40 protein-coding genes (2 of these 40 only partly in view) are annotated in these 57,671 nt (G+C 40.2%); 24 read left to right on the top strand and 16 right to left on the bottom strand.

Annotated elements, in window-relative coordinates:
* Positions 1–59, bottom strand: the beginning of a protein-coding gene (locus H7U17_RS15085; RefSeq protein ID WP_186757580.1) for a hypothetical protein. It extends 112 nt beyond the left edge of the window; 59 of the gene's 171 nt are visible here — the first part of the coding sequence; its start codon is at positions 57–59; its stop codon lies beyond the left edge, outside the window.
* A gap of 143 nt (positions 60–202) precedes the next feature.
* On the opposite strand from H7U17_RS15085, the gene H7U17_RS15080 reads away from it, so the two are divergent.
* The gene (locus H7U17_RS15080; RefSeq protein ID WP_186757579.1) at positions 203–664 is read left to right on the top strand and encodes a hypothetical protein; all 462 of its coding nucleotides are present in this window, start codon (positions 203–205) and stop codon (positions 662–664) included.
* Between the two features lie 11 nt (positions 665–675).
* Here the strand turns inward: H7U17_RS15080 and H7U17_RS15075 are convergent, their stop codons facing one another.
* A complete protein-coding gene (locus H7U17_RS15075; RefSeq protein ID WP_186757578.1) occupies positions 676–1,095 on the bottom strand; it encodes an META domain-containing protein in 420 nt (139 codons plus the stop codon).
* 685 nt (positions 1,096–1,780) lie between these two features.
* Here H7U17_RS15075 and thrA point away from each other — a divergent pair.
* Genes thrA through thrC form a run of 3 tightly spaced genes read left to right on the top strand, consistent with a single transcriptional unit; the run spans position 1,781 to position 6,457 of the window.
* Positions 1,781–4,228 carry a bifunctional aspartate kinase/homoserine dehydrogenase I gene (gene thrA / locus H7U17_RS15070; protein WP_186757577.1) on the top strand — a complete coding sequence of 816 codons (2,448 nt, stop codon included), beginning with the start codon at positions 1,781–1,783 and terminating at the stop codon, positions 4,226–4,228.
* Complete coding sequence (locus H7U17_RS15065; RefSeq protein ID WP_186757576.1) at positions 4,225–5,175, top strand: homoserine kinase; 951 nt, start codon at positions 4,225–4,227, stop codon at positions 5,173–5,175. Before thrA ends, H7U17_RS15065 begins: the two co-directional genes overlap by 4 nt.
* Positions 5,162–6,457 (top strand): threonine synthase, encoded by a 1,296-nt coding sequence (gene thrC, locus H7U17_RS15060; RefSeq protein ID WP_186757717.1) that lies wholly within the window; start codon positions 5,162–5,164, stop codon positions 6,455–6,457. Before H7U17_RS15065 ends, thrC begins: the two co-directional genes overlap by 14 nt.
* A 74-nt stretch (positions 6,458–6,531) precedes the next feature.
* Here thrC and H7U17_RS15055 read toward each other — a convergent pair whose 3' ends face one another.
* Together H7U17_RS15055 and H7U17_RS15050 are read right to left on the bottom strand one after the other, a co-directional pair.
* A complete protein-coding gene (locus tag H7U17_RS15055; protein ID WP_186757575.1) occupies positions 6,532–8,454 on the bottom strand; it encodes a M56 family metallopeptidase in 1,923 nt (640 codons plus the stop codon).
* Positions 8,454–8,828: a BlaI/MecI/CopY family transcriptional regulator gene (locus H7U17_RS15050; protein WP_186757574.1), complete on the bottom strand. Its 375-nt coding sequence runs from the start codon at positions 8,826–8,828 to the stop codon at positions 8,454–8,456. The genes H7U17_RS15055 and H7U17_RS15050 overlap by 1 nt, the downstream gene beginning before the upstream one ends.
* 308 nt (positions 8,829–9,136) lie before the next feature.
* Here H7U17_RS15050 and H7U17_RS15045 point away from each other — a divergent pair, with 308 nt between their 5' ends.
* Positions 9,137–9,904, top strand: a complete 768-nt coding sequence (locus H7U17_RS15045; protein ID WP_186757573.1) for an NRDE family protein — start codon at positions 9,137–9,139, stop codon at positions 9,902–9,904.
* Between the two features lie 106 nt (positions 9,905–10,010).
* Complete coding sequence (locus H7U17_RS15040; protein ID WP_186757572.1) at positions 10,011–10,994, top strand: YpdA family putative bacillithiol disulfide reductase; 984 nt, start codon at positions 10,011–10,013, stop codon at positions 10,992–10,994.
* Between the two features lie 264 nt (positions 10,995–11,258).
* Here the strand turns inward: H7U17_RS15040 and H7U17_RS15035 are convergent, their stop codons facing one another.
* Together H7U17_RS15035 and ade are read right to left on the bottom strand one after the other, a co-directional pair.
* Positions 11,259–12,563: a sensor histidine kinase gene (locus H7U17_RS15035; protein ID WP_230981444.1), complete on the bottom strand. Its 1,305-nt coding sequence runs from the start codon at positions 12,561–12,563 to the stop codon at positions 11,259–11,261.
* 64 nt (positions 12,564–12,627) lie between these two features.
* On the bottom strand, positions 12,628–14,256 hold the full coding sequence (gene ade / locus H7U17_RS15030) for an adenine deaminase (protein WP_186757571.1): 1,629 nt from the start codon (positions 14,254–14,256) through the stop codon (positions 12,628–12,630).
* A gap of 172 nt (positions 14,257–14,428) precedes the next feature.
* Between ade and cmk the strand changes: the two genes are divergently transcribed.
* The 8 genes from cmk to H7U17_RS14990 all read left to right on the top strand — a co-directional run bounded on the left by cmk (position 14,429) and on the right by H7U17_RS14990 (position 21,484).
* Positions 14,429–15,115 carry a (d)CMP kinase gene (cmk, locus tag H7U17_RS15025; RefSeq protein WP_186757570.1) on the top strand — a complete coding sequence of 229 codons (687 nt, stop codon included), beginning with the start codon at positions 14,429–14,431 and terminating at the stop codon, positions 15,113–15,115.
* An 8-nt stretch (positions 15,116–15,123) separates the two neighbouring features.
* Entirely contained in the window at positions 15,124–16,020 is an 897-nt protein-coding gene (locus H7U17_RS15020; RefSeq protein WP_186757715.1) for a 4-hydroxy-3-methylbut-2-enyl diphosphate reductase, read from the top strand.
* A gap of 128 nt (positions 16,021–16,148) precedes the next feature.
* Positions 16,149–17,510, top strand: coding sequence for a Na(+)-translocating NADH-quinone reductase subunit A (locus H7U17_RS15015; protein WP_186757569.1), 1,362 nt, complete (start codon positions 16,149–16,151; stop codon positions 17,508–17,510).
* 3 nt (positions 17,511–17,513) lie between these two features.
* On the top strand, positions 17,514–18,716 hold the full coding sequence (locus H7U17_RS15010; protein WP_186757568.1) for an NADH:ubiquinone reductase (Na(+)-transporting) subunit B: 1,203 nt from the start codon (positions 17,514–17,516) through the stop codon (positions 18,714–18,716).
* Entirely contained in the window at positions 18,703–19,452 is a 750-nt protein-coding gene (gene nqrC / locus H7U17_RS15005) for an NADH:ubiquinone reductase (Na(+)-transporting) subunit C (protein ID WP_186757567.1), read from the top strand. Before H7U17_RS15010 ends, nqrC begins: the two co-directional genes overlap by 14 nt.
* A gap of 46 nt (positions 19,453–19,498) precedes the next feature.
* On the top strand, positions 19,499–20,182 hold the full coding sequence (locus tag H7U17_RS15000) for an NADH:ubiquinone reductase (Na(+)-transporting) subunit D (protein ID WP_186757566.1): 684 nt from the start codon (positions 19,499–19,501) through the stop codon (positions 20,180–20,182).
* A gap of 13 nt (positions 20,183–20,195) precedes the next feature.
* Positions 20,196–20,807, top strand: coding sequence for an NADH:ubiquinone reductase (Na(+)-transporting) subunit E (nqrE, locus tag H7U17_RS14995; RefSeq protein WP_186757565.1), 612 nt, complete (start codon positions 20,196–20,198; stop codon positions 20,805–20,807).
* A gap of 113 nt (positions 20,808–20,920) precedes the next feature.
* Entirely contained in the window at positions 20,921–21,484 is a 564-nt protein-coding gene (locus H7U17_RS14990; protein ID WP_186757564.1) for a DUF502 domain-containing protein, read from the top strand.
* A gap of 47 nt (positions 21,485–21,531) precedes the next feature.
* Here the strand turns inward: H7U17_RS14990 and trxA are convergent, their stop codons facing one another.
* Entirely contained in the window at positions 21,532–21,852 is a 321-nt protein-coding gene (gene trxA, locus H7U17_RS14985) for a thioredoxin (RefSeq protein ID WP_186757563.1), read from the bottom strand.
* A gap of 129 nt (positions 21,853–21,981) precedes the next feature.
* Complete coding sequence (dnaE, locus tag H7U17_RS14980) at positions 21,982–26,271, bottom strand: DNA polymerase III subunit alpha (protein ID WP_186757562.1); 4,290 nt, start codon at positions 26,269–26,271, stop codon at positions 21,982–21,984.
* 292 nt (positions 26,272–26,563) lie between these two features.
* Here dnaE and H7U17_RS14975 point away from each other — a divergent pair, with 292 nt between their 5' ends.
* Together H7U17_RS14975 and H7U17_RS14970 are read left to right on the top strand one after the other, a co-directional pair.
* A complete protein-coding gene (locus H7U17_RS14975; RefSeq protein ID WP_186757561.1) occupies positions 26,564–28,732 on the top strand; it encodes a bifunctional alpha,alpha-trehalose-phosphate synthase (UDP-forming)/trehalose-phosphatase in 2,169 nt (722 codons plus the stop codon).
* Between the two features lie 133 nt (positions 28,733–28,865).
* Positions 28,866–29,945 carry a 6-bladed beta-propeller gene (locus H7U17_RS14970; RefSeq protein WP_186757560.1) on the top strand — a complete coding sequence of 360 codons (1,080 nt, stop codon included), beginning with the start codon at positions 28,866–28,868 and terminating at the stop codon, positions 29,943–29,945.
* 8 nt (positions 29,946–29,953) lie between these two features.
* Here the strand turns inward: H7U17_RS14970 and H7U17_RS14965 are convergent, their stop codons facing one another.
* The 7 genes from H7U17_RS14965 to H7U17_RS14935 all read right to left on the bottom strand — a co-directional run bounded on the left by H7U17_RS14965 (position 29,954) and on the right by H7U17_RS14935 (position 40,750).
* Positions 29,954–34,096: an AAA family ATPase gene (locus H7U17_RS14965; protein WP_186757559.1), complete on the bottom strand. Its 4,143-nt coding sequence runs from the start codon at positions 34,094–34,096 to the stop codon at positions 29,954–29,956.
* Positions 34,097–34,166: 70 nt separating this feature from the next.
* Positions 34,167–35,606, bottom strand: a complete 1,440-nt coding sequence (locus H7U17_RS14960; RefSeq protein ID WP_186757558.1) for a sodium:solute symporter — start codon at positions 35,604–35,606, stop codon at positions 34,167–34,169.
* A gap of 2 nt (positions 35,607–35,608) precedes the next feature.
* Positions 35,609–37,165, bottom strand: a complete 1,557-nt coding sequence (locus H7U17_RS14955) for a glycoside hydrolase family 10 protein (protein WP_230981442.1) — start codon at positions 37,163–37,165, stop codon at positions 35,609–35,611.
* Between the two features lie 16 nt (positions 37,166–37,181).
* Positions 37,182–38,006 carry an N-acetylmuramic acid 6-phosphate etherase gene (gene murQ / locus H7U17_RS14950; RefSeq protein ID WP_186757557.1) on the bottom strand — a complete coding sequence of 275 codons (825 nt, stop codon included), beginning with the start codon at positions 38,004–38,006 and terminating at the stop codon, positions 37,182–37,184.
* A 6-nt stretch (positions 38,007–38,012) separates the two neighbouring features.
* Positions 38,013–38,873, bottom strand: coding sequence for a BadF/BadG/BcrA/BcrD ATPase family protein (locus H7U17_RS14945; protein ID WP_186757556.1), 861 nt, complete (start codon positions 38,871–38,873; stop codon positions 38,013–38,015).
* A gap of 132 nt (positions 38,874–39,005) precedes the next feature.
* Positions 39,006–39,890, bottom strand: coding sequence for an N-acetylmuramoyl-L-alanine amidase (locus tag H7U17_RS14940; protein ID WP_186757555.1), 885 nt, complete (start codon positions 39,888–39,890; stop codon positions 39,006–39,008).
* Positions 39,891–40,114: 224 nt separating this feature from the next.
* Positions 40,115–40,750 carry a response regulator gene (locus H7U17_RS14935; protein ID WP_186757554.1) on the bottom strand — a complete coding sequence of 212 codons (636 nt, stop codon included), beginning with the start codon at positions 40,748–40,750 and terminating at the stop codon, positions 40,115–40,117.
* A gap of 297 nt (positions 40,751–41,047) precedes the next feature.
* Between H7U17_RS14935 and H7U17_RS14930 the strand changes: the two genes are divergently transcribed.
* The 8 genes from H7U17_RS14930 to H7U17_RS14895 all read left to right on the top strand — a co-directional run bounded on the left by H7U17_RS14930 (position 41,048) and on the right by H7U17_RS14895 (position 56,048).
* Positions 41,048–41,740, top strand: coding sequence for an N-acetylmuramoyl-L-alanine amidase (locus H7U17_RS14930; RefSeq protein ID WP_230981440.1), 693 nt, complete (start codon positions 41,048–41,050; stop codon positions 41,738–41,740).
* 279 nt (positions 41,741–42,019) lie between these two features.
* Positions 42,020–45,271 carry a SusC/RagA family TonB-linked outer membrane protein gene (locus tag H7U17_RS14925; protein ID WP_230981438.1) on the top strand — a complete coding sequence of 1,084 codons (3,252 nt, stop codon included), beginning with the start codon at positions 42,020–42,022 and terminating at the stop codon, positions 45,269–45,271.
* An 11-nt stretch (positions 45,272–45,282) separates the two neighbouring features.
* A complete protein-coding gene (locus H7U17_RS14920) occupies positions 45,283–46,995 on the top strand; it encodes a RagB/SusD family nutrient uptake outer membrane protein (RefSeq protein ID WP_186757552.1) in 1,713 nt (570 codons plus the stop codon).
* Positions 46,996–47,078: 83 nt separating this feature from the next.
* Positions 47,079–47,894, top strand: coding sequence for a polysaccharide deacetylase family protein (locus H7U17_RS14915; protein WP_186757551.1), 816 nt, complete (start codon positions 47,079–47,081; stop codon positions 47,892–47,894).
* 8 nt (positions 47,895–47,902) lie between these two features.
* Positions 47,903–49,681, top strand: a complete 1,779-nt coding sequence (locus H7U17_RS14910) for a glycoside hydrolase family 9 protein (RefSeq protein ID WP_186757550.1) — start codon at positions 47,903–47,905, stop codon at positions 49,679–49,681.
* Between the two features lie 245 nt (positions 49,682–49,926).
* Positions 49,927–52,881 carry a glycoside hydrolase family 3 N-terminal domain-containing protein gene (locus H7U17_RS14905; RefSeq protein WP_186757549.1) on the top strand — a complete coding sequence of 985 codons (2,955 nt, stop codon included), beginning with the start codon at positions 49,927–49,929 and terminating at the stop codon, positions 52,879–52,881.
* A gap of 29 nt (positions 52,882–52,910) precedes the next feature.
* On the top strand, positions 52,911–54,743 hold the full coding sequence (locus tag H7U17_RS14900) for an outer membrane protein assembly factor BamB family protein (RefSeq protein WP_186757548.1): 1,833 nt from the start codon (positions 52,911–52,913) through the stop codon (positions 54,741–54,743).
* A gap of 12 nt (positions 54,744–54,755) precedes the next feature.
* Positions 54,756–56,048 carry an exo-beta-N-acetylmuramidase NamZ family protein gene (locus H7U17_RS14895; protein WP_186757547.1) on the top strand — a complete coding sequence of 431 codons (1,293 nt, stop codon included), beginning with the start codon at positions 54,756–54,758 and terminating at the stop codon, positions 56,046–56,048.
* Between the two features lie 245 nt (positions 56,049–56,293).
* On the opposite strand, the gene H7U17_RS14890 is transcribed toward H7U17_RS14895, so the two are convergent.
* Positions 56,294–57,671: the 3' portion of a glycoside hydrolase family 15 protein gene (locus H7U17_RS14890; protein WP_186757546.1), read on the bottom strand. It continues 413 nt past the right edge of the window; only the last 1,378 of its 1,791 coding nucleotides appear in the window; its start codon lies off the right edge, out of view — the gene reads right to left on this strand; the stop codon is at positions 56,294–56,296.

Below are 57,671 nucleotides of genomic sequence, written 5' to 3'. Positions count from 1 at the left end.
AAAAGGATAAAAAGCAGGAATACCGCTATTGCTGAAATAAAGCCATTTTTAATACTCATGTTCAAAGAAACAAAAATTGGAAGGATTTGAGAAGTGTTTTTTATGCTTACTTTTGATTGGGTTAATTAAAGGATGTTTTTCTTACTGGTTAAAAGGAGTGTCTAATGTCATAGCAAATAAAGCCAGTTTATTTTAAAACTAGATGAGTGAATTTTCTATTTCAAAGCAGTTAGTGCATGAAAACTTGATTGGCTTGATCAGGGAAAAGTTGGCCTTGGTTCAAGACAATATTTCCCAGCTGAAACAGTCAGCCGCTGAGGATACTAAGAGCAGCGCAGGAGACAAGTATGAAACGGGGAGGGAAATGGTTCGGCAGGAGATTGATAAGGCTGAAAAGATGCAAGGTGAATACCTTAAGCAGTTGGAACAGCTTTCAGGAATAAATCCAGGGTCCGAGTTTGATACCATTCAGTCTGGAAGTCTAATTATTACAGACAGGATGGCCATGTATGTCGCTGTTAGTTTTGGGAAAGTTACGATAAGCGGGCAAGATGTTTTTGTGGTTTCTCCACAAGCACCTCTTGCCCGAATATTGTTGGGGAAAAAAGCTGGAGATCAGGTGCTATTCAATGCTGTGAAGTACCAGATCCTAGCGGTTCAATAGCCCACTTGTGTTTACTTGTTTTGAGGAATCAGAGTCATCAGTTCCTGTGCTCCGTCCAGAAGGGTGAGCTTGTCCTGTGCTACCTTAAACTTGGATACATTTTTTAGGGCACTCAAAAACTGGTTTTCTCCATCTCCTGGACAAGCTTTTCTGGTCATGGCTCCAGGGTCAAGGTTGATGCCTGTTCCGCTGAGTTGAAAATTTCCGTTGAAAGAATTACAGCCTGTAGATCCAGTAAGACCTCCGTTTTCGCTAAAATTGAGCGATGGCAATGCTCCGCTAAACATATCCAAGCCACCACCCATTAAGGAGGAGAGCACCCAATTATTGCCTGTGAGCAAGTCTAATGGGTTAAGGTTTGATACAGAGCTGCAAGAACTAAACCCTAAAAAGAGGATCAAAAGTAATGAGGACAGTTTTAGCTGTTTCATAGCGTCTTTGTTTTTGTTTACAATATTTGAATAGTTAAACCCGAAATATGCACTAGCCTATCTATTGCGATCTGAAACTGCTTTAAAATCAGTCGCTTTGCTGCTGTTTTCGATCTCACCATAGCGATGCTATGTCTCAATCTCCAAACAGCCTGGTTTTCTTGCAGTTTCTGTTCTTATAAAGATTCCCAACGCATAATCCTGGTTAAAAATAAAAATAATGATGATAAATTCTTTCGGATTGGCATTTTTGTTGAGTAAATAATTTATTGTAATCGGGGGTGAATTGTTTGGTGTCGATTTTGTGAAAGTTTGGGTAATATGCCATTTTTTAAAATTATATTTTGCGATTTATGTTGATTCGTTTTGTAGATAAAGTAAAAAAACAAGCTTTTTGTTAGTAGTTTGCTAAGTAAAATTTGTGATATTGAAAATTTGTGAGTAAGATTGTCCCATCAAAAAGAAATGATGTTTAGCACAGTCAAAAAAAATACAATCTCTACGCTTACTGCTACTCAGCAGGTGAATGACTGTGTAGCTTTTTTTACCATCATTACTCGAACCATTTTTACGAGCACCATTACGGGGTAATCCCGTGTCTATCTATTATATTGCCGCATATTAACGGTCCATTATGGACCTTCAGATCCATTAAGAAACAAGCCATTAAAAATCATTCATTTTTATGAAAATATTAAAATTTGGAGGCTCATCCATCGCTAATATTGAAAATATCGAAAAGGTATTTTCAATAATCGAAAACAAATCAAAAACTGAGGACTTTGCCCTTGTATTCTCAGCCTTTGGTGGGGTTACTGAGCAATTACTTCAATGTGCTTCAATTGCCCAAGATAGTGAAGAAAGCTATCATACTATCCTTCAGGAATTGGAGAAAAGGCATTTGGACATTGTAAAAAAACTGGTGCCAGTTCAGCAGCAGTCAACAGCCTTGACTTTTGTAAAGGTGAGGTTCAATGAGCTGGGAGACCTGTTCCATGGGATTTACTTGATCAAGGAATGCTCTGATAGGACCATGGATTATGTTTTGAGTTTTGGAGAAAGGTTGTCCAATTTTATTTTGACAGCAGGGCTTCAAGCAAAAGGCAAAGAAGCTGTTTATGTTGATGCCAGGGATCTTGTTAAAACTAACGATCGATTTGGCAATGCCAAAGTGGATTTTGAAACGACCAATGAATTGATTGATGCTTATTTTAAAAAGCATACTGGTATTAAGGTGATCACTGGATTCATAGGTTCTACGCTAAAAGGTGAAACAACCACAGTAGGAAGAAGTGGTTCTGATTATACTGCAGCCATTTTCGCTGCTGCCCTAAAGTCAGAACAGTTGGAGATATGGACTGATGTTTCTGGGGTAATGACCGCAGATCCTAAATTGGTGTATACAGCCTTTACCATTCCCCAGCTAAGTTATAATGAGGCCATGGAGCTTTCTCACTTCGGGGCCAAAGTTGTATTCCCTGCTACCATGCAACCTGCAATGAAGGCAGATATACCTATTTACATAAAAAACACATTCAATCCTGAAGAAGAAGGTACTAAAATCAGTAATGATGCTGGTGAAGGAAAAATCATCAAGGGGATTTCTTCGATGGGTAATATTTCCATCTTAAACCTACAAGGACCTGGTCTTGTAGAGGTAGTAGGTGTAAGTCAGCGCTTTTTTGGGACTTTGGCCAATGCAGGAATTAATATCGTATTGATCAGTCAGGCTTCTTCGGAACACAGTATTTGCGTGGCAATCGCTTCTAGGGATGCTGCTCGGGCCAAGGCGTTGATAGAAGAGGAGTTCAGGTATGAAATCCAAAGTGGAGAGATGGACGAAGTGCAGGTTGTGCCTAATATGGCCGTTATTGCAGTGGTTGGTGAAAAGATGCAACACAACCCGGGTACTAGTGGAAGAATGTTCCAAGCCTTGGGAAGAAATAATGTGAATGTAGCAGCTATTGCCCAAGGAAGTTCAGAGCTTAATATTTCAGCTGTGATTTCGCAAGCTGATTTGCAAAAAGCCCTTAACGCTTTGCACGAGGCGTTCTTCTTATCTGATTTTAAAGTGTTGCACGTGTTCTTAGTAGGTGTTGGTCTTATTGGAAAAGCTTTGATCAAGATGATCGATAACCAATTAAATAACCTACGTGAAGAAAATATGCTTGATATTCAAATTCACGGAATGGCCAATTCCAGGTTTATGAAATTCCATGAAGACGGCTTCGATCTGAAGACGGTTGGGCCGCCAGATGAAAAGGATATGCCTATGGATCTGGACAAGTTTATTGGTACGATGAGCGAGATGAATTTTTCCAATTCTGTGTTGGTTGATTGTACTGCCAGTCAGGATGTAGCAGATGTTTATGACCGGATTTTGGATGCCAAGGTGGGGATTGTGACTCCTAATAAAAAAGCCAATTCTGGTTCATTGGAGAAGTACAAGCAACTGAAGAAGTTGGCGGGACAAAGAGGGGTAAGGTTCTTTTATGAAACCAATGTTGCTGCTGGATTGCCAGTGATCAATACTTTGCAGGACTTGATGCTTAGCGGGGACCATGTTCACAGGATTGAGGCAGTACTAAGTGGTTCCATGAATTATATATTCAGTGAATTGGAAAAGGGGATGCCTTTCAGCGAAGTGGTAAGACAAGCTAAGGAAAAAGGCTATACTGAGCCAGATCCAAGAGATGATCTCAGTGGAATGGATGTGGCCAGGAAGATTTTGATCTTGGGCCGTGAAGCGGGTCAAGAATTGCATTTTGAAGATATTGAAGTGCAGAGCATGGTGCCAGCGGATTGTGTAGATGCTGCCTCAGTGGAGGAGTTTTTTACTAAGCTGAAAAACCACGATAGACATTTCCAGGAGTTATTGGATGAGGCGAATGCAAAGGGGGAGAAATTGAGGTTTATGGCTACCCTAGAGAATGGCAAGGCAAAAGTAGGCTTGAATTCATTAAGCAATGAGCATCCTTTTTATACCTTGAAAGGTAGTGACAATATGATATTGTTTACCACAGAGCGGTATAATGACTTCCCAATGATCGTAAGGGGCCCTGGTGCCGGAGCAGATGTGACTGCTGCTGGGGTTTTTGCAGATATAATCAGATTAGGTAACTATTCAAGATGAAAAAGGTAACAGCATTTGCACCGGCCACTGTGGCCAATGTGTCATGTGGTTTTGATATTTTGGGCTTTGCCGTAGAGGAGCTTGGTGATAAAGTCAGTGTATCCCTTTCCGAACAGTCGGGAGTAAGGGTAGTGAGTATTGAGGGAGATGGCGGTAGGCTACCTTATGAATCAGAGAATAATACTTGTAGCGTGGCTATTCAAGCTTTCGTTGATCATATTGGATTTGAAGGAGGGATTGAAATAAGTCTTTCCAAGGGCTTGCCTTTGGGAAGCGGGATGGGCTCAAGTGCTGCGAGTTCTGTTGCAGCGCTGGTCGCAGCCAACAGTTTGCTGGGAGAGCCCTTGGGGAAAAAGGATTTACTGCCTTTTGCCATGAAGGCTGAAGGAGTTGCCTGTGGAGCAGAACATGCGGATAATGTCGCTCCATCTCTTTTGGGAGGATTTGTTTTGATCAGGAGCTATAAGCCATTGGATGTGACAAGGCTACATGTGCCGGAAGGTTTGTATTGTACCTTGGTTCATCCTCATTTTGAGTTGAACACTGCTGATTCCAGGAGTGTGCTGCGTCAACAGGTTTCTTTGAAGGATGCCATTATTCAGTCGGGTAATATAGCAGGTTTGGTTGCAGGACTTTTCCAGGAAGATATGGGCTTGATCAGTAGGTCTCTTCAGGATGTGATTGCAGAGCCTTCCAGGTCTGTGTTGATTCCAGGTTTCGATGAGATCAAAGAGGCCATCAAAGATGCTGGGGCGCTAGGTTCTGGGATTTCAGGTTCTGGACCAACCACGTTTATTCTTTCTCCAAGTCGGGAAATTGCCCAGAAGGCAAGTGAGATTTGTCAGGAAGTTTTCAGTAAAATAGGATTAGAAGTGGACTTGTATGTCTCTGCAGTAAATGTTCGTGGAGCTTACCTTATCAATGAATCGAAGAATGAAGTTTTATAGTACCAATAATAAAGAACATCAGGTATCCCTGAAAGAAGCCGTTATCAAAGGTTTGGCGCCAGACCAAGGCTTGTATATGCCGGAAGAAATTCCTCAGTTATCAACATCGTTTTTTGAAAGCCTTCATGGGATGCCTTTTAAAGAAATCGGCTACGAGGTGATAGGGAAGATATTTGGAAATGACCTTGATGATGTTCAGGTGAAAGAGTTGGTTGATCACACGCTTTCTTTTGATGCTCCATTGGTTAAGGTGGAGGATAATGTTTATAGTTTAGAGTTGTTTCATGGCCCAACATTGGCCTTTAAAGATTTCGGTGCACGTTTTTGCTCCAAGCTGATGAGTCTTTTGGTAGGAGAGGAAAAAGTAAGGGTATTGGTAGCTACCTCCGGTGATACAGGAAGTGCTGTAGCCAATGGATTTTATAAGGTACCCGGTGTGGAAGTAATTATCCTTTATCCATCTGGTAAAGTAAGTGCATTGCAAGAACAGCAGTTTACCACTTTGGGAGAAAATGTTTTTGCCCTTGAAGTAGATGGTGTTTTTGATGATTGTCAACGCATGGTAAAAGAGGCTTTCTTAGATAAGGAGCTTAACGAAAAGATGTTGTTGACCTCAGCGAATTCCATCAATATTGCTCGTTGGATTCCGCAGTGTTTGTATTATTTCTATGCCTATTCGCAGTTGCCTAAAGGAACAAAGAATGTGACTTTTTCGGTGCCTAGTGGCAATTTTGGAAATATAGCTGCGGGGATGCTTGCAGAGCGCATGGGCTTGCCTATAGCCAAGTTTGTTGCGGCAACAAATGTCAATAAAGTAGTGCCAGATTATCTTAAGGGAGTATCGTTTAAACCACGCCCTTCTCTTCAGACCATCAGTAATAGTATGGATGTAGGCAATCCAAGTAATTTCTATAGATTACTGGCCCTTTATGGTAATGATGAGGACTTATTGAAGTCTATGGTCAAGGGTTGTTTTTATGATGATGAAACTACCCGAGAGGCCATGAGGGAAGTAAAAGAGAAGACAGGCTACTTGATGGATCCCCATGGGGCAGTGGCCTATTTGGGCTTGAAGGAATGGATGGAAGAAAATGGAGAAGTTACTGGTATTTTCCTTGAAACAGCTCATCCTGGTAAGTTCAGGGATGTGGTTGAAGAGGTGCATCAGGAGAAGGTGGTTTTGCCTGAAAGACTTTCGGCCTTCTTGGATGGAGTGAAAAAGGTTTCTCCTCTAGAGAATGACTTTAATGCATTTAAAGCTTATTTATTAGCTAAGAAATAAAAAAAAGAACCGCAGTAATTTTCATTTGAATTTGCTGCGGTTTCTTTTGGCTAATGTAAAAAGTGATTGGTTTTTTATTCTATTTCAGCTTGTCTTTCCAGCTGTCTTTTTTCCCAAGCCTTCATCTTTTCTTCAAACTCTTTGATTTTCGGCTCGTTTTCTCTTTCCCAATTTTCCATCTTTTTCTGGAACTCCTCCATTTTGGGAGCGTAAGCTGTTTCCCAATCGGCTTGCTTGGCTTCCATTTTCTTGTTCCAAGCTTCCATTTTGGCTTCCCATTCCTTCATGGACTTACTATGTTTTTTCTCCCATTCAGCCATTTTTTCTTCCATGACCTGAGCCTTAACTTCCATCTTAGCCTCAACTTTTTTTAGCTCCTGCTCTAATTCTTTTTTTCTCTGAACATCCATGATGCTGGTGTCCATTTCCATTTGAGCAAGTTCAATTGCTATTTCACTAATTTTGCTGGCTTCTTCGGTAATTTCTAACTGGATCTCAGGAAGGGGAGGAACGAATTCTATTCCTTCCATAGGTGGCATTGGAGGCATAGGGGGAATCTGTACATCCATTTGTGGGACTGGACTCAATTCCAGTACAGGCATTGGGTCATCCGCGTTTATTGAATTATTGATCACTACCTTATTGGGTACGGTGTCACTGTCTACCGTATTGGTATGGATGACTCTTTTATTGATCTTAACCAAGGGCTGTTTCTCCCTATTGGAGATGATTTCTATTTCATAATCATTTTCTCTTTGGAGAATGATTTTGCTGTTTTTGTTTCCGCTTTCAGATGTGTTTTTGGTTGTTTTAATTGCGCTTTTAATATTTATATTTTGCTCATTGACTTCATCAGGACAAGGGAAATGCCAGGCTTTGACTATAGTTTTGCTCTTGAGGTCCGTTAAAAGGTAATCATTTGATAGCAGGTTTTCTTCACTGGGGATTGCTCCCATAACAAGTGAAGCGCTGACCATAAGTGAAACTAACATAGTAAGGGAGATTAAGGGTGAAAGTTTTTCTTTAGGGGTTTGTAGCCCTAGTATTCTTTTTATTCTGTTTAATGTATGGTTTTGCGGGCCTGTTGCAGCCAATGCCATTTCTGGAGTTGATGCATGGGCATGTTCAGCTACTTCTGCTAAGCCATGAGCCAATTCCTGTGGTGTGAAGCCCAAGTCTAGCACCACATCGTCACATGCGTTTTCTCTTTCTGTCCTGACTACTTCGTTGATCCACCAGAAGCAAGGGTGAAAAAAGAAGAAAATTTCCAAGCAGTGTTGGAGGATGTTTATCAAGTAATCATAGCGTTTGATATGGGCTAATTCATGCGCTATAATGGCCTCCAGTTGTTGTGGGGTGGTATTGAAAAGTAAGCCAGCAGGGATGAGAATAACTGGTTTGATAACGCCATAGGTGATGGGGACATGAACCAGGCTGCTCTTTAAGACCTTGACTTTTCTGTAAAATTCCATAGCAGCAATCATGCTGTTGACTCTTTTGACCAATTGGTCTGGAACTTCTTGGTTGTGCTTTTTGTGTAAATTTCTCAGGTCAAAAAGACTTCCCGATAATTTGACCAAATAAAATAATGCACCCAATAACCAAAGATTGACAATGGTTGGTAATAGTGCTTCCATACGGGAGTACCAAACTCGGTCTAATATTCCCTTAGACTCTCCATTAACTACGGTAGGCTCAGTTGAGTTAGCGACTGTAGTGAAGTTGTATTCATTGTTTATTAATATGGCACTGCTTTGGGAAGCATGTTCCTGAGGGATTTTCAAAACAAGGGTGAAGGTCCAGATACTGGCAAAGGTGATGATGATCAATGATCCAATACCGGCAAAATACCTGAAATTTGAGGATTTGCTTTTGGTGAATTTTAATATGAGCCAAAGCAATAAGCTCACTGTTACTATTTGCCAAGTAGAATGCAACAAGGTCCAGCCAATTGCTTCAATGTATTCCTCGTGGATAAGTTCATTGATAAATTCCATTATTGCTTGTTTTCTAGTTCATTAAGTAGTTGTCGGATTTCATTGATTTCTTCCTTTGAAGGATTGCTCTGACCAATTGCTCTCATGATGAGTTTCTTCGCCGAGCCGCCAAAAGTCGAATCCATAAAACTGCTTAATAGGGAATTTTGTGTTTCCTTCTCTGTAATAGCAGGCATATAGAGGTGACTTCTACCTTGTTCTGATCTGGTAAGCAAACCCTTAGAAAACATGATTTGCATAGTTTTTAGCGTAGTGGTATAGCCAGTTTCTTTGGTTTGGCTTAGGATGTCATGAACTTCCCTTACACTTGCCTCTTCCTTGTCCCATAGAATAGAAAGGATTTCAAGTTCAGCATCTGTTGGTTTATATCTCATTTGTTTCTACTACGATTTATTTCGTAATAAATGTATACGATGTTTTTCGTAATTCAAAAAATACTACGATTAATTTCGTAGGTCCTATGTTAATTTTTGTTAAATACACTGGAAATTAGTCAGTTATGTTTTGTTTAGGGAACTATGCGCTTAATAAAGTGATTAGAGAGTTTATGATTAAGAGGATTTTCCTCCAATTTTAACTGTTAAGTGTTTTAATTACGAATATCCAGCTCAATTACAGCGTAACGAAAGTTGTTTATTCACCCAGAGGCCGGAGTTTTCCGGCCTTTTTTTTAAATTGGAACATGTGCTTGATAACATTTGCATGGAAGTCTCACCCGCGTTATTCATTGATCATGGTAGCCAATAGGGATGAGTTTTTTACTCGGCCCACCTTGCCTCTTTTCCAATGGGAAAATGGGGTTTATGCCGGTAAAGATTTAAAAGGTGGGGGAACCTGGATGGGATTCCATCCAAAAGGGAGATTTGCTGCTTTGACCAATTATAGGGATCTGGAAAATTTGAAAGCGAATCCTGTGAGTAGGGGGAGGTTGGTGCTTGACTATTTAGAAGATGTTTCTTCACCAAAATCTTATATGGATAGCATAAAGGATAAACAAGATCAATTTGATGGCTTTAATCTGTTAGTGGGTGATCAAGAGGAGATGTGGTATTTATCCAATTATGGTGAAAGGCCTTTTAAAGTGCCTGTAGGAATTCATGGGCTGAGCAATTCTTTGATCAATGTCCCATGGAAAAAGGTGCGGGAAAGTAAGTTGAAACTTCAGGAAGTCATCAAGCAGGAAGAAATTGGCTTGAATGATCTAATAGAAGTGAATATGGGAAGAGAAGAGGAGAAAGTAAAGAATTTACCCAAAACTGGATTGCCGATAGAAATTGAGAAGGCTGTTTCGGCGGCCTTTATAGCTCCCGTCAATGGGTACGGAACTGTTGGGCTTTCTGCATTGCTGTGGGAAAAAGGAAGTCAGAAGGTCCAGTTTTTAGAGAAGCAAGTGTTAGAGGCAGGAGGTTTTAAAGAGCGGTTCATGGAGTTTGATACAAATGATAGCTAAGCTTTGATTTTTCAATTTAGGAATTCTTAATTTTAGGCTAGATTATGAATTTTGATTTTATCGCTTATTTGGCGAACTCTCCATCTTAAATTCTGTTTTAAATAGTATGAAAAAAATCGATGTATTAATAGTTGGCGCAGGGCCTATAGGTTTGGCCTGTGGGATTGAAGCAGAAAAACATCAGCTTGAATATGTGATATTGGAAAAGGGCACATTGGTCAATTCCATATATAATTATCCCGTTAATATGACTTTTTTCTCCACTTCTGAAAAGCTGGAGATGGGTGGGATTCCGTTTATGTCTATTAATAAACAGCCTACCCGTCCAGAAGCCTTGGAATATTATAGAAGGGTGAGCCAACATTATGATTTGAAAGTTAACCTTTATGAGGAGGTTAAAAGTGTAGAAAAGCAGACCAGTGGGGAGTTTTTGGTCAAGTCCTCCAAAGGAGATTATCTGGCAGAGAAAATTATCCTTTCAACCGGTTTTTACGACTTGCCCAATAAAATGAATGTTCCCGGAGAAGAATTGCCAAAAGTAACGCATTATTATAAAGAGCCTTGGCCCTATATTGGACAGCAGGTTTTGGTTGTTGGTGGAGGTAATTCGGCCGTTGATGTAGCTTTGGAGACCTGGCGGAAGGGAGCAGAAGTGACCATGGTGATGATCAATCCAACTGTGGATCCCAATGTTAAATATTGGGTGAGGCCTGATATTGAAAACAGGATCAAAGAAGGCTCCATTAAAGCCTATTTTGACAGTACCCTGAAAGAGATCAGGGAAGGAGAGGTGCTGATCAATACACCTGATGGTGAAGTGACTATCGAAAATGATTTTGTATTGGCAATGACCGGTTACCAACCGAACTATAAATTACTTGATCAACTAGGAGTAGAACTGACTTTGGATGAAAAAAGAAGGCCTTGTTTTGATGGTAAAAGTCAGGAGTCTAATGTCGCTGGTCTCTATCTAGCAGGAGTTGTTTGTGGAGGACTGAATACAAGGGAGTATTTCATTGAAAATACCATTGTGCATGCACATGCGATATTTGAGGATATTATGTCAAAAAGAAAAGTGGCTGTGAAGTGATTTAGATTCAACCTTGAGATTGATTTATATGATTATCCGTTATTACACCAGTAAACTTATTTCTCACAGCCTGTCCAGATTTATTGGGAGATTCCACAGATCTACCTGGCGGAAGACAGGTTTGCACGGAATAAAATATCGTTTCTATGGACTTTTGTGTTCTTACTGAAAGAATATCTTATTTACAAAAAGCTACTGGTGTCTTTGCGGATATACAGATTGATTTAAATGCAGCGAGTTCCTGACTTATAATCTATGAATTTATTAAATGGTGGGCAATTTGATGGTGAAAGTAGTTCCGAATCCCATTTCACTGCTAACATCCAATTGCCCACCGATTTTTTGGGCATTTTCTTTACAGATATACAAGCCCAGTCCATAGCCTTTTTCTGAGGCGGTACCTAAAGATGAAATATAATTTTTGCTAAAAATACTTTCTATTTTTTCTTCGGAAATACCTACTCCCGTATCTCTTATGGTGATATTGGCGTATTGACCATTATTCTCATATGAAAAATAAATTTCCCCTTTTGGAGGAGTAAACTTGATGGCGTTTTGCAGTAGGTTTCTGATGATCAATAGAATCCGGTCTGGATCTGTTGTGATTTTTAATTGTCCAGAAAATGATTTTGTAAAATTTATTCCTTTTTGCCCCGCCAAAGACTTGTAGGTTTTCAAAGTGTCTTGGCAACGGTCCTGTATATTAATTTTCTTAAGAATTGGTTGGCTACTTTTAAGTTCTACAGTGGCCCAGTCCAAAATGCTTTCAGCCATTTTTTGGGTATTTGAGGCCATCAGTAATAGGTCTTCTTGTACCGTTTTAGTTTCCTCTTCATTCAATTCACCTTCTTTGATCATTTCCAAAATATTGGTGATGGAAATTAAAGGGCTTTTTAGATCATGGGATATGAGAGCGATGATTTTGTTCTTTTGCTCCAAGCTGTTTTCTAGATTCGAGTTGGCCTCCTTAAAGGCTTTGTTTCTGAATTCACTTTTAAGTTTTTGCTTGTGATAGTTCCATTTGAGTACAGAAATAATGGAGATCATTCCAACTAGACAGGCCAAATAGGTGATTAAGTGATCTGCAATTCTAATATTGATACTGTCGTAGTTTTGGGGGATTAGTTCTGGGAATTTGCTGTCTATAACGTAAAGTACGCTAAAGAATAAAAAATTATATGCACCCCAAAACCAGAATTCCTTTCGGTCTGATAAAGTCAAAACGATGATGTGAATCATTAGGAAGATATAGACACTTGGTCCCTCGATTCCATCATTTAGAAAAAAATTGATGACCAGGATGGGATAACTGATAGCGGCCAATGTCCTGATGCCGTATTTGAAATTTCTTGATTTCCTGGCTATAATATAAGCAAGAATGATCAGTAAGGCAGTAAAGACAAGGATAATGGAAAGTGTCTTTTGGCCAATCGCGAGGTTAAAAATGACCATTCCAACTAGGTATAAAACAAGGATTAAGGCTGTAGCATTAAAAATCCTGCCTTCCATACCCTGTTCCGGAGAGAGGGCAGTCAGTTTTTTCCAAAGTCTTTTTATATTGAAAAACAAGTTGATCTGAGTTTGGTATAGGTTTATTTGTTCAATTGGGAATTGAAAATGGTGTTTGCTCTTCTTATTTAAATACAGAAGTGAATTTGAAGTTTTGTCCTTCAAATAATCCCAAATCGCTGAGTTTTAGATCAGGGATAACTAAAAGTGCCATAAAGCTCAAGGTCATAAAGGGAGCGTCTAGCTTCGATCCCATTTTTTTTACCATTTTGTCGATTTCAGTATAAGCAGTAGCGATCTCAAATCCATCTTCGGCGGACATTATGCCTGCTACGGGTAGTGCCAAGACAATACTTTCTTTGTCTGATACCGCAGAAATTCCTCCTTTGACATCAATAAGTGAATTGACAGCTTTTGCGATGGCATGATCATTTACTCCAACGGCAATGATATTGTGAGAATCATGTCCTACGGAGGAGGCGATTGCTCCTTCTTTCAATCCAAAGTTTTTAATGAATGCTACAGCTGGTTTTTTGTTTTGGTAGCGATTGACGACAGAGATTTTTAAGATATCCTCATCGATATTGGCTACTGCCAGTCCATCATTTATAAGGATATTTCCAGAAATTTCATTAGTGATTAATTGTCCATTTAATGCTTCTATTATTCTGGCAGTGTTACTCTTTGCCAAAATCTCAAAATCCGAAGGGGATTTGTGTTCCGTATTGAAATTGTTGATGATTTTGCTTTTGACTGAGGGAATTAATGTTTTTCCTTCAGCGGCAACTTTGTTTCCATTGATATAGGTCGAAAGGATTTTAAAGTCTTTGAGGTCTTTTGCGATGATAAAGTCTGCGGGGTCTCCCTCCTTGAGCAGACCAACTTCTAAATCGTAATGATAGACGGGGTTAAGGCAGGCTGCTTTGAGCGTTTTGAAAAGATCCTTTCCTTTGGCTACTGACCTTGCTGCAAGTTGGTTGATGTGACCAATGGCCAAGCTGTCAGGATGTTTGTCATCTGAACAAAACATGATATGGTCCGAATAATCATCGATCAGGTCTATAAGAGCTTCGAAATTTTTTGCTGCACTACCTTCTCGAATGGCTATTTTCATTCCATAATGAAGCTTGTCTAATGCTTCTTCTGCAGTAAAGCATTCGTGATCGGTACTTATCCCCGCATCGATGTATTTTTTTGCAGTTTGTCCTCTAAGGCCTGGAGCGTGACCATCTACTGGCTTATCATACTTTTGGGCAATGGCTATTTTTTCCATCACTTGAGTGTCTCGGTTGATGGTTCCTGGCCAATTCATCATTTCGGCCAAGTATTTGATTTCCTTTCTGGACAATAGGTCGTCAATGTCTTTGGCATTGATTTCTCCACCTGCCGTTTCAAATGGCGTTGCTGGTACGCAAGAAGGTGCTCCAAAGAAGAATTTGAAATTGACCTGATTTCCATTTTCGATCATAAATTCTACCCCGGCTTTGCCACATACATTGGCGATCTCATGGGGATCAGAAACCGTAGCAATGGATCCATGTATTACTGCTAGTCTGGCAAATTCTGAGGGAACCAGCATGGAGGATTCAATATGTACATGGGCATCGATAAAGCCGGGCATGATAAATTGCTGTGGAGCGGATGCCAATTTTTTTATTTTGGATATACGGCCTTTGCTTATTTCAACTCTTGCCGGAAAAATGTTTCGGTTTGGAATGTCCACCAATTGACCCTCAACAGAAAAATCTAACATATAATAAATTTGTTTTTTTAATAAATATAATGGATTAGTGTGAATATTGATAATTCAAAGCTGTTCGGAATGAGTACTTACAGGTAATACTATATGGATTTTAAGGGGATTAATCGATTCAAACCTTTTATATTTGCGGAGAAATAGAAGGCGTGAACATTTATTTTTAATTATGAAAAAGATTATTGTAGCCATAGATGGTTATTCCGGATGTGGAAAGAGCTCTACAGCAAAGGAGGTCGCCAAAGCGTTGGGCTACACATATATTGACTCTGGAGCCATGTACAGAGCCGCTACATTATATTTTATCAACAAGTTTACAGTTTTGACCAACCCAAAGGATGTTCAGAAGGCCTTGGAAGATTTGGAGATATCTTTTCATAAAAATGAAGATACTGGATTTCAGGAGACCTATCTCAATGGTTTGAATGTTGAGCGGAAGATTAGGGAAATGGAAGTTTCCGAAAGGGTAAGTGAAGTGAGTAAAATCAAAGAGGTTCGCGAGGAGTTGGTTGCTCAGCAACAACGTTTGGGTAAACACAAAGGAGTGGTTATGGACGGTAGGGATATTGGTACTGTTGTTTTTCCTGAGGCCGAGTTAAAGGTTTTTATGACAGCTGATTTAAAAATTCGTGCTGAAAGAAGACAAAAGGAATTGCTAGAGAAGGGAGAAATGGTGGAGCTGGACAGGATCATTCAAAATTTATCTGAAAGGGATCTAATTGACTCAAATAGAGAGGAAAGCCCCTTAAGGAAATCTGATGATGCAGTTGAAATAGACACTAGTTTACTGGATTTTCAGGAACAAGTTAACGAAATTGCCAGTCTGGCACAGCAAAGAATGACGGCAGATAACTAATTAATATGATGCAAGTTACAATAGATAAGAATTCAGGTTATTGCTTTGGGGTGGAGTTTGCCATAAAGATGGCTGAAGATGAAATGGAAGAAGCCAATAGCCTTTATTGTCTGGGTGATATTGTCCATAACGATATGGAGGTTAAGCGTTTGAGTGATAAGGGCTTGGTGATCATAGATAGGGAAGAGCTGAAAAATCTATCTGATTGTAAGGTGCTGATCCGCGCGCATGGTGAGCCGCCAGAGACTTATAAATTAGCGATTGAAAATAATATAGAACTGATTGATGCCTCCTGTCCAGTGGTGCTTAAGCTTCAGCATAGGGTGAAGACTGCTTTTGACAAGATGGAAAGAAAGGATGGTCAAATCGTGATATATGGTAAGAAAGGCCATGCCGAGGTGATTGGGTTGACTGGTCAGACCTTAGAAAAGGCAATAGTGGTGATGGAAGATGATGATCTAGAAAAGATTGATTTTTCTAGACCAGTTACTTTGTTCAGTCAGACTACCAAAAGTACCAAAGGTTTTTACGCATTAAAGGAAAAAATTGCCCAACGGATGGCTGATTCGAACCAGACTTTAGAGGAGGTAGATTTTACTGCCAATGATTCGATTTGTCGTCAAGTCTCCAACAGGGAGCCACAGCTTACCCGATTTTCCCAGGAAAATGATGTTATTGTTTTTGTTTCTGGTAAAAAGAGCTCCAATGGCAAGGCCCTTTATCAGGTTTGTAAGTCGCAGAATGAAAGAAGTTATTTTGTAGAAAATGAGCAGGAGCTTGATTCAAGCTGGTTCAATGCAGGCGATAAAGTAGGGATCTGTGGTGCTACATCCACCCCTATGTGGTTGATGGAGCAGGTGATGGATCATATTAATTCCCTCGACCAAGAGGCATGCCCCCAATAACCAAAAAAATAATTTTAGTCAAGACAATATTCCACTTATAAATATTACTAGAATTATCTTCTAATAACTAATGTATTTTATTAGATTTGAGGCGTTTTTCAAAGGACCATATAGTTACAATATAAAATATGTCAAAACTAGTTAAGCTTAAGAAGGGATTTGATATAAAGCTGGCAGGTAAGGCGGAAAAGCAAATTGAAGCATTTCAGCCAGCTCAGACCTTCGCGATTAAGCCTACAGATTTTGTAGGAATGCAGCGTCCAAAAGTTCTTGTCAAAGAGGGGGATACTGTAAAAGCAGGTACGCCGATCTTGTTTGATAAAAAACTTGAAAAGGTACTTTATGCAGCTCCTGTTTCGGGAGAAATCGTGGAAATCAAAAGAGGTGAAAAGCGAAAATTGTTGGAAATCAGGATCATGGCTGACAAGGAAGTTAGTTATGAGGCTTATGACAAATTTTCTGATTCAGATCTCAAATCCTTATCTAAAGAGCAAGCCACTGCCCAAATGCTGAAAGGCGGGGTATGGCCACAGATCATCCAAAGACCATTTGGTGTTGTTGCCAACCCAGATGAAGAGCCAAAAGCTATTTATATTTCAGGTTTTGATTCTCATCCTTTAGCTCCTGATTATGGGGTTTTGTTAAAAGGGCAGGAGAAATTCTTCCAAGCTGGAATTTCAATTTTGAAAAAACTTACTTCAGGACAAGTACACTTGAATTTGGACGCTCAGTCTGAAGTGTCTCCAGCTTATGCTGATGTTCAGGGAGTTCAAGTAAACAAGTTTGAAGGACCACACCCAGCAGGTAATGTAGGTGTTCAGATTCACCATATTGATCCTATCAATAAAGGTGATTTGGTTTGGACAGTAAATCCTTATGGTGTTGTTCAGATTGGTAAACTTTTCCTTGAGGGAATCCTTGATGCATCCAAACTGGTAGCTGTTACTGGTTCTGAAGTGAACAAAGCGGCTTATGTGAAAACATATGTAGGTGCAAATGTTTCTACTTTTGTCAATGGTAATCTGAAATCAGAACATGTGAGAGTGATTTCCGGAAATGTTTTGACTGGAGAAAAAATAGCATCGGATGGTTATGTAGGATATTATCACCATCAGATTACTGTGATCCCTGAGGGAGACTATGAGGAATTCCTAGGATGGATTAAGCCGAGTACAAGTAAATTGAGCTTCAGTAAAGCTTTGGGTTTGTTCTCCTTTTTGAACAAGGGTGAATTTAAAGTGGATACCAATACACATGGTGAAGAAAGGCCATTTGTAGTTTCTGGGGTATTTGAAAAAGTACTTCCTATGGATGTTCTTCCTACCTACCTTTTCAAGGCAATTATTTCAGAAGATTTTGATGAGATGGAAGAGCTTGGACTTTATGAGATAATTGAAGAAGATGTAGCCTTGTGTGAGTTTGTAGATCCTTCCAAGAATGATTTGCAGGAAGTTGTGAGAAATGGGATTGAATTATTAATGTATAGTTAAAATATGAAGGCATTACAAAACTTATTTGATAAGCTAAAGCCGAATTTCGAAAAAGGGGGTAAATGGGAGAAATTTTACACCCTTTATGAAGGACACCGGACAATTGCTTTTGCTCCTGATATTACTACTAAGGCAAAAGGTTCCCAGATCAAAGATGCAGTAGATTTAAAGAGGGTGATGATTACTGTGGTAATCGCCATGATTCCTGCGCTTCTTTTTGGGATATTTAATGTAGGCTACCAGCATTTTATAGCTGTTGGTGAAGAGGCTACATTTATTGATAAGGTGCTTTTCGGAGCAATGGCAGTAGTACCAACACTCATTGTATCTTATGCAATTGGACTATTGACCGAGTTTACCTTTTGTGTGATCAGAAATCACCCTATTAGTGAAGGTTTCTTGGTTACAGGGATGTTGATAGCCTTGGTTATGCCTCCATATATTCCTTTATGGCAAGTTGCTTTGGCTACAATCTTTGCAGTAGTAATCGGTAAAGAAGTATTCGGTGGTACTGGAATGAATATCTTGAACGTAGCGTTGACCGCTAGGGCATTCTTGTATTTCGCTTATCCAGCACAAATATCAGGTGACCAAGTTTGGACTTACCTAGGAGACAAAGCTGCAGTTGATGGCTTCTCTGGTGCTACAGCACTTTCAGTGGCTTTTCAAGCAGGTCAGAGTGGTGAGCCTGTTACTGCTGCATTAGCAGCACATAACAGTTCAATTGGTGATAGTCTTTACAGCTTTGCGAATATGTTCTTAGGATTTATTCCAGGTTCAATAGGTGAAACTTCTGTATTGATGATTCTTTTAGGAGCGGCCGTATTGGTAGGAACTGGTGTTGCAAGCTGGAAAATTATTGTAAGTGGATTTGCAGGAACATATATCATGGGATTGATCATGAATGCTTTTGCTGTAAACGAATACATGGCCATGCCTGCACATTATCATTTGGTAATTGGTGGAGTAGCATTCGGTATTGTATTTATGGCGACTGACCCTGTTTCAGCGGCACAAACAGAATCCGGTAAATGGTTATACGGTTTATTGATTGGTTTCTTGACCGTTATTATCAGGGTGACTAACCCTGCCTATCCAGAGGGAATTATGCTGGCCGTTCTATTGATGAACGTCTTTGCCCCGCTTATTGATTTTTATGTTGTAAAAGCAAACAAGAAAAGGAGGTTACAACGTGCAACAGTCTAATACATATATTATCACGTTTTCGGTAATCCTTACCGTGGTACTTGGCTTTTTATTATCAGGTACTTCTGAATTGTTAGGACCAATTCAGAAGGAAGCTGAAGCCTTGGATACCAAAAAGCAAATTTTAGGCGCTGTAGTGGATGCAGAGAAAATTGCGGCCATGAAGCCAAAGGAGATCAGGGCATACTATGAAAATACCATCTCCTCTAAAGTAGTTAATATCAATGGTGAAGAAGTTTCTGAGCAAGATGGAGTAGCCATTACTGCGGAGGCTGTTGATATCGCTAAGAATTACAAAAAGCCTGCTGAAGAGCGACTTTATCCTGTATATATCTTCCACGAAGAAGGAAATGAAGACAAAGTGCTTTCTTATATCCTTCCGGTATTTGGTGCAGGACTTTGGGATTCTATTTGGGGCTATTTGGCCTTGCAAACTGATTTGAATACCATTGAAGGGGTTACTTTCTCTCACGCAGGTGAAACGCCAGGTTTGGGAGCTAGAATCACTACCAAAGATGTTCAGGGTCGTTTCCAAGGAAAAGAGATCTATAATGAGTCTGGAGATCTTGTTGCTGTGGAAATGCAAAAAGGTGAAGGAAAAGACTATTCTTCTAACCCTCATATGGTGGATGGATTGTCTGGAGCAACCCTTACCGCAAAAGGTGTAAATAATATGCTGACCAACTATTTGAGTGCCTACGAATCTTACCTTAAAAAGGTAAAGGGTAATTCTTAATCAGTCAGTTTTAAAAATATTGTAGAACGTCTCAACATTTATTGAAATGAGCACAGAAACAGCAGAAAAGGTAGAAGTTAAAAAGCCCGCTGAGGCGCTTCTTTCCAAGCGAAGAAAAAAACTGATCAATGATCCTTTGGTAGATGATAACCCGATTACCATACAGGTATTGGGTATCTGTTCGGCACTAGCTGTAACTACACAGATGAAGCCTACTTTTGTAATGGCGCTTTCTGTGGTTTTCGTTATCGTGATGGCCAATCTGACCATCTCTATCATGAGAAATACAATTCCTACCCGTGTTAGGATTATCGTGCAGTTGGCCGTAGTAGCAACTTTGGTTACCTTGGTAAACGAGGTATTGAAAGCTTTTGCTTACGATATGTATAAAGAACTCTCGGTATTCGTAGGTTTGATCATTACCAACTGTATTGTGATGGGTCGTCTTGAGGCCTTTGCAATGGGAAATAAACCTTATGATTCCATTCTAGATGGTTTTGGTAGTGCCCTTGGTTATTCTTGGATTATTTTGGCAGTAGCCTTCTTCCGTGAGCTATGGGGATCAGGAACCGTTTTCGGTATACCTGTATTTGATACGGTTTCTTCATTGTTTGGAGAAGACTTCTCTTTAGCTACCAACGGTTTGATGGTGAGTCCTGTAGGAGCCTTTATTATCCTAGGCTTGATCATCTGGGTACAGCGTACCAAAACAGGTTATGTTGAACATTAAAAATTGCTAAGAAATGGAATTATTTAGCTTAGGAATCCGGTCAATCTTTATTGACAATATGGTATTTGCTTACTTTTTAGGGATGTGCTCTTTCTTGGCCGTTTCTAAAAAAGTAGATACAGCCTTAGGTCTAGGTGCAGCGGTTATCTTCGTATTGACCATTACTGTTCCTTTGAACTGGCTTTTGAATGAATTTGTACTTAAAGAAGGAGCTTTATCTTTCTTGGGTGAATCATTCGCGACGATAGATCTTACTTTCTTGAGGTTTATCATGTTTATTGCCATCATTGCCGCAATGGTACAGTTGGTAGAAATGATTGTAGAGAAATTTGCACCTGCTCTTTATGGTGCTTTGGGTATTTTCCTTCCTTTGATTGCTGTAAACTGTGCGATCCTAGGTGGGTCTCTTTTTATGGCCCAAAGAGACTATACTTTAGCTGAGGCTACCGTATACGGCTTTGGTTCTGGTATTGGTTGGTTATTGGCCATTATTGCTTTGGCTGCTATCAGAGAGAAATTGAAGTATTCAAATGTGCCGAATGGTCTAAAAGGTCTTGGTATCACTATGTTGATTACTGGATTGATGGGTATCGCTTTTATGTCCTTTATGGGGATCGATCTTTAATCAATCAGCAATATATTTAAGCCCTGTCGAAAATTCGACAGGGCTTTTTTTTGGTTTTTATTTATTCAGGCATAGTTTTTATTGCTGTTATCATACCATAAACCTTGTATAATATGTCATTTACTTCTAAACGAATATTGAATTATTTTCTGAAAGGATTGCTTTTTGTAGCGCCTTTGGCACTTACGGTATATATCATTTTTCAAATCGTTAAATTTCTAGACAATCTTTTGCCTATTCCTGTTCCTGGTTTGGGTATTTTGATTGTATTTGCCATGATTACCTTTATTGGTTATTTAGCGAATATATTTATTACCAAACCTATTTTTGAGTTATTGGAAAGGGGACTTTTCAAGATTCCTTTGGTAAATATTATATACACAAGTATTAAGGATTTGATGTCTGCCTTTGTGGGAGATAAGAAAAAATTCAATACTCCTGTGATTGTTCAGCTATCAGATACAATTAGTCGATTAGGTTTTATTACTCAGGATGACTTAGGCATTATTGGTGAAGAAGATCTGGTGGCTATTTATTTGCCCCATTCTTATAATTTCAGTGGTAATTGTTTTTTAGTGCCGCGTAAAAATGTTCGAATATTGGAAAATGCCAATAGTGCAGATGTTATGAAATTTATTGTTTCCGGCGGTGTGTCTGAACTTATTAAAAAGGATTAAAACAAAAAAGGCTCCATTCAGGAGCCTTTTTTGTTTTATATGACAAATTATATTTGTGCTTCAAGTTTTTGAGATAGGACAGCTTTAGGTACAGCGCCTACTTGCTTGTCTACAATTTCACCATTTTTGAAGAATAATAAGGTAGGAATACTTCTAATTCCGAACTTAGATGCTACACCAGGGTTAGAATCAACATCTACTTTTCCTACTACAGCTTTTCCATCATACTCACCAGCAATTTCTTCTACTACTGGTCCAATCATTTTACATGGTCCACACCATTCAGCCCAAAAATCCACTAGGATTGGTTGGTCAGAATTGATGATTTCTTCAAAGTTAGCGTCTGTAATTTCAATTGCTTTTGCCATTATATTGTGTGTTTATAGTTTTTCTGATTTCAAATATAGTATTCTAAAGTATTTTAGGATTCTTTTAGTTCCGCTTTGATGAAAATATTTCTCAAAAGTGCCTTTTAGAGCCCTGAAATGCAATATTTTTTAAATGATTTTATAACTCAACTCGGGGATAGTCTCGAGTTCTTTTATCATATCGAATGAAGGATCAATGGTGTATTTGGTAGACATAAGGTCTACAGCTATCCTTTCCTTTACATCGGTGACATTGATATGCAACTTGGCTTCTCCTTTATATTTAGTGGTGATGGATTCCAGTTTTTCCATTAAATCTAAAGTAAGGTCATCCAAGTTTATATTTATTCTGATGCCTTTTACCATCTTGCTTCTTACCTCATTGAGCAAAATGATATTTCCCACCTTGAATTCCAAGTCTTCCGGATTCCATCTTTTACCTTGAACACTTCCTGTGATATATAAGAACCAGCCTGTCATGAAGTATTCTTTGAATTTGACGTAATCATCACCAAAGAAAAAGAAGGTATGACCACCGTTATAGTCCTCTAATGTCAAAGTACCAAAAGGATTTCCGTTTTTGGTAGTCCTGTGCGCAAAGGATGTAACCACTCCAGCTGCCTTAATGTTTTCACCTTTTGATTTTAGGGCATCAGTATTGGCAAATTCAGACAGTGGCGTGTTCGTGAAGGACTCAAATTCCACTTTGAACTGATCTAAGGGATGTCCGGAAATGTATAACCCGACTACCTCTTTTTCAATATTCAGTTGTTGGAGTTGGCTGAAGGGTTCAATAGGCGTAATGCTTGGCATAGGAACTTCCATTCCTGATCCACCACCAAATAATGATACTTGTGAGCTTTCAGCTTCCTGGGCCTTTTTCTGGGCATATTTTACTGCCTTTTCGATTAAGGTAGCATCATTTTCTGGGCCTTCAAGATACTGTCTTCTATGGTGATCAGGAAAGCAGTCAAATCCACCGGCCATGGCAAGGGATTCCAGTGTCTTTTTGTTGACAGCCCTTAGATTAACTCTCTGGGTAAAATCAAAGATGTTTTTGTATGGTCCATTTTCTTCGCGTTCTTCAATTACTGAGTGAACAGCCGCTCCTCCTGCTCCTTTGATTGCTGCCAGACCAAATCTAATTTGACCTTCTTGGTTTACCGTAAAGCCTTCTTTGGATTCATTGACATCAGGTCCTAATACTTCGATTCCCATTCTCTTACATTCTTCCATGAAAAAGGTGACCTGGGTGATGTCATTCATATTATTGCTCAATACGGAAGCCATGTATTCGGCAGGGTAGTGAGCTTTTAGGTAGGCTGTTTGATAGGCTACCCAAGCATAACAAGTGGAGTGGGATTTGTTAAAGGCATAGGAGGCAAAGGCTTCCCAGTCCTTCCATATTTTTTCTAGTTTGGTTTTGTCATGCCCTTTTTCTGCAGCTTGGTTGACGAATTTAGGTTTCATCTTGTCCAAGACATCCTTCAGCTTCTTACCCATCGCTTTACGAAGCACATCGGCCTCACCTTTGGTGAAGCCAGCCAATTTTTGGGAAAGTAGCATCACCTGTTCCTGGTAAACGGTGATCCCATAGGTTTCCTGAAGGTATTCCTCCATATCGTCCAAGTCATAGGAGATTTCCTCTTCCCCATGCTTCCTCCTAATAAAGCTTGGAATATATTCCAAAGGTCCCGGACGATAAAGGGCGTTCATGGCGATCAAGTCGGCAAAAACCGTTGGCTTAAGTTCCCGCATGTATTTTTGCATACCCGCGGATTCATACTGGAATATACCGACCGTTTCTCCCCTTTGGAATAGCTCATAAGTGGGCATATCATCAATGGGGAAGTTTTCAGGGTCCAGTTCTATGCCATGCCTTTCTTTGACGATCTTTACCGCATCCTTGATTAGGGTTAGGGTCTTTAGCCCCAAGAAGTCCATTTTAAGTAGACCTGCATTTTCTACCACGGAGTTGTCAAACTGCGTGCAGTACATGTCCGAATCCTTGGCCAAGGCCACTGGCACAAAGTTGGTGATATCATCAGGAGTAATGATTACACCGCAGGCGTGAATCCCGGTATTTCTTACGGAACCTTCTAAAATCTTTGCCTGGTTGATGGTTTTGGCCAGATCATCAGCACCCTTGGAAATATTGATCAATTCATAAGCTTTGTCAATATTCTCAGAATTCCCTTTTAGTTTGTCTGATAGCTTAGCTCTGTCACTTGCCAGCCCAAATAAGGCTTTGAGTTTGATGTCCGGTACCAGCTTGGCCAACCTGTCCGCATCAGATAGGGGTAGGTCCAAGGCTCTGGCTGTATCACGAATGGCCGACTTGGCAGCCATGGTACCATAAGTGATGATCTGGGCTACCTGATTGGCACCATATTTTTCGATTACATAATCGATTACCTTCTGACGACCATGGTCATCAAAGTCAATATCGATATCAGGAAGTGATACCCTATCCGGATTAAGGAATCTCTCAAAAAGGAGGTCATACATGATGGGGTCCACATTGGTGATCCCAATGCAATAAGCTACGGCAGAACCGGCTGCAGACCCCCTGCCTGGCCCGACCGAAACGCCCATTTCCCTAGCTGCGGTAGTGAAATCCTGTACAATTAGAAAGTAGCCTGGGTAACCAGTGTTGGCAATAATAGAGAGTTCAAAGTCGAGTCTTTCACGGATTTTATCTGTGATTTCTGGATAACGCTTTTTAGCTCCCTCATAGGTGAGATGGCGGAGATAAGCATTTTCCCCTCTTTTGCCACCATCTTCATCATCCTGAGGATCCTGGAATCGTTCTGGTATATCAAATTTTGGTAGCAATACCTCTCTGGCCAGTTTATACACTTCGATCTTTTCTACGATCTCATTGGTACATTCAATGGCCTCAGGAAGATCAGCGAAGAGCTTTTTCATCTCTTCGGGTGTTTTTATATAGAACTCTTCGTTAGGGAAGCCGTAGCGGAATTCCCTTCCTTTCTTTCCAATATATTTTTTAGGCTTGTCTACCTTTTCACCATCTTTAACGCAAAGTAAAATATCATGGGCCTTGGCATCATTTTTTGTGTTATAGTAGGTGTTGTTTGCAGCAAAATACTTGACATCGTATTTGTTGGCAAAGCGTAATAAAACTTCGTTTACCTTTTCTTCCTCTGGCACTCCGTGGCGATTCAGTTCTACATAGAAGTCATCGCCAAACTGTTCCTTCCACCATACAAAGGCTTCCTCTGCTTGCGTCTCACCAACGTTGAGGATCAAAAATGGAATTTCTCCCCATAATCCTCCAGTAGTAGCAATAATATCACCTTTATATTGTACCAAAAGTTCTTTGTCAATTCTAGGTACATAGTAAAATCCTTGTGTATAGGCATAGGAAGCAAGTTTAGCCAGATTATGGTAACCGGCCTTGTTTTTAGCCAAAAGTACAGCCTGAAAGCCATCATCTTTTTTTGACTTGTCCTGGTGACTTTTACAGATATTAAATTCACAGCCAACGATAGGTTTGATATCATTGGCCATGGCCTCTCTTACGAAATGGAAGGCGGCCATCATATTGCCATGGTCAGTCATGGCTATGGCTGGCATATTGAATTCTTTGGCCCGGGATACCATAGCAGGTATTTCAGATGTGGCCTGAAGAATAGAATACTGGGTATGTACATGTAGGTGACTAAATGGTACGTCCACTAAGTCACGTATATCTGCTTTTCTAGCCTGTTTAAAAACATCCTGGGCGGCCTGTTTTTGTTCATCCTTTGCTGCTGCAAAGTTGGCCGCATCTAATTTTGGAGGCTCATATATTACTTCCTCTACAGTAATCCCTTCAACAGGAGATTGAACATTTGCGCTAATCAGCCCAAAGAAACATTTGGCTGTGGCATCCACATCATAGGCAGCATCGTGGGCATCCTCGAAGCCTACTCCAAAGAGTTTTTGATGTAGCTCAGTAAGTGTAGGCCATTTGAATTTGCCTCCCCTGCCTCCAGGAATGGCACAAAACTCGGTGGAGATGTCCTTGGTGTCCAGTTCCTTTTTCTCCATGAGTTGCATGGGGACATCAGCACGAAGGTATTCTGATCCACAGACATTGATATCAAAACCGATATTGTGTCCTACTAAGTACTCAGCCCTGTCAACATCTTTATGGAAGATTTCAAGCACTTCCTTGAGGTCATGTCCTTCCTTCAATGCCCTGTCGGTGGAAATTCCGTGGACCTTTTCTGCATTATAAGGTATGGTGAAACCTTCTGGCTTTACAATGTAATTATGGTTGGAGATGAGCTTACCCTTTTCATCATGTAGCTGCCAGGCCAACTGAACCAGTCTTGGCCAGTTGTCAAGATCAGTAATGGGGGCATTATAGTCCCGGGGTAAACCTGTGGTCTCGGTATCAAATATAATATACATAGTGCTCCTTGGATTTGGGGAATCTAAATTAAGCCTAATCTTTGGAATCTGCCAGAAAGAGGACGCCAATTGTCATAGAAAATGGGGCTGGAATTATATGTTGAAAAAAGAGAAAATCCGTAGCATTTCTAAGGGTTTGACATAGCTAATATCGGGCTAATGTAAGCAGCATTCTTTTTTATTTGCTAAATTATTAGTAAATTGAAATATAAATTTTAGACGGATATTTTATCATATTTACATCAAAATACAGAAAGTCTTCTCTTCTTTTTAAAGAAATCACTAAATAATTATGGGAAAAACAATTATTGTGTCGAACAGGTTGCCTGTTAGTTTGAGGCATAAGAATGGAAAATTTGAGTTCAAACCCAGCGCCGGTGGTCTAGCAACAGGCCTAGGGTCAATTTACAAGGAAGGAGAGAATATTTGGATTGGATGGCCGGGAAATGATGTGGAAGATCCCGAGCAACGAGCTGAGATCATCATAGAATTGCATGATTTGAAAATGGCCCCTGTGTTCTTGACCAGTGAGGATATAGAGCAGTTTTATGAAGGGTTCAGTAATGAAACACTTTGGCCAGCATTTCACTATTTTACACAAAATATCAACTATGATGAGGATCATTGGGATGCCTATGTGCGGGTGAATGAAAAGTTTTGTGATGCCATTTTGAAAAAGGCCAATCCGGATGATACGATTTGGGTGCACGATTACCAATTATTGCTTTTGCCCCAAATGCTTAGAGAAAAATTGCCAAATGCGACTATAGCATTCTTCCAACACATACCCTTCCCCTCCTATGAGGTGATCAGGATGTTGCCTTGGAGGCGTCAGATACTTTCGGGTATGTGTGGCGCTGACTTGATTGGTTTCCACACCTATGATGATATGAGACACTTTTTGAGTGCTGTAGGGAGAATAATGGGATTATCCAATGAAAGTGGTTATATACAAGCGGAGAATAGGTTGATCAATGTCGATTCATTTCCAATGGGGATTGATTATGAGAAATTTGCTCAGTCTGCCAAATCCAGAAAGACTAAGAATATAGCCAAAAAATTCCTAGGAGTATTGGACGATCAAAAGCTGTTGTTGAGCATTGACCGTCTGGATTATTCCAAGGGTATTCCACAAAGGATCAAGGCGTTTGACAGGTTCTTGTCCGAGAATCCAGATTATCATGGTAAGGTGTCCATGATCATGGTAGTGGTGCCTTCCAGGGCTAAGGTTAAATCATATAAAGACCTTAAGGAGGAAATAGACACCTTGGTGGGAAGGATTAACAGTGATTATTCCACCTTAAACTGGGTACCTATTCATTATTTCTACAGAAGTTTTCCTTTTGAGGAGTTGAGTGCTTTTTATAGCATGTCAGATATTGCTTTGGTAACTCCTTTGAGGGATGGTATGAACCTGGTTTGTAAGGAATTTGTAGCGAGTAAAATCGATAAAAAAGGAACTTTGATCTTGTCCGAAATGGCAGGTGCCAGTAAAGAGTTGCAGGACGCCATATTAGTTAATCCTAATGATAATAAGGGTGTTTCCGATGCCATTAAATTGGCTCTTACCATGGATGAGAAGGAGCAGAAGAACAGGATTGCCTCCATGCAGGATACCATACAGCGATATGATATTTTCCAGTGGGTAAAAGTGTTCATGGGAAGGTTGGATTATGTGAAGAAAAGGCAGCAGGACTTACAGTCCAAGGAGGTAGATGCCGAGGTGATGAATGAACTGCATAATTATTTTCAGGAAGCCAAGAAGCCCATTTTATTCTTGGATTACGATGGTACTTTGGTGGGTTTCAAGAGCAAACCAGAGGATGCATATCCAGATGAGGAATTGAAGAAGTTGGTTGCAAAACTGACCAAGAAATCCCAAGTAGTGATTATAAGTGGTAGGGATAAGGAAACGCTCGGGAAGTGGTTTAAAGGTCAAAAAGTGGACCTTATTGCCGAGCATGGTGTTTGGCTGAAGACCAATGGAGCAAAAGACTGGGAACCCTATGCCGATGTGGATGATAGTTGGAAACCGGATATCCGGTCAGTCATGGAATATTATGTTCAAAGGACTCCAGGGGCCTTTATTGAAGAAAAACACCATTCATTGGTTTGGCATTATCGAAAAGTAGAAAGCGGGCTAGGTGACCTAAGGATGAGAGAGCTGTTCAGCCACCTAAAGTATATGGCCAGGGGGCATAATCTTCAGGTTCTGGAAGGAAATATGGTGCTTGAAATCAAACGACCTGATATCAATAAAGGCAGGGCTGCTACCAGCTTTATGAAGGGAAATGAATATGATTTCACTTTGGCAATAGGTGATGACTGGACAGATGAGGATACTTTCCAAGCCATGCCAAAGGGCTCCTATAGCATCCGGGTAGGTTATAGTTACACCAAAGCCAATTATAATATCAAAAGCCCCAAAGAGGTGAGGTATTTATTGAATAAGTTGACTTGATCCTTTGCATTATAGATCATTGTTTTAAAGTTGTCCCAAAGGAGAGCGCGCTCTTTTGGGACAACTTATTTTTTCGTTTTACGTTTGTCGATTTAGTTGTTCTTTGATTCTCATGTTTTTAACCAATCAGCGTATGAGATTTAATTTAATACTTTTAGCCTCTTGCATCTTATTTTTCCAGTGCCAAGAAAAGAATGAAACAGGGGAAGCGTTACCTGTTATTATCATCGACCACGATAAGAAGGAGGAGTTGTCTTTAAGAGACTTTGCCAGTGATTACAGGGAAATTCCATTGGAGATGACAGAAAAGAGTACCATCAAATACATCAATGACATTGCCGTATCCGATGAGCATCTTTACATAGATGATATATCTAATGGGGTCTTGCAGTTCGATAGGGCAGGAAGGTTTATCAAAATAATTGGTAAAAAGGCCAAGGAAGGGCCAGAGACCTATGTGCAACCGACTTCAATAGCCTTTGATGAGGAAGAAAATGCTGTAATAATTGCGGATACTTATCGCTTCAAACTATACAAATTCAATCTGGAGGGAAGGCTGATTGGTGAGTCAGAAAAATTACCTGCTGTTCCTATTTTTGTTAAAACCTCGAAGGAAGGTTACTGGATGATATCAGAACAGTACACTGGTATTGGAAATAAAAAATATGCATTAGGTGCTGAAGTTTATAGAACTGATAGTGATTTTAAGTTGATCGATAACTTTTCTGCTGACCATCTAGAATTGGAAGGTAAATGGGGTGCTCCAAGGCGTCAGCCATCCTTAATAACTTATTCGGAATACGATTCTCTCAATTACTTTTATAATCCTATTTTACTTCCTTCCCGTGCCTATGTTGGGAAATTTGACCGTGACACCTTGTATCAGGCACAGGAAGATCGTCTTTTACCAAAAGTAAGGTTTGAGTTCTCCAGAGAGGTTTGGGATGGAGAAGAGAAAATTTTCCACATTAGAAATGTAATGGCTTATAAGCAATATTATCTGGTCAGTTATGAATATCGGAGCACTCCCTATTTGTTTATTTATGACAGGTCCACCAAGGAAGGTAAGGTGGTACAGGAGGGATTGACCGTGTCTGGTGTGGATGAAAAATACCAGCCTTTCTCAAAATCCAATGGTCAAATGTACTTGATTGTTCAAAGACCACCGAAACCTGGTGAAGCAGAGCCGAATCCTTCTATTATACTCTTTTAATGTTCTCTCTAATAGGATAGGTTTATAGGGATATCAATAACCGCCAAGAAGCCTTTGCCCGGATGACTTTCTATCATGAATTGGCCTTTAAGCAGCTGGACTTTAGCTTCTATTCCATGCAATCCAAATCCTGAATTTTGGCTTTTGGGCTCCATCCCAATTCCATTGTCTTCCACCGTTATATTCAAACTGTCCAAATGATTGATAAGTTGAAGGTGAAGTGAGCTGGCCTTAGCATGTTTAATGCTGTTATTGACCAATTCCTGACAAATACGGTAGATGGTCAATTCTATTTGTTCGGGTAAGCGTTCTTCCATACCCAATACCTGAAGATGGGCTTCCATTTGGCCGCTTATATTGATTTGTTCAATTAAAGTCTGCAGTGCCGAGGATAATCCGAACCGTCTAAGGGATACAGGTGACATATTATGAGCAATTCTACGAACTTCCTCAATGGCCTCATCCATTTTATTTAAAGTATCCTTATAAAATTCATTATTGGAATCTTTACGTGCTTTTTCTTCTAGGCTGTTAAAGCGCATTTTGATGGTGGAAAGTAAGGAGCCAAGGCTGTCATGGAGGTCTCCCGCGATTCGTTTCCTTTCATCTTCCTGGGTTTGAATGATATCCCTAAGGTGATTGTTTTTTTGATGTTCAATAAGAGAGGAGAGTCTTTCTTTTTCCTCCATCTCTTTTCTGATTTCTTGGTTGAGCGTTAGGGTTTTTTCGTGAGTTCGTGCATTCTCGATGACCATGCCTCCTTGATTGGCAGCAATCCTTATCCATTTGATAATGGGTTCTTGGTAGAGATCTTTAATAAACCGATTTTCCAGATAGACTACCATGGATAAATATCCATTAATATTAATGGGCAAGATCATCATTGAATGTACGGCTTGTTTTCGAAGCTCTTTGACTTCTGAAAAGTTGTTTTCACTTTCTAAGTCGTTAATGATCAATAGGGACTGGGTCCGATGAGCCATTAGCATCAAGCCGTTGGGGCTTTGATTGCCTTCTTCTCCTTGGTGTTTTATTGGTGGTAGCAGGGAATGGGCGGATTGGTCAATCACTTCACCACTTTTTTCGATCCATTGGACAACGGTCTTTGTGGAACCGGAAATCCTTAAAAGCATTACCATTAATTTTTTGGTAAGGGATTTGGGTTCAAGTTCACCGCTCAGTTCCCTTAGGAGGGACTCTATATCCAATTGAGGTATATAAACTTTTTTATCATTGAAGAGGAAAGCATATTGTTGGATTAGTTGTTCCGCTTTTGCCTTTCCTTCCCATTTTTGGTAGGCCTTGACAGCTAATAATAATTCCTCAGATGCTTTATTTCTTTTTCCTAGACCCAATAAATATTTTCCAAATAGCTCATGAGCCAATGCACCCTCATAGTAGTTATTATTGGCCTTTTGTATTGCTTGCTGGAAATTAAAGGTGATGCTGTCCTTTCCGGTATTGTTCAGCCTGCCCCATTCTGCATTCAATAAATAATAAGTTGAAGCATAATTTTCCGGTGCATGTATCTTCCACTTTTCTACTAAATCAAGGATATGGTTTAATTCAGTTAATAAATCAGCTTGAGAAGATTTAGGGTAATTATTCCAATTCTGGCTAATAGAAAGAAAAAGCAATACCAAGTTGGCAGGAACCAGCGGTGATCCTTCTTGTAATTTTTGATTTTTTCGGGCATCCTTTGCGCAGCTAAAGGCTTGGTCATAATGGCCAAAAAGAAAATAATACCTTGCCCAAACATAGTTTCTATAAAAACGCTCTTCTTGGATGGTTAATTTGGCCGCCAGCCAGCTTGGTGGTTGACGGGGAATAGAAAAAAAAGTATTGGCTCCACAAAGGTATTGAATGAGGCTTTTTTGATAATGAGTGATATAGTAGGTCAGCTCCCTGCCTGGATAAGATTCTTCAAACTCATAATCCAAGAGGGATTTGATTGGCTCTCCAGAAAGTAAGTGAAGGTTGAAAAGGTGTGTTTTAAGAATGTAAAGCCCAATGAGATCACCTGATAGCCTCCCCGCCTTCATGCCTTCAACGAGTAAACTTCTACTTTGACGAAAATCTTTTTTCCAAGGCTGGATATAAAAGGCAAATACCCCGTATGCCCTGCAGCGATACTCAAGATCATTTAGCTCTTGGTTAAATTGGAGTCCTTTTTGACCAAATTCATAACCTTTTTCAATGTCCCCAGCAATAATGTTCATTCGGCCATAACTCACATAGCCAATGGCTTTTACCGCAGGATTTTGGCTTCCCTGAGAGCGATGAATAATTTGCAAAGCTGCCCAAGTCATCATTATATCTGAAGTGTGATGCAGCGCCATGCCCCCTACATAAAGTAATTTTAGGATAGCGTTTTGTTTATCAAAAGATATACTGTTTTTATTCAAAGGTTTATGCTTGCCGCTATCAAGGAGGCTTGTCAAAAGTGCTATTTCTTTTTTGAATGCTGATTCTTCTGTTGGCAAGTGTAGCCCCAGTTCAAATAAGATTTCTCCCAGTATTTTAAGTACTTTTCTATATCTACCTAGGTGATTATTAATGGTGATTTTAAGTATGAAGGCTTCAGCCCTTTTTATGGGACCAAGTAAGCGCTCCAAAAGATGGTCAAGAAATACCTCTGCCAAGTCATATTCACCCATATAATACTCGACTTTGGCCCTTTCCATAAATGTTTCCCAATATTTGTCTTTAACACTTTCCCAGGGGAGTTCGTTAAAAAGATCTGCACTGACTTTTAGGAAATGCCTGGCTTGCTCGTGCGCATGGTCTTTCTGCTGGATTTTACCTGCTTCAAGATTAATCTTGGCACATAGCAGGGTTTCTCCCTGTTGCTTTACTTTATTTAGGGCTTGATTGAAGTGCTGGGCAGCAATTACTATTTGGGTATTGTCTAAATTCTCCTGGGTAATGGAAATGGTTTCTTTGGCTATTTTATAATGAATAGTAGATTTTTCCTCCTTCGGAATCCTCTCATAAATCACCTCGGCCATATAGGTTTCAGTGAACTGGGGCTTTCCATCGTAATATTCTGTAAGCCCTGCATCTGTGGTTTCTTGGATAGCAGTTATAAGGTGATTCTCCTCTTTGGAGAGTAAGGCCAATAAGGTTTCTTTTTTGAAATTACTTAGGCAAGACATTATATAAAGCATTTCCAAGCTTGGTTTGGAAAGTTTGTCCAGTCTGCTTGAAAGTATGTTTTGAGAATTTCTGCCTTGATATTGTTGATGGATTTGATCCAAGTCTCCCTGCCAATATCCTTTCTCTTTTTTTATTAGATTGGCGTTTTTTAAACTGTCCAATAATACTTGCAAATAGGATGGGTTACCTGCGCTAAGTTGATGGCAAACTTGGCTCAGCTTAGTGTCAATGGGAGCTTCAAGGACTTCTTCAAGAAAGCGTTGGGTTTCACCTTGACTAAATCCAGACAAGGGAATAATCTCTATGTGTTTATGCTCATATTTTAGGGATTCTATCAATTGGGTGACCCTAAGTGTGTTTTCTTTGGAGTCTCTACTTGCTCCTATCCAAATTAGTTTTTCAGAAGGGAGGTTGATGATCAGGTAGTATAGGAGGTTGGCACTGGAACCGTCCATCCACTGTAGATCATCGGTGAAAAATATCATTGGTTTGTTGAAAAAGTCACTGAGAAATTCAAAGAAGATTTTGAAAAGGCGATAGAGTTGGTTCTCAATTTTTGGATTAGGGGATGATGGAGTTTTTAAGTCTGTTCCCTTCAATAGGTTAAGCTCAGGAATATAGTCATGTAATAGTTGAAAATAGGCGCCTAATTTCTTTCTTAAGCCTAATGAAAATTGATTGAATGTCTCTCTGTCCATCTCATTATAGATTTTCCTAAGAAAATCTGCAATGCCCACTTTTAGCCCGGCATAGGGAATGTTTTTTCTCTGTTGGTGGTGTTTAATATTTAGTATTAAATGCTCGTCGGAGTTGTGTTGTAAGAGGAATTGTTCAATCAAATAGCTTTTTCCTGTTCCTATGGGACCGGTAATAAGGATTCCGCATTGCTTGGTGTTTTTTTCGGAAATCATATGTTGGATGTGCTTTTCCAACTTGCTAAAAAAGTTAAGATGATTAGGGGAAATATGCGTGATGCCTAGAGGGTTAGTTTTCATATTAATTATGCGCCAGACAGCGTAATGATTTATGCCGGATCCATTTTGATAGCGGAAAATATTTCAACCTTCAATTTTTCCTTGCCAAAAGCAATAGGCCAAGATAGGTCAATGCTCCGTTAACTAATAAAATTTCGAAACCAAATTGGTATCCACCAAACCATTTGGCAGAAAAACTATCCAATATATAACTGATCAAAGGAGCTGCAATGCATACAAATGGTACCCAACGGTCTTTTACTTGAAGCTTATTGGAAAGCCCAAAAGCAAAAAGCCCTAAGAGTGGACCATAGGTGAATCCTGCTGCTTTGAATACTGCACTGACTACACTACTGTTATTGAGCAGGTCAAATAAGATGATAATGATGAATATCAGGAATGTAAAACCAATATGCACTCCTAATCGAGTTGGTTTTTGTACTGAATGGCCTTTGGAAGGCAAGTCAAGAATGTCCACGCAAAAGGAGGTGGTCAAAGCTGTCAGGGCAGAGTCAGCACTAGAAAAAGCTGCAGCAATAATCCCCAATAGGAAAGTGATTCCGGCCAAAGTACCAAAATGATTTAAGGCAAGTATGGGGTATAATTCATCTGTGCTTTCAGGAATGGCAATGCCATTTTGTTCAGCAAAATAGTAAAGTAATACTCCCAAGGAAAGAAAGAATAAATTAGAAATAAAAAAGCTTATTGAGAACCAAAAAATGTTTTTCTTGGCTTCTTTTTGATCCTTGCAAGTCAAGTTTTTCTGCATGACATTTTGATCCAAGCCATTCATGGTTATGGTGATAAATACCCCGGCAAAGAACATTTTATAGAAGTTCTTACTCGATAGGGGATCCCATTCAAATATGCTGCTCAAAGGGTTTGCTTTGATTACTCCAAGCAGTTCTACTGTATTTAGTTCCAATTCCTGACTAATAATGATGATACTGATAATTACTGCCAATAAAAGAAAAGTTGTCTGCAAAGTGTCGGTCCAGACAATGGTTTTAATTCCCCCTTTATAGGTATATAGCCAGATGAGTAATGCAGTAGTAAAAACGGTTATGAAAAAAGGGATATTGAAGGCATCAAAAAAGGCGATTTGCAATACGGTGGCCGCCAGGAATAGTCTGAATGAAGCGCCAATGGTTTGAGAAACCAAAAATATCACTGAACCTGATAAGTAGGAATTGTGCCCAAATCGGCCCTTTAAGTATTCATAGATTGAAATCAATTTCAGTTTATAGAACAAAGGGATAAGGATCAAAGCGATGACGGCATAGCCAAGCATGTTTCCCATCACAAATTGCAGGTAATTCCATGAGGAGTTTCCCACTTCTCCAGGAACCGAAATGAATGTGACTCCTGATAATGAGGCACCGACCATTCCGAAAGCCACTAAATACCAGGGCGATTGCCGGTTGGCAGTATAAAAAGTTAAATCGTCGGTTTTTCTTGAAGTCAGGTAACTTATGAATAATAAAAGAAGAAAATAAGCTGCGATTACAATAAATACCAGACTTTGGCTCATGTTTAAGGTGTTTTGATGGTTTTCCTTTTCCCCTTAGTAATTATTTCAAGAGGAAGTGAGGCTGTACTTTCGTTGTGAAGTCGGTCCACAGCTGTGATACAATAGGTGTATTTGCTGCGTTTTTTTATTTCATTATCCTGCCAAGATTGTAAGGGATAGACGTCTTTTTGAACGATTCCAACAATATTGTTAGGATTGGAAATATCAATCGCTTCACCTTCTTCGAATCTGTAAATTACAAAATAACTTATATCTCCATTCAAATTAGCCTTCCAATTTAATGTGATTCCCTTATCTGGACTGCCCTTTGCGTGGATGGTTTCAGGGGAGAGAGGAGCTGTATTGTCCATCCATGGCATTATTGGTGGTAGGGCTGGGCTTGTATATGCTCTTGCCAGTTGTGAATTGACATTTTCTTTATTGCCAGCAATGGTTCTGGCACTGAAAAACATGCTTCCTTTTACTTCAGGGAAAGTCCTATTATATTCTATTTGGTTGACAATCTCGTTTTTGTCTTCCCAACCTTTTTGTCCCACTCTATAGATCCCTTGGCCAATATATATATGTCTTCCGTAATTGTTCTCCGCCCACCACTCTACCAATGTTTTGTATTCAGCCAACTCAAAACCGATATGCCAGTAAATTTGTGGCGTGATATAATCAAGCCATCCTTCCCTCAGCCATTTGAGTACATCGGCATAGAGGTCGTCATAATTGGTTTGCCCTGCTTGGGTATCTGATCCTTTTGGGTCTTTGCTTTTGTTTCTCCAAACCCCAAAAGGACTGATGCCAAATTTCATAAAAGGCTTTTCTTTTTTGATCCTCTTGGAAAGCTCTTCTACAAAATAGTCGACATTATTCCTCCTCCAATCTTCAATATCATCAAATCGCTGACCATATTTAGCAAAGGAGCTACTATCAGGAAATACCTCGTTGGCTATTTTATATGGATAAAAATAGTCGTCAAAATGAACAGCATCCATATCATAGTGTTTCACCACCTCAATAATGGATTGTAAGACAAACTCTTGGGCTTTTGGTATGCCCGGATCATAATACCATTTCCCTCCATATTGGACAAACCAATCAGGGTGTTGGACCAGCGGATGTTCTGCTGAAGGAACAAAATCTTTTTTATTGGAAGCCCTGTATGGATTGAACCAACCGTGGAACTCCAATCCCCGCTTTTTAGCTTCCTGAATCATAAAGCTTAAAGGGTTATAATACGGTTCAGGTGCTTTTCCTTGCTTGCCAGTAAGGTAGGCAGACCAAGGCTCATAACTTGAAGGGTAGAAGGTGTCAGCAGTAGGGCGAATTTGCATAATGATGGCATTCATACCCGCAGCTTTTAGGGTGTCCAATAAGGCGATATATTCAGCTTTTTGTTGTGCAGCAGGCAATCCTTTCTTACTTGGCCAATCTATATTTTCTACACTGGCAATCCATGCAGCGCGAAGTTCTCTTTTAGGGGCTTGCTGTGCATAGGCCTCAAAAATACTTGTTAAGGACAATAATAATGCAGACAGTAAACAGGTGATTTTTCCTAATGCTGGCATCATGGAAATTGTTTAATAGTTATTGATTTTGATAAGCTTCAATGGCCTTTTTTACGGAACCATGCTTGTTTAGTAATGAATTGGCCGCGCTATAGTCTAAGCTGGGGATTTCTTCCATGACCATTTTGGTGCCTCTGTCTACAAGCTTATTATTGCTCAGCTGCATATTGACCATTTTATTGCCTTTTACTTTTCCCAATTTTATCATGAGACTAGTGCTGATCATATTGAGTACCAATTTTTGGGCAGTACCTGCTTTCATTCTGGTACTCCCTGTGACAAATTCAGGTCCTACTTCTACTTCAATAGGAAAATGGGCTGGCTGAGATATAGCTGCGTTTTTATTGCAACTGATACTCCCGGTGACCAAACCGTTTTCTAGGGCTGCTTTTAAGCCGCCTAAGACATAAGGGGTTCTTCCTGAAGCGGCAATTCCTATCAAGATATCCTTGCTGTTGATTTGGTGCTTCTCTAGATCCTTCCATGCCTGATCAGGATCGTCTTCAGCTCCTTCTACCGCTGTTCGGATGGCTGAGTCACCTCCGGCAATGAGTCCAACTACCAAATTGGGTGAAGCGCCATAAGTAGGAGGTATTTCAGACGCATCCAAGATTCCAAGCCTGCCTGAGGTACCTGCTCCAATATAGAACAGTCTTCCTCCATTTTGAAGGCTTTTTACAGCTGCATCCACTAAATGCTCAATTTGTGGTATCACCTTATCCACCGCTTTAGCAACTTTTCGGTCCTCTTGGTTGATGCTTTTAAGTAATTCCCCTGTGGACATTTCCTCTAAATTATCATAAAGAGAGGATGACTCTGTGGTATAGATTGTTGGACGTGTCATTATCGATTATTTGATTGCAGGTACTGTTTGGCAGTGGTATTTTACCAATCCGTTCATGGGATGCTGTACAATGTTTTTGATTTTAATGCCGTATTCCTCTGCCACTTCATGCAGGAAATCACTAAAATGGTAAGCAATGGAGCCGGTAAAGGCAATTGATGAAGACATGTTTTTTGCTCCATAGGGAAGAACATAGAATTCAAAGAATTGCCGGAAATTATCTTTGATGATTCTTTGGCAAGATGGGTTGTCGGAGTGTTTGAGCAGAAAAGGTGTAAATGAAGCTAAAAAGCGATTGGCTTGTGGTTTATTATAGATTTTATCCAAAATCTGCCTGGTGTCCATGTCAAAGGTAGAATGGAAGTCCGCAATGATTACCGGGTCAAGTTTTTTCTGCAGGACCTGAGCTATCAAGTCTTTGCAAAGAACCGTCCCGCTTCCCCAGTCAGCCAAGATGAAGCCCAAAGAAGGAACATTTTCTATGATATGCTTACCATCATATACACAGGAATTTGCTCCTGTGCCGAGAATACAGGTGATGCCATGTTGGTCTTGCAATAAGCTTCTAGCAGCTCCTAATATATCTCCATATACTTCGGTTGGATATTTTACCGGTAGCACTGATTCAATGGCTGATTTCATCTGCTCCACTTTTGCAGGAAGTCCGCAACCTGCTCCGTAAAAGATGACTTTGTCTATGTTTGAGGCCTCAGGAAGAATTTCATTGTGAATTATTCCAGCGATTTCTGCTTCTGATAAAAAGTAAGGGTTAAGCCCCTTACATTGCACCGAATTCAGGGTATGGCCCTCGTCATCCACTAGTCTCCAGTCGGTTTTGGTTGATCCACTATCAGCAATTAATAGCATATTCTCAAGTTTTATTTGCAATGGGTGATTTACTCCAACTTATGGTATCACTTATGATACAAAGATGTTTTTATTTGGGGCCTTAGGCATCCCTGAAAATAGGGATTTAATACAATCACTGTATTATCCTTCCTAAAGGTATTTTCTGTACAGATTGTGAAGGATTCTCAAGTCATTATCGTCCAAGTCACTGTCAAGGTTCTTTTGAATGAAATGAATTTTAAAGGCTCTGATGGCTGATGTATAGTCACTCACATCATAGCCAATGATGCGGAGTGCTTCTTTTGGGTTAAAATGGCTGGGAACTGGCTCCAACATTATCTCCTTGGATATATATTGGCCATTTTTATCAGGAATTCCTATTTCTGTGACCATATGAGTATCATACCAGAGTCCATATCCTTCCTCGGCCAGTTTTTGCCAGGGAAAGTGGGCACTAGGATCAACTTTTCTGGCTGGGGCAATGTCAGCATGGCCAATGAAATTAGCTGTAGGGATATTATAATCGTTTTTAAGTCGCTTTAACAAGCTTAATAAACTTTCTATTTGCGCTGTAGTGAATGGCTCTGATCCATTATTATCCAATTCAATGCCTATAGAAGAACTATTTAGGTCCGTATCATGTCCCCATTTACCTCGGCCCGCATGCCAAGATCTTAGGTAATCATTGAGCATTTGTACAATGGTACCATCTTTACTGACCACATAGTGAGAACTCACTTGGGTACGAGGCAAAGTAAATGTTCTAATTGTTTGTTCAAGAGAGTCTTGTGCAGTATGGTGGATGATGACAAAGTTAGGCCTTCTTATACTGAAGTTGGTAGTGCCCACCCACAGATCGGTGACATTGGTCGTGTCGCCCTCTTCACCTGCTTTAGGTATTTCAAGAATATTTTGTGTGGCAGCTTCTACCTTTTTTTTATGTTGTTTGTTGATGGACTTATAAGGGTTGGGGGTGCAGGCAAATGAAAGGCATGCAAGGATCAAAATAAGACCAAGACAATGAATTAGTTTCATTAAGCATTCGGGTTTCGTGGTGATTAAGCTCAAAATAGACAATTTTGAACTGAATAAGTAATCAAGCTACAAATATCAAAATAAAATATTTGCTAAAAATCCCTGAAAAAAGGGATTTGAGAGGTGAGGTATTATTGGGGAGAATGAATGAAAATAATATTCATTGCCCTACTCTTTTAAATGGAGTGATTAGTAGGGGCAAGTAAAGCTTGGAAGAGATGAAATTATTTGATTAGCCCTTTTTTATAGGCATTATTGACAAGTTCAGCAGTGTTTTTCGCCCGAAGTTTATAGAGTAGGTTCTTGCGGTGGGTTTCTACAGTGTTTTTACTAATAAAGAGCTGTTCTCCAATTTCTTGGGTGGTGAGTCCATTCGCTATACATCCCAAGACTTCCATTTCTCTATCGGATAGTTTTTCATTGACCTGCATTTTTCCAGGCTTTTTGATAAAGCTATTGACTAGGGTTTTGCTGACTTCCTCACCCAGATAGGTTCCTCCTGCATGGAGTGTTTGGATGGCTTCTACCAAATCATTTTTTCCCGTATTCTTTAAAATATATCCTTGAGCTCCTGTTTTGAGCATATCAGAAATGAAATGTCTGTCATTATGCATGGATAGGCCCAGAACTTTCAGGGATTTATGGGACTTAAGTAAGGTTTTAGTGGCCTCCACACCGTCCATCACAGGCATGTTAATATCCATGATCACAATATCTACCGGGCTAATATCACAATAGTTGATTGCCTCTTTGCCATTCATTGCTTCTGCAACTACTTTGATACCAGGTATATCAGATAGCATGGCTTTGAGGCCATCTATAAACATTTGGTGGTCGTCAGCAATCAGTACATTGATCATGATATTCTTTTTTAGCCTTGAAATAAAATGAACTTATTCTATTGTTGTTGGAATAAAGCCTAATTTAAGGTTTTTTGAAATAGAAATTACATAAAAGGTAAATAGCGAAAAATGCTTGAATACTAGTGTAAAATTATAAAAATGCGTTTTTCTGTTGTTTTGAACAGTTTTTTATTGACTAAAGAGAATGGCGTCTCTTGGAAAAATCACTGTTTTCAGGGATGGTATAATCAGTATTAATTGTCAAGTTGGAATTTAATATGTTTTATGTCGTGATCAGTGAGAAAAGTTTGATATATGAATGATAGAATGAAAATGAAGCTTGTTAGGCTGGGGCTAATTGTTTTGGTCGCACTTTTTTTTGGGGCTTGCTCCAATCCTACTTATAGGGTGTTTTATAAGCCGATCAAATTTGATGAGGAGAGGAGAACACTCACCTTGACATATATGGAAGATCATTATGGTATGGTCCAAGAGGAGCCAAGCATTGTGCCCAAAATGGTTGTTTTGCATTGGACGGCCATTCCAAACTTGGAAAGATCCTACGATGCCATGAATCCTGTGCATTTGCCAGGTAGCCGCAGAGGCATTGCCTCCGCCGGTTCGCTTAATGTTTCATCGCATTATTTAATAGACAGGGATGGTACCATCTTTCGTCAGCTCCCCGATACTATAATGGCCAGGCATGTGATCGGATTGAACCATTGTGCCATTGGGGTGGAAAACGTAGGCAGTGCAAAAGCACCACTGACCAAAGCACAATTGTTAGCCAATGAAGAGTTGGTAAGGCATTTGAAGAGGAAATATGATATAGAGTATGTAATAGGTCATTATGAATATACTGCTTTTGAAGGCCATCCATTATGGAAAGAGCTGGATGAGGGATACAGAACTGTAAAAACAGATCCCGGAGAGAAATTTATGCGAAAAATCAGAAAGCGTTTAGAGGATTTGGAGCTTAAGGAGTCTCCGTCCCTAAAGAAGGAATAAGTTGCTATACTTCCCCTAAAAGGTCATGAAACACATTTTCATGGCCTTTTTTTATGCCGATAAATGGAGTTTTAATGTTTTTTAGATTAATGGTGATTTGATAATATCCCTGTTTTCAGGGATGGAATGCATGGATATTATGGAAAAATTTGAGCAACCAATAGATATGAAAAGTTGTGGACAAATGACAATGGCCCTAAAAGCAAAACAATAATCACAGTTTTTCTACTCCTATTGGGATAAAAAATTCACTAAACTAACAATCAAAAAATGTTAAACATGAAAAAACTTTTACGCTGTTCTTTGGGAGCGATTTGTTTTCTCCTGTTCCATTTTCAGGTACTAGCCCAGACAGTCGATGTTTCTGGTACGGTGACAAGTGCTGATGATGGGACTACTTTACCAGGAGTGAGCATCTTGGTCAAAGGGACTACCAAAGGTGTCTCATCGGACATTGATGGAAAGTATAAAATCGAAGTAAGCCAGGGAGATGTGCTGGTTTTTAGCTTTATTGGGATGATTCCGCAGGAACAAACTGTGGCTAGTGGTGGAACGATAAATGTCGCTCTTGAGGCAGAGGCCAAATCACTACAAGAGGTGGTTGTCGTTGGTTATGGTACACAAAAGAGAAGTGATCTTACTGGAGCAGTATCCACAGTAGACACGAAAGTATTAGAGTCAAGGCCAATTACCGATGTGGGAAGAGGTTTACAAGGGACCACTCCTGGATTGACCATTACTACTCCAAGTGGTCAGATTGGTCAGAATCCTCAAATAAGACTGAGAGGTATGACAGGAACACTGAGTAATTCCGGTGGTGCTCAACCTTTGATCTTAGTGGACAATGTGGAAGTGCCCAACCTTCAAATGATCAACCCTGAGGATATTGAGTCTATCTCCGTCTTGAAGGATGCCGCATCTGCTTCCATTTATGGTTCCAGAGGTGCCTGGGGGGTGATCTTGATCACCACCAAAACAGGTAAAAAAGGTGAAGCGCCTAAGATCAATTATTCCAATAACTTCTCATGGGCAACTCCTACCAAAACGCCAGTTATTGCTCCGGCAGCTGAAGGAGCAGAAATGGCCTTTAAAGCTTTGCAAAGAACCAATCCTTCCACCAACGTATTTGGTGTTGTAGGTATGTATTTCGATGAAGAGGGGATACAGAAAATGAGAGAGTGGGAACAGCAATATGGTGGTCAGAATTTAGGGAATGAAATGGTTTTGGGTAGAGATTTTGAAATCCGTGATGGCAGATTGTTCTTTTATCGTCCTTGGGATGCTGGGGATATGTTCATGAGAGATCGTACACCTCAACAAAAGCATGATTTATCTGTTGCTGGAGGAACTGACAAGACGACTTATCGACTAGGTGTCGGATATCTTGGCCAAAATGGTGTGTTAAAAGTAAATCCGGACGAGTTTAACCGTTATTCTTTGGACCTAAGCGTCAATACTGATGTAACGGATTGGATGGAAGTTAGAGGTAAAGTGCTTTATAGTAAGACGCAGTTTACAAGGCCGTTCTATTTTAGTAGTGAAACATACGATCCTTGGTATTATCTGTTTAGATGGCCAAAGACCTATCCATATGGAACTTATGAAGGCTATCCATTCAGAAGTGCTGTGACTGAGGTTAGTCAGGCAAAAATGAATGAACAAACCACTTCTTTGAGCAGGATAAACCTAGGAACGACAATTCGTCCTGTTAAAGGCTTGGCCATAAACGCAAATTATACCTTTGATTCGAATAATTTCCATGATCACCAAACTGGTGGTGTAGTTTCCGCTTATAATTTTTGGGCAACAGGTGCCAATTTGCAATACGCGCCTTATTCAAGTGCTTCTTATAATCGGGTGATTTATGGCTCTTCATGGAGCAATAGAAATGTAGGTAAGTTATTCGCTACTTATGATAAGCAATTTGGTGATCATACCTTCAAGTTTATGGCCGGTGGTGATATCGAATCCTATGAATACTGGTACCACAGTTCCCAAAGAAGAGATCTGATGGATTTGGATAGAGGTGAACTTGACTTGGCTTCTGGAGATCAGTTTGTAGGAGGTGCGAGAAACCAGTGGGCTACAATGGGGGCTTTCAGTAGGATCAATTATAACTATAAGGAAAAATATTTTTTAGAGTTGAACGGACGTTATGATGGCTCTTCGAGGCTTTCACCAACAGCAAGATGGGCATTCTTCCCTTCTATGTCTGCTGGTTATGTCATCACGGAAGAACCATTCATGGAGCCAGTAACCAATGTGATGTCCTTCTTGAAACTGAGGGCTTCATGGGGAGCCATTGGCAATCAAAACGCCTATTTGAGCGATATATATAGGATCATGGGCTCCTATTCTTCTGGATGGTTAAATGGCAGTAATAACCAATTGACTTTCGGGACACCTGGCGCTTTGCCTTCCTCACTGACTTGGGAGACTGTGACTACCTTGGATTATGGCTTTGATGCTCGATTCTTCCAGGATAAGTTAGGTTTGACCTTTGATTGGTACAGGAGAACCACCAGTGATATGCACAGTGCTGGAGAGGTACTTCCTGCATCTTATGGTACTGGTGCAACTAAACAAAACCTTGGTGAATTGGAGACCACTGGTTGGGAATTGGCCATTGATTATAGCCATTCATTCGGAAATGGCCTAAACCTTAATGCTACAGCCATGCTTTCTGATTTCAAAGAACGCATCACGGAATTTGCAGATAATAAGAGTATATATTCCAACAGAGTGGGGAGGACCCTTGGTGAAATTTGGGGTTATGAAACTGACCGATTGTTTACGGAGGATGATTTTGTAAAAGATGGTAATGGTGACTTATTGTTGGAAAATGGTAAATATGTGATGAAGGAGGGGATACCTTCCCAGTCACTATACGAAAGCGGTTGGTTCTTCTACGGACCAGGTGATGTGAAATACAAGGACCTTGATGGTGATGGGGAAATTACCTATGGTTCCAATACTGTGGAAGATCACGGCGACTTGAAAGTAATTGGTAATTCCACTCCTAGATACCAGTATGGTTTTAGGTTAGGTGGTGACTATAAAGGCATTGATTTCAATTTCTTTATCCAAGGTGTGGGTAAGCGTGATTACTGGGCAAACGGGCCGATTTTCGTGCCTGGATACAGGCCAGGTGAAGCATGGTTTGCACATCAGCTGGACTATTGGTCGCCAGAGAACCCAGATGCCTTCTATCCTAGACCTACCAATCAAGGACAATCTAGCAATAGCAAAAATTTCTTGAGACAGACGAGATATCTTTTGGATATGTCTTATATGAGAATGAAGAATATCACTATTGGTTATTCTTTGCCTCAGTCTCTGATAGGTAAACTGAATATTGACAAAGTAAGGGTTTATTTCAGTGGGGAGAACCTATTTGAATTTGATAATCTTGATTTGCCGATTGATCCAGAAGTGGATTATACCTCAGCAGGAAGCAGGGACTCGAATACATTCGGTAGGGTATACCCTTATAGTAGAAATGTATCTTTTGGTTTGCAGATAACACTATAAAAAGCTGAATCATGAAAATTAAAATATTAAGCATATTATTAGCTGTCGTTACATTGGTGGGGTGTGATGATTTTCTAGAGAAGCCACCATTGGACCAGTTGACAGATGAGACTTATTGGACAAGTGAAGACAATGTCAGGAGTTTCTCCTATGGTTTTTACACGGCCTATTTCAGTGGGTACGGTTCAGGTTATTCTTGGGGGAAATTTTTCTCTGGCCAAAGCCTGAATGATGACTTCGGTCCTAGTAGTCCGCCGCAGTTTAGACAAAATGTCCCAACGGCTGCGACCAGCGGATATTGGACTTTTGCATGGGTAAGGAAAGCCAATATCTATTTGCAAAGAATACAAACAGTTCCTATGGAAGAAGAGGCCATCAATCATTGGTCTGGTGTGGCCAGGTTCTTTAGGGCTTTGGAGTATCATGATTTGGTGAAGCAGTTTGGAGATGTGCCATGGTATGATGAAGAATTAAGCGAGACGGATGAAGCCATGTTGTATAAGCCTCGTGATCCGAGAGATCTAGTAATGGACAATGTACTCGCGGACCTTCAATTTGCTGCTGATAATGTTCGTCAGAATGACGGAACAAGTGGATTGACCGTGAACAGAGATGTGGTATTGGCTTTAATGTCCCGCATCATGCTTTTCGAAGGAACTTGGCAAAAATACCATGAGGGAAATAATGAAAAAGCAAAATCATATCTTGAGGCTGCTAAATGGGCTGCAAATGAATTGATTACTGCAGGAAATTATTCTTTGGGAGATTATAGGGAAGTTTTCACTTCTCTTAATTTGTCCAACAATTCCGAGGTGATCCTTTATAGACATTACGAGCCAGGTTTGATTACACATGCTTTGAACAGTTATAATAACAAGGAACCACAGACTGGTGTATCAAAAGATGCTGTGGAGGCATATTTGGCCAATGATGGCTTGCCAATAGGAATCTCTCCAAATTATCAAGGGGATAAGGGCATTGATAACGTGATGGCCAATAGAGACGGAAGGATTTATGGGACCTTGGTTTCTGATGAATTGAGACTAAATGGTATTTTACCTAACTATAGTACAACAGGCTATGCTACGCTCAAGTTTTTGAATGAAGAAATCAAAGATGAACCAGAAGGAAGCTCCAATTTGAACTATACTGATTCTCCAGTATTGAGGTACGGGGAAGTATTGATGAATTATGCAGAAGCAGTGGCTGAATTGGCGACAGTTGGCGGGCCTGCATTGACCCAAGCAGATTTGGACATGTCTATTAATGTGCTGAGGGATCGTCCGGGAGTTGAGATGCCTCACCTAATGTTGGTTGGGATGGATCCTGCGGTAAATGGAGTAGCTTATGATGACCCTTCAAGGGATCAAAGTGTGCCTGCAATTATCTGGGAAATCAGAAGAGAAAGAAGGGTTGAGCTAATGATGGAAGGTTTCCGATTGGATGATTTGAAGCGTTGGGAAAAACTGGAGTACACCGATACAGAGGCAAATGAAAATATCAACAGAGGAGCTTGGATAGATAAAGCTGACTACCCTGGTCTGCAGAGTAGTGTGACCCTTACTGAGGGTGAAACAGGATATATCATTCCTTCTACTGCTGCCGCTTCGCAAAGGAGATTTGAAGATCCAAAAGTCTATCTTGATCCAGTGCCTTTGGATCAGATTACCCTTTATGATGAGCATGGAGTGACATTGGAACAAAACCCCGGATGGGAAGAGTAAAATACTGATTTGTTAGAATGTTTGTTTGGTATGCCCTTCTTTTTGTTATGAAAAGAGGGGCATTTTTCAGATTTTTACTAAGTATGAAATTAGTTAAAAGCTTATATGGTAATGGATTATGGAGAAGAAATCTTGTTTTCTTACTTCCTTGTTTACTTTTTGCTTACCCTATATTGGCGCAGTCTGAAAATAATTTCATTTATTCCCATGGGGCTATTATCCGGGGTGATCAAAGCCAAAAACAAATTGCTTTGGTGTTTACCGGACATGAATATGCTGAGGGGGGAACGGTAATTCTGAATACCTTGGCAGAATATCATGTGAAGACCTCATTTTTCTTTACTGGAGATTTTTACCGCAATCCGGGTTTCCAGCACCTGATCAAAAAGATTAATAATCAAAATCACTATTTGGGAGCTCATTCTGATCAGCACCTCCTTTATTGTGATTGGATAGATAGGGACAGCTTGCTCATAGACAAGGCTGTATTTATAAAAGATATTAAGGACAATTATCGGGAAATGTCCAAAAGGGGGATTTCTCCCCAAAAAGCCACCTACTATTTGCCTCCTTATGAATGGTATAATGAAACCATTAGCAAATGGACCCAAGAAATAGATCTACAATTGATTAACTTTAGTCCAGGGACAAGGTCAAATGCTGATTACACCCATCCAGGCATGTCCAATTATCTTAGTAGTGAGGAGATTTTTAAAAGTATCATGAGTTATGAAGAGGAGGAAGGAATGAATGGGTTTATCCTGTTAATGCATATTGGTGTTGGGCCGAAAAGAAAGGATAAATTTTATGACTTGCTTCCCGTGCTGTTGGAGCAATTACAAACTAAGGGGTATCAATTTGTCAAGATTGATCAATTATTGAGGTCATCAAAAAACTAAAAATAACCATGCTGAGCTTATTACTAAATCTATTAATGTTAAATTCCTTGATTTCCCATGAAAAGGAGGTAGATATTCATATCCGGATCAATCAATTAGGGTACTTGATTGAGGATACCAAATCAGCAGTGGTATTTAGCAAAAGCCCCATTCGTGAAAAATTTGAGCTGGTGGACAATGATGAGGGTAATGTGATTTTGCAATTAAAGGCGGAAAGAAACAATGCAGAGAGTTGGGGGGAATTTGAGTATTACTATACACTTGATTTTTCTGAAATAGAGGTAAAGGGAGAATATAGAATACAAGCAAAGAAAAGTAGGGCAAGTTCGACTGTTTTTAGCATAGGTGATGCCTATGGAAATCATCAAGAAAGTTTGTTGGAATTTATGCGTCAGCAGAGGTGTGGATATAACCCTACCCTGGACATGGTTTGTCACCAAAGAGATGGAAGGTCTTTTTACGGGCCACTGCCAGACAGTAGCTATGTGGACGTAAGTGGTGGTTGGCATGACGCTGGTGATCAACTTAAATACCTGATAACATCCAGCTATGCAACGGCACATATGTTAATTGCTTATGAGATGTATCCAGAAAGATTTGATGATCAATTTAATGCTTTGGGACAGGCTGGTAATAATGGAATCCCTGATATACTGGATGAAGCAAAATGGGGATTAGATTGGATCTTGAAGATGCACCCCGCAGCGGATCAACTGTACCATCAGGTTGCTGATGATCGTGACCATAAGGGATTCAAAATCCCGGATGAGGACAATTCAGATTATGGCTGGGGGGCAAACAGTTATAGGCCGGTATACTTTGCCACTGGTAAACCTCAAGGACTACAAAAATATAAAAGTGAGGCGACAGGAGTAGCCAATTTGGCGGGCAGGTGTGCTGCAGCAATGGCATTGGCTGCCAGGATCTGGAAGGAAGATTTGGATGATCCAGTTTTTGCAGAAAAATGTAAGCAGGCTGCCTTAAGCTTATATGCTTTAGGGAGAGAGAAGGAAGGTTACCAGCAAGGGAATTCCTATTCTGCCCCATACCGATATAATGAATCCACTTGGGCAGATGATATGGAATGGGGAGCAGCGGAACTTTATAAGACAACCAAGAAAGATGAATATTTGGAACAGGCAAAAGCCTATGCCTTGAAAAGTAATACAGCCGATTCCTGGACAGTGGTAGATTCTACGGATCATTATCGGCTATATCCTTTTATTAATATGGGCCATTTTGTGCTACATGATTTGGTCGAGGAGCCTTTTAAAAAGGAATTGGAAAACTATTATCTAAAGGGAATAAAATACACTTTGCAAAGGGCCAATAAAAATCCTTTTGAAGTTGGGGTGCCTTTTATATGGTGTTCCAACAATTTAATGACCGGGTTAATTACCCAAATAATATTATATGAAAAAATGAGTGGGGACCAACAATTCAGTGCTTATCTGGCCAAGCAAAGGGATTGGCTGTTTGGAAGAAATCCTTGGGGAACTTCTATGTTTTCAGGTATTCCTAGTGATGGGGAGTTCCCTGAAAAAGTACATACCAGTCTTTATATTTTGTTGGGCTTGGAAGTGCCGGGAGGTTTGGTGGACGGTCCCATATATCGCTCCATTTATGATAGTTTGATTGGTTTGCATTTGGAGGAGTCAGATAAGTTTGCAGCTTTTCAAAATGAACATGTAGTCTATCATGATGATATTGGAGATTATAGCAGTAACGAACCCACAATGGATGGAACTGCAGGGGCTATATTGATGATGACCCACTGGAGTAGATAGCGTAATTCGCCATGTCGCACTTCGACTCCCTGTCCTCCGGAAGGCGGGCGCTCAGGGTGACATGGTAAGAGCCGCTCAGAGTGATTTATAAGCTGGTATTCAGTATATCCCTTTAATTTTATTTAAGGTAATACGAAGGTGTCATTTGATAAAGATAGGCGCTTTATCATCGCGAGCGGACCTGTCTAACCACCAGGTAGAGTCGAAGGGATTATTAGAAAATGAAATAGTTAACTGATTATAAAATGAAATACAATTTACTAAAAAGAGGATTCCTAAGCTTGTTCTTTGCGGGCATTGGACTTCAGGCTATGGGGCAACAGGATTCAGTCACTTCCAAAATCCCTTTTTTAAAGCAAGAAAGTCATTGGGCCGATTCGGTTTTCAAGACCCTGAGCCCTGAAGAAAGAATTTCGCAGTTGATCATGATTCCCGTTTATTCCAATAGAGACAGGGAGCATGAGGATTCTATAGCTAGTTTGGTGGAGAAATATAAAGTAGGTGGCTTGATATTTTTTCAAGGAGGGCCTGGTAGACAGGCTAGCATGACCAATCGCTATCAACAGATAAGCAAGGTTCCCATGATGATTAGTATTGATGCCGAGTGGGGCTTGGGGATGCGTTTGGACAGTACCATGAGTTTTCCCTATCAGATGGCTTTAGGTGGAATAGAGGATGAAAGTTTGATTTATGAGATGGGAGGGGAGATTGCTCGGCAAGCCAAGCGTATCGGTGTCAATGTGAATTTTGCCCCAGTGGTGGATATCAACAATAATGCAAACAATCCTGTAATTGGATTCAGGTCCTTTGGAGAGGATAAGGAAAATGTGACCTCCAAAGCCATGGCTTATATGGAAGGGATGCAGGATGAACATGTCTTGGCCAATGCAAAGCACTTTCCAGGTCATGGAGATACCAATGTGGATTCCCACTATGGCTTGCCGCTTATCAGTTTTTCTAGAGAGAGACTAGAGGAAGTGGAATTATATCCTTTCAGGAAACTCATGAAAAATGGATTGGGTAGTGTAATGGTGGCTCATATGAATATTCCTGTTTTGGATGATACCCCAAATTTGGCCTCTACTCTTTCCAAGCCAATTGTAACCGATTTGCTCAAAGGAGAAATTGGTTATGAGGGATTGGTGTTTACTGATGCATTGAATATGCAGGGAGTGGCGAAGTTTTACCCTCCTGGGATAGTGGATGTGAAGGCACTACTAGCAGGTAATGACATGTTGCTGAACACCATGGATGTGAAAACCACCATAAGTGAAGTTAAGAAAGCCATTGAAAATGGAGAGATCACCCAAGAAGAAATTGACCGTAGGGTGATGAAAGTGTTAAAGGCCAAAGCTTGGTTGGGATTGGATGAGTGGAAGCCAGTTGATATGGAGGGGATTTATGAAGATATCAACAGTTCAAAAGCCCAAAACCTCAATAGAAGGCTGGTGGAGGCTTCCATCACTTTGCTTAGGAATAATGAGGAAGTATTGCCAATCAAGGGACTTGCTGAGGAGAAGCTGGCGTTTTTGGCCATTGGAGCGGAGGAAGAAACTGCCTTCCAAAAAGGCTTGTCCCGATATGTGGAGGCCGATGAGTTCTTCCTTTCCAAAGAAGCTGGTCTAGAGGATCTGATTGAATTGAAGAAGAAATTAAAGCAGTACAGTAAAGTTATAGTAGGAGTACATAATTTAGGCTTAAAAGCAAGTGTGAAGAATTTTGGGATTACAGCAGAGATGAATGTATTTCTCAAAGAACTGATCCAAGAAGTCCCTACTATTGTCAGTGTGTTTGCCAATGTTTATAGTTTGGACAAATTTGAAGGTATTGAAAATGCTGATGCTTTGATTGCCACTTACCAAGAATCAGATTTGACCCAAGATGTGGCTTCCCAGATTATTTTTGGAGGAGTAGGTGCCAAAGGTAAATTGCCTGTAAGCATTTCTTCCCATTTTAAAATCGGCGATGGACTAAGTACTAAAGGAGGGTTTAGATTTTCCTATGTGGAGCCTGAGGCAGTAGGAATAGACCGAGATGATTTGGATGGAATAGCAACATTCGTGGAAGAGGCCATTGCTGAAAAGGCTATTCCCGGAGCTACAGTATTGGTAGCCAAGGAGGGGAAAGTTTTTTACCATAATTCTTTTGGTTACCACACCTATGAAAAAGAGGTGCCAGTAAATGATGATGACCTTTTTGATATGGCTTCAGTTACCAAAATCAGTACTTCATTGGCCGCTTTGATGAAATTAAAAGGTGAAGGGAAATTTGATGAGAACAATACCCTGGGGACCTATTTGCCTATGGCCAAGGGAAGCAATAAAGAAGATTTGGTTTATACGGATATACTTACCCATCAAGCAGGATTGAAGTCATGGATCGCTTTTTGGCAAAGCACGGTAAAGAAAAACGGGAAATTTAAATGGGCGACTTTCAAGGATCATCAAAGCAAAAGGTTCCCGATAAAAGTAGCAGATAACCTATACATACACAGAAAGTATGCGGATAAGATCTACAAGGAAATAATGAATTCTCCTGTAAGTCCTGAAAAAGAATATGTTTACAGTGACCTATCATTTATTTTGGCACCTAAGGTAGTGGAAAGTATTACCGGTGAAGACTTTGAGTCTTATTTAAAAGAGGGGATTTATAGTCATTTGGGAGCGAGTACTTTAACTTTTAATCCTTATAAAAATTATCCTGCAGATCGTATTGTCCCTACAGAATATGATAGTTTGTTCCGAAAGCAATTGTTATCTGGGACGGTTCATGATGAGGGGGCGGCTATGTTAGGAGGTGTCAGTGGGCATGCTGGATTATTTGGTGATGCCAATGACCTGGCCAAGTTGATGCAGCTATACCTGAATGATGGTACCTATGCGGGCGAAACTTTGATCAAAGGCAATACGGTTAGCGAATATGGGAAGTGTAAGTTTTGCCCAGACAATTATAGGGCGCTTGGATTCAACAGGCCTTCTAAGCCAGGAGATCCAGATGGAAATTCAGCGCCAAGTGCACCTGAAAGCAGTTTTGGTCATACTGGATTTACAGGTACTTATGCTTGGGTAGATCCAGAAAACGAATTGGTCTATATATTTCTTTCCAACAGGGTATATCCTACACGAGAAAACACCAAACTTTATAAGCTAAATACCAGAACCAATGTGATGGAAGTTGTTTATCAGGCTTTGAAGAAATAGAATAAGGAACAACCATAAATTCGAAAATCATGAAAAAGTTACTGGCATTGCTTCTGGTGATGCAGCTAGGGACAGTTTATGCCCAAAATTTCAAGTTTGCTTTTGTGACAGATACACATATCAATGATGCCAATCCTATTCCGAGTGAGGATTTGAGATTGACTATTGATGATATAAACAGCTTGGAGGAAATTGATTTTGTTCTGCTCACTGGAGACATCACTGAAATGGGGACGGATTCGGAGATTAAAATGGCTTTTGATATCATTAGTCAACTGAATGTTCCATTTTATATCATACCAGGTAACCATGATACAGGATGGTCAGAATCAGGAGGAGTGAGTTTTATCCGTGAGTTTGGTTATGATAAGTTTGCTTTTGAGCATAAGGGGTACAAATTTATCGGAACTGCTTCCGGACCCTATGTGAGGATGTCTGATGGTCATATCCCAAGGGATGCTGTGGTGTGGATGGATTCAGTTTTGGCGGCCACTCCAAAAGATCAGCGAATTATTAATGTGAATCATTATCCACTGGATAATAGCTTGGACAATTGGTTTGAACTGACAGACAGACTGAAGGAATACAATGTGCAATTTTCTATTTGTGGCCATGGGCACCGGAATAAGAATTATGACTTTGAAGGAATACCTGGGGTCATGGGGAGGTCAAACCTTAGGGCAAAGGATGAAGTGGGTGGTTATAATATAGTGGAAATCAAAGATGATATGGCCTATTTCTCTGAGAGGACACCTGGACTAACTACCCTAGATCCTTGGAGAAAGGTAGCATTGGGAGCTAGGACTTTTGAGGATGAAAATTTTGAAAGGCCAGATTTCAGTATTAATGAAGATTTTCCAGGTGTAAATAAAAGGTGGAGCTATCATAGCGATGCGAATGTGATCTCAACTCCACTGGTAACTGATGACTTGGTGGTGTATGGCAATAGCTTAGGAAAAGTTGAAGCCCTTTCCAGTCTGACTGGTGAGCTGAAGTGGAGTTTTCAAACAGGTGGAGGGATATTTTCTTCACCTGCAAAGTATAAGAAACAGCTCATTGTTGGATCTGGGGATGGTTTTGTTTATGCATTGAGTTTGAAAGATGGTCAGGTCATTTGGAAAACTAAAACAGGGGCTTCTGTGCTTGGTTCTCCTGTTATAGAGGATGGCAGGGTTTATATTGGAGGCAGCGATGGTCAGTTCCGAGCATTGGATGCTAATGACGGAAAAGAGATTTGGGCATTTGAGGGGATAGGAGGGCCAGTAGTTAGCAAGGCTTTGGTGTACAATGGCAAAGTTTATTTTGGCGCTTGGGATAAGTATTTCTATGCCTTAGACCTAAAAGATGGAAGCTTAAGCTGGAAATGGTCCAATGGTTCCCCAAATAGAATGTATTCTGCTGCCAGTTGCATTCCAGTAGCTCATGACGGAGTGGTCTATATTGTTGCTCCTGATCGTTATGTCACTGCCCTCAATGCAGAGAATGGAGAGGAATTTTGGCGAAGTAATGAGGCAACTGTCAGAGAATCAATTGGGATTTCTGAAGATGGAAATTGGGTTTATGGAAAGACCATGAATGATGAAATTGTAGCATTTAAAACTGGCAAGGAGAAGGCTGAATTGGCTTGGCGTATGGATTGCGGTTTTGGATATGAGCATGTTCCATCCATGTTAATTGAAAAGGGTGGAAACGTGTATTTTGGCACCAAAAACAGTACTGTTTATAGCATCAACCCTAAGTTGAGAAAAATCAATTGGGCTCATAAGGTTGACAACTCAATGGCCAATACAGTGAGTGTAATTGATGGCCATTTATTGGTGGTGGCTACTATGGATGGAAAAGTTGAATTGTTAGAATTTTAAGGAAATAATACAATGATAGGAAAGCATAGAATTTTAAGGATTGCAGCAATATGCCTGATTGGAATAGTTGGATATTCCTGCAGTAATAGGACTAAAGAAGAGAAAAGCCAAGCCGAAGAGAAAACATCAAATAGTGTGATTATTGGTGCCGAGCGGCTTTTTGAGGAAGATTACTTTCCTTTGATAGCGGATAAGAAGGTGGCCTTGGTTACCAACCATACTGGATTATTGCCTGACGGAAGGCATCTGGTAGATGTACTTTATGAAAATGAAGAAGTTGATTTGACCTTGCTTTTTGGTCCTGAACATGGGATTCGTGGAGAGGAAGATAGTCACGTAACCGATGGGATAGATAGTGGGACAGGTTTGCCCGTTGTGTCATTATATGGAAAAGTAAGGAAGCCCAGTGCAGAGATGTTGGAAGGGATTGATGTAATTGTTTTTGATATCCAGGATATAGGGGCCCGCTTTTATACCTATATAGCCACCATGAACCATGTTTTAGAAGCTGCTGCAGAAAATGATATTCCATATTTGGTATTGGATAGACCCAATGCCATAGGAGGTGTTTATGTCGATGGGCCAGTGGGAGAACACCAAAAGGAACCTGTTGTGGGAGTAGACCAGTTGCCGGTTGTTCATGGCATGACCGTCGGGGAGCTGGTTAATATGTTCAATGAAGAAAGGGCAAAGAAAGAATTAAAAAAGGCTGATTTAACTGTGGTGAAAATGGAGCATTATGACCGAAATAAATGGTATGATGAAACCGGACTGCCATGGATCAAACCTTCACCAAATATGTTGACCCTTACGACAGCAGCCCTTTATCCCATGACCTGTTTATTGGAAGGTACCAATATGTCCGAAGCTCGTGGTACACTGCATCCTTTTGAGCATATAGGTGCTCCTTGGGTAGATGGAGAGGCCCTCGCTGACAAAATGAACAGTTATCAATTGGAAGGGGTAGCATTCAGTTCTAGTCAATTTATGCCAGAAGAAGTCGTAGATGGGATTAAGATTTACCCGCCGAAGTTTCTGGGTGAGGAATGCGGAAGTGCATTTATTCAGGTCAGTGATAGAGAGAAATTTGCTTCTGCCCAAGCGGGGGTTTATATGATGAAAGCTTTGTACGAATTATATCCTGAAAAATTGGAATGGAAAGCAGCTAGGATGGATCGTCTCATGAAAACACCATCAATTAGGGAAGGTATATTAAATGGAGAAAATCCAGCGTCCATTATTCAACAGTGGGAAGAAGGTTTGGCATATTTCAAAAAAGTCAGGTCAGGTTATTTGCTTTACTAATGAGCTTATATGATTATCCGTTTTAACACCAGTAAACTTATTTCTCACAGCCTGTCCAGATTTATCGGGAGATTCCATGGATCTACACAGATTTAAATTAGTATTTCTTAGAGATATGTATTCTCTTAATAGGGAATGTTTTGAATGGTAAAACTTACTGGTGCAATTGCGGATATACATATAAGCTTATTTCATTATATTAATAAACAAAAAACTCCGCTGATATTTTCAGCGGAGTTTTTTGTTTATAAGAAGTTTGGCCTGTCAAGCTTTTGGCCAATTCGGTAAGCAGCATTCATTAGTCCTACATGGCTATAAGCTTGGGGGAAGTTGCCCCATTGGGAGCCTGTTTTGTGATCTACATCTTCAGAGAACAGCTGAAGGTGATTACAGTATTTGGTCAGTGTTTCGAAACCTTCTACGGCTTCATCCAGCCTGTTGACACATGCCAGTGCTTCAATATACCAGAAAGCACAAATCAGGAAAGTAGTTTCAGGTACCCCAAAGTCATCCATATGCTTGTATCTGTAAAACAGGTAGTCTTTTGCCAATAAATCCTTTTCTAGCATTTTTAGGTGATTATTGGCTCTTTCGATATCATTGCCAAAATATCCCATGGTGATCAGTTGCAAGGTGCTGGCATCCATGTTTTTGGTGCCTATAGCCTGCGAATAGGCTTTCATTTCTGGCACATAGCAGGCTTCGATTTTTTCAATGGCTTTTAGGCGTAAATCTTCCGCCTTGGCCCTCATTTTATCATCCCCCATTCTATCTGCAATTTTGATAGCAGCACAGCTGCCCGCCCAATGGAAGATAAAAGTATAGCAATGTTCCTGAGCAAGGTTCCTGAATTCCCATAAGCCAGCATCCTTTTCATTCATTGTTTCCTCTATCTTGTCCAATAGATTGTAGATGAAAGGAGCAGAGTGGCTTTTTTCGGATTCTATAAATCGTTTATCTGCGTAAAGAGGCAATAAACTTACCAATACTTGACCATAAAGGTCGTTTTGGATATGAGTGTATGCTTGGTTGCCAAATCGAACAGGCTGATTGCCTAAATAACCAGAAAGGTTGCTCAATTCTTCTTCCAATAGTGCTGATCCAGTGATGGAATACAGCGGCTGGTACCTGCCGTTGGCATTAGTAGGAAGGTTTTGAATGTATTCAAAATACCGCTCTAATTCTTGGAAATGTCCAAGGGAATTGAAAACATTCAGCGTATAATAGCTGTCCCTGATCCAGCAATATCGATAATCCCAATTCCGGGTAGATCCTGGTGATTCGGGCAGACTTGTTGTAGAGGCTGCGATGATCGCTCCTGTATCCTCAAACTGGTGGATCTTTAAAGCGAGTGCTGAGCGAACGACCAGTTTCTGATAGAAGTGGGGAATACTGGTGGACTTGATCCACTCCCTCCAATATTGGGTAGTAGCTTGAAGGAACCTTTCTGCGGTACTTTCTACTGGAGCTTCTAAAGGTTGTCCATAGGTGAAAAACAGGTATATAGGCCTCTGTAGCCTAAACGCCATGTCCTCCATAATATAGTTTACCGAGCAATTTGCGGTCAGTCGTACTTGCTGTTCTGCCCCGAGATATTCGATGTGGTTACTGCTCATTGAGGGC

It is taken from the genome of Echinicola salinicaeni (genome assembly GCF_014280965.1).
Classification (GTDB): Bacteria; Bacteroidota; Bacteroidia; order Cytophagales; family Cyclobacteriaceae; genus Echinicola; species Echinicola salinicaeni.
The sequence above is the reverse complement of the archived record's forward strand: the minus strand, read 5'-3'. Positions and strand labels throughout refer to the sequence as shown.

Bases quoted from the DNA above. Each gene is read 5' to 3' on its own strand.
- H7U17_RS15080 (WP_186757579.1), top strand. From the start codon at position 203: ATGAGTGAATTTTCTATTTCAAAGCAGTTAGTGCATGAAAACTTGATT.
- H7U17_RS15075 (WP_186757578.1), bottom strand. From the start codon at position 1,095: ATGAAACAGCTAAAACTGTCCTCATTACTTTTGATCCTCTTTTTAGGG.
- thrA (WP_186757577.1), top strand. From the start codon at position 1,781: ATGAAAATATTAAAATTTGGAGGCTCATCCATCGCTAATATTGAAAAT.
- H7U17_RS15065 (WP_186757576.1), top strand. From the start codon at position 4,225: ATGAAAAAGGTAACAGCATTTGCACCGGCCACTGTGGCCAATGTGTCA.
- thrC (WP_186757717.1), top strand. From the start codon at position 5,162: ATGAAGTTTTATAGTACCAATAATAAAGAACATCAGGTATCCCTGAAA.
- H7U17_RS15055 (WP_186757575.1), bottom strand. From the start codon at position 8,454: ATGGAATTTATCAATGAACTTATCCACGAGGAATACATTGAAGCAATT.
- H7U17_RS15050 (WP_186757574.1), bottom strand. From the start codon at position 8,828: ATGAGATATAAACCAACAGATGCTGAACTTGAAATCCTTTCTATTCTA.
- H7U17_RS15045 (WP_186757573.1), top strand. From the start codon at position 9,137: ATGTGCTTGATAACATTTGCATGGAAGTCTCACCCGCGTTATTCATTG.
- H7U17_RS15040 (WP_186757572.1), top strand. From the start codon at position 10,011: ATGAAAAAAATCGATGTATTAATAGTTGGCGCAGGGCCTATAGGTTTG.
- ade (WP_186757571.1), bottom strand. From the start codon at position 14,256: ATGTTAGATTTTTCTGTTGAGGGTCAATTGGTGGACATTCCAAACCGA.
- cmk (WP_186757570.1), top strand. From the start codon at position 14,429: ATGAAAAAGATTATTGTAGCCATAGATGGTTATTCCGGATGTGGAAAG.
- H7U17_RS15020 (WP_186757715.1), top strand. From the start codon at position 15,124: ATGCAAGTTACAATAGATAAGAATTCAGGTTATTGCTTTGGGGTGGAG.
- H7U17_RS15015 (WP_186757569.1), top strand. From the start codon at position 16,149: ATGTCAAAACTAGTTAAGCTTAAGAAGGGATTTGATATAAAGCTGGCA.
- H7U17_RS15010 (WP_186757568.1), top strand. From the start codon at position 17,514: ATGAAGGCATTACAAAACTTATTTGATAAGCTAAAGCCGAATTTCGAA.
- H7U17_RS15000 (WP_186757566.1), top strand. From the start codon at position 19,499: ATGAGCACAGAAACAGCAGAAAAGGTAGAAGTTAAAAAGCCCGCTGAG.
- nqrE (WP_186757565.1), top strand. From the start codon at position 20,196: ATGGAATTATTTAGCTTAGGAATCCGGTCAATCTTTATTGACAATATG.
- H7U17_RS14990 (WP_186757564.1), top strand. From the start codon at position 20,921: ATGTCATTTACTTCTAAACGAATATTGAATTATTTTCTGAAAGGATTG.
- trxA (WP_186757563.1), bottom strand. From the start codon at position 21,852: ATGGCAAAAGCAATTGAAATTACAGACGCTAACTTTGAAGAAATCATC.
- dnaE (WP_186757562.1), bottom strand. From the start codon at position 26,271: ATGTATATTATATTTGATACCGAGACCACAGGTTTACCCCGGGACTAT.
- H7U17_RS14975 (WP_186757561.1), top strand. From the start codon at position 26,564: ATGGGAAAAACAATTATTGTGTCGAACAGGTTGCCTGTTAGTTTGAGG.
- H7U17_RS14970 (WP_186757560.1), top strand. From the start codon at position 28,866: ATGAGATTTAATTTAATACTTTTAGCCTCTTGCATCTTATTTTTCCAG.
- H7U17_RS14965 (WP_186757559.1), bottom strand. From the start codon at position 34,096: ATGAAAACTAACCCTCTAGGCATCACGCATATTTCCCCTAATCATCTT.
- H7U17_RS14960 (WP_186757558.1), bottom strand. From the start codon at position 35,606: ATGAGCCAAAGTCTGGTATTTATTGTAATCGCAGCTTATTTTCTTCTT.
- H7U17_RS14955 (WP_230981442.1), bottom strand. From the start codon at position 37,165: ATGATGCCAGCATTAGGAAAAATCACCTGTTTACTGTCTGCATTATTA.
- murQ (WP_186757557.1), bottom strand. From the start codon at position 38,006: ATGACACGTCCAACAATCTATACCACAGAGTCATCCTCTCTTTATGAT.
- H7U17_RS14945 (WP_186757556.1), bottom strand. From the start codon at position 38,873: ATGCTATTAATTGCTGATAGTGGATCAACCAAAACCGACTGGAGACTA.
- H7U17_RS14940 (WP_186757555.1), bottom strand. From the start codon at position 39,890: ATGAAACTAATTCATTGTCTTGGTCTTATTTTGATCCTTGCATGCCTT.
- H7U17_RS14935 (WP_186757554.1), bottom strand. From the start codon at position 40,750: ATGATCAATGTACTGATTGCTGACGACCACCAAATGTTTATAGATGGC.
- H7U17_RS14930 (WP_230981440.1), top strand. From the start codon at position 41,048: ATGAATGATAGAATGAAAATGAAGCTTGTTAGGCTGGGGCTAATTGTT.
- H7U17_RS14925 (WP_230981438.1), top strand. From the start codon at position 42,020: ATGAAAAAACTTTTACGCTGTTCTTTGGGAGCGATTTGTTTTCTCCTG.
- H7U17_RS14920 (WP_186757552.1), top strand. From the start codon at position 45,283: ATGAAAATTAAAATATTAAGCATATTATTAGCTGTCGTTACATTGGTG.
- H7U17_RS14915 (WP_186757551.1), top strand. From the start codon at position 47,079: ATGAAATTAGTTAAAAGCTTATATGGTAATGGATTATGGAGAAGAAAT.
- H7U17_RS14910 (WP_186757550.1), top strand. From the start codon at position 47,903: ATGCTGAGCTTATTACTAAATCTATTAATGTTAAATTCCTTGATTTCC.
- H7U17_RS14905 (WP_186757549.1), top strand. From the start codon at position 49,927: ATGAAATACAATTTACTAAAAAGAGGATTCCTAAGCTTGTTCTTTGCG.
- H7U17_RS14900 (WP_186757548.1), top strand. From the start codon at position 52,911: ATGAAAAAGTTACTGGCATTGCTTCTGGTGATGCAGCTAGGGACAGTT.
- H7U17_RS14895 (WP_186757547.1), top strand. From the start codon at position 54,756: ATGATAGGAAAGCATAGAATTTTAAGGATTGCAGCAATATGCCTGATT.